Genomic DNA, 57,671 nt, shown 5'->3' on the forward strand with positions numbered 1-57,671 from the left:
CGTCTCCACGTATTTCTCTATGTTGTTCTTTAAATTATACAAAAAATACCCTATAGAAAGAGCACTTTTTTTAAGTGTCTATTCTATAGGGTACATTTTAATTAAGAAAGTTCTTTTTTTGGATTCAGCTTTTTAATTTCTTCAGCAATTAGATTGGCGATTTCTTCATGCTCCAATCCATCTTCAAAGGTTATCGGCGCTCCAAAAATAACACCAGCTGGTTTAAACCAACCACCCCGTGCACCATAGATATAAGTAGGTACAACAGGTGCTTTACTTTTGGCAACGATAAAGCCAATTCCTTTTTTTGCTTCCTGCATTTCTCCTGTTTTTGAACGTGATCCCTCAATGAAAATCGAAAATAGATTTCCTTCTTTTAGGATTCTTAAAGTATTTTTTAGAGATTTGATATCGGCTTGTCCTCTTTTGATCGGAAAACAACCTAATTCATGAATTAACCAACCAAAAAACTTGTTTCTAAAAAGTTCTTCTTTCCCCATGATGTACATTTTGCGTGGAGTATGAACACCTACCATCGGAGCATCGAAATTACTAGTATGGTTCATAGCAATTATAGCGGCACCCGTAGGGATGTTTTCTAATCCTTCAATTTTTATTTTAAAGCGGATGTGCAATAAAAATCTAACAACAGTGATGGCAATTTTATGTATCAATTCAATCCAGTCCCTTCCAAATTAATATACTAAACCCAAAGATTATTTACGCTTACGAGGACAAAATATCATTTTATCCAGGATAGACGCGATGATAATTCCAACAGAATATCGAATTAGGTCAATCGTAAGAAATCCTTTACCGAGGATTAATGCACCGAGCAGTGTTCCACGAATTTGATTGATCCAGTCTCCCTGATACAACTGACTGAACTCAATGCCAAAGCTAAACGATAAGCTAAGCAAAATGGAGGTGAGTACGCTTTTATGTACAAATAGGAAGCGGAAGCCAAAATAGACCATCATAGCCCACAGCATATCGCCGGCATTCTGAGCTACAAATATGAAAAGAAGATGGCTGTATTTTCTGGAGGCTAGGCCTAATAAAATGGTAATAACGATGGCTATTAAATAAGCTATCCTCAAATTACGAAGTTTGATGGATTCATTTTTAGATGTTGCCGGAGAAATCATTACAATCACTCTTATAACCAGTATGGGTCTTCAATAAAATTTGTGATATTCCAAATTTGAATATACAAGGATTAAACGTCAGAAGCAAGAGTTGATTCTTTTTAATAGATAATTATTTTTTATATGAACGAAATTGAAAGGGTCTTGACTGAACGAAAAGTTACTGATAAAATTTAAAATTATCGCAAAATAATATAAAAGGATGGAGAGGTATTTCTTTTCCATCTACCAAACAATTAAATATTAGCAAGCTATGATTGCTATGGATCAAACTATAGCAGGAGCAGCTTCTGGAGAGACCGCAATGATTTGCGGCGCCGAAGGGTTCATTATCTCAGGCAAAAGGACAGAAGAGTATCGAATACTATTTGTTATTTTTTTTCGTGGAAAAATAGCAAATACTATTTTTTATTCTGTCGTTTTAAGAGATTGGAGCTTTCCAGTCTCTTTTTTATTTGCGTTTTAATCGTTACGAAGGAAAAAACAAAAAAATTATGGGGGAATTAAGTTGGCACAGCATGAATTAAAACGGGACTTGCAAAATCGGCACGTCCAGCTCATCGCAATTGGTGGTACGATCGGTACAGGGTTATTTTTAGGCTCAGGAAAAGCAATTCAATTAGCAGGTCCTTCAATTATCTTCTCTTATTTAATTGTTGGGATTGCAGTGTTTTTTGTGATGAGGGCATTAGGGGAACTCCTTTTATCTAATGCAGGCTATCAATCCTTTACGGACTTTGCAACAGATTATATTGGTCCGTGGGCAGGGTATGTAACTGGTTGGACCTATTGGTTTTGTTGGATCATGACAGCGATGGCGGATATTATTGCAGTTGGCGTATATGTACAATATTGGTTCGATATCCCGCAGTGGGTTCCTGCAATTGCTTGTTTAGTCATATTATTAGGGCTCAATTTATTGACTGTTAAGCTTTTTGGAGAGTTAGAGTTTTGGTTTGCCATTATTAAGGTTATTACCATTCTTGCATTAATCGGAATTGGTATTGTTTTATTGGTCATTGGATTCAAAACGGATGCCGGTACCGTTTCAGTAAGTAACATTTGGGAATTTGGAGGTTTATTCCCTAACGGAATAACTGGATTCTTATTATCGTTTCAAATGGTTCTCTTTGCCTTTGTTGGCGTAGAATTAGTAGGGGTTTCTGCAGCAGAAACATCTAATCCGCAAAAGAACATTCCATCCGCGATCAACAAAATTCCTTTACGAATTCTGTTTTTCTATATGGGAGCGATTATTGTACTATTAATGATTAATCCATGGGAACAGTTGAATGCAGCTACCAGTCCTTTTGTTAAAACATTTAGTTTAGTAGGAATTCCTTTAGCTGCAGGTATCATTAACTTTGTTGTGTTAACTTCAGCTGCTTCCGCTTGTAATAGTGGAATGTTCTCAACGAGTAGAATTTTATATAACTTAAGCAAAAATGACCAAGGCCCAAATTCATATGCTAAATTAAATAAAAATGCTGTACCTAGCAATGCTTTGTTTACATCAACAGTCGTTATCTCGGCTGGAGCTCTATTAAGTGGGCTTATCCCGGGACAAGCTTTTGGAATAGTGACGACCATTAGTGCGATTTGTTTTATTTGGGTTTGGAGTATTATCTTAATCTCTCATATTCGCTATTCAAAAACACGACCAGATTTACATGAAAAATCAATATTTAAAGCACCATTCACACCATTTATTAATTATGCCGTGCTAGCGTTTTTTGGTTTTCTTCTTATTGTTATGTTAATTGCTGAAGCAACACGCACAGCTTTATTAATGACACCTTTATGGTTTGTTTTATTATTTACACTGTATTATTTTAGACAGAAAAAGGAAAAAGCTCAAAAAATGGCTGCTTAAAGAATACAGTCGATTCATCATATTGAACCGCACAGTGATTATTTGTCACTTGTGCGGTTTTTTTGTTTTTGGCTGTGTTAAATTTGGCTGTTGATTTCCGCTCCAGGTGCTCGCTTTCCGCGGGGGAGTCCTGGAGCCTCCTCGGCGCCATAGCGCCTGTGGGGGCTCCCGAGACACCTTCTCCCGCAGGAGTCTCGCACCTTCCGCTCCAATCAACAGAGTGCTCAAAATCAACATTCGTCTCTAACACAGCCCTTTTTTAAAAGCAAGGCAGAACAAGTCTCGTAAAAAAAATATATTTAATCGAATATCACTGTTGACTATTCAAAGTTGTGGAGGTACACTAAAAACACAAGGTACCTTAGTAGACAAGTATACAACATGACAAACACCCGGTTTTTAAAACAGCAAGTCATAATTTAACGAGGTGACTGAGATGAAAGATATTAGTATTGAAGAATTAAAGCAAAAAGCGATTGAGTTAAGACAAGCAGCATTAACAATGATTTACGAAGCACAATCAGGGCATCCGGGAGGTTCCTTATCTGCAGCAGATATCATTGCAGCCCTATACTTTCGGGAAATGAATATTGATCCCAATAACCCAAAATGGGAAGACCGTGATCGCTTTGTTTTATCAAAAGGACATGTTTGCCCGATCCAATATTCAGCATTAGCACTATTGGGATTTGTGCCGTACGAAACCATTCATACTTTAAGACAATACGGATCACCTTTTCAAGGTCACCCTGATATGAAAAAGTGTCCTGGTATAGATATTTCGACTGGTTCTTTAGGGCAGGGCCTTTCATGTGCAGTTGGAATGGCACTTGGTGGCAAGCGGGATTTAAAGGATTACAGAGTGTTCGCTATGTTAGGCGATGGAGAGTGCCAAGAAGGACAAATTTGGGAAGCAGCGCAAAGTGCTGTTAAGTACCGTTTAGATAATTTAGTAGTATTTGTTGATGATAATGGTTTGCAAATTGACGGGACAACAGAAGAAGTAATGCCAAACCTGGATTTAGAAGTGAAATTTGCTGCCTTTGGTTTTGAAACGAAACGAATCGATGGCCACTCAATGGAAGAGATTGTTGAAACCCTCGACGCTATTAGAGCTGCAAAAAACGGAAAGCCGAAGTGCATTGTGTTCAACAGTGTTAAAGGGAAAGGCGTATCGTTCATGGAAAACGTGGGTAGTTGGCATGGTGTCGCTCCAAATAAAGATGAATATGAACTTGCAATGGCAGAAGTAGCAGGAGGTTTAAGATAATGAGTATCTTAGAAAAAGATATCCTAACGAAAAAAGCCACAAGAGAAGCTTTTGGGGATGAGATTGTCCGATTAGGGAAAAAGAACAAGAATATATATGTAGTCGATATTGATATCGGTAAGTCATGTAAGACTACTGAATTCGCGAAGCAACTGCCAAATCAACATGTTAACGTTGGGATTGCCGAGCAAAATGGTGCAGGAGTTGCTGCAGGGCTTGCGACAACAGGCAAAATTCCTTTTGTAAGCACTTACGCAGTATTTGGTTCGTTAAGAATGGCGGAGCAAATTAGACAAGAAATTTGTTATCCGAACTTGAATGTTAAAATTGCTTGTTCTCATGGTGGCCTTACCCCAGCAAATGATGGAGCAAGTCATCAAAGTATTGAGGATATGGGAGTATTAAGAACGATTCCAAACATGACTGTCGTGATGGGTGCAGACTATTATTCTACTAAAAAATTAGTAGAACAAGCTGCAGAAATTCATGGTCCAGTATACCTTCGTTTTACAAGAGATGCTGTTCCAATCATCTATGATGAGAAGGAAGAATTTACGATTGGAAAAGCAAAGCAGGTAAAGGATGGAGAAGACCTGGCAATCATTGCAAATGGTGATACGGTATATCTTGCATTAGAAGCTGTAAAAGCTTTAGAAAAAGAAGGAATCTCTGTCAAGCTATTAGACATGCATACGATTAAACCACTTGACCGTGAAGCAGTCGTTGACTGTCTCAAGGTTGGCAAGATCATTACAGTAGAAGATCATAATATTTTAAATGGTCTTGGAAGTGCAGTATGTGAAGTCGTTGCTGAAGAAGGAAAGGGTATCGTTAGAAGAATTGGGGTCCAGGATAAGTTCGGACAATCTGCACCATATGAAAAACTATTAGAACTAAATGGAATTACGATTGAAAATATAGTAAAAACTGCGAAAGAAATTCTTTAGTATTCATTCCAAGAAACTTTTTAAAATAGGAGAGATCGAGAATGTTTGAATTAAAAGATAGAGTAGCCATTGTTACGGGAAGTGGTTCGAAAAAAGGAATCGGGCGAACAATTGCTTTAACACTTGCAAAGCAAGGAGCAGCTGTTGTAATTGCCGATATAAATTTTGAAGGTGTTCAAGAAACAGTAAATGCGATTACCGAGGCGGGTGGCAAGGCTTTAGGGGTAGAATTAAACGTTACTAGCAAAGAATCTTGTGACGCAATGGTAGAAAAAACGCTTAAAACGTTTGGAAGAATTGATATCCTCGTTAATAATGCCGGAATTTCACAAAAAGTGACCGTACAAGATATGACACTTGAGGACATTACACGGGTATTTAATGTGAATATGTTTGGGCTGTTCTTATGTACTCAAGCAGTCTTAGAAACGATGAAAAAACAAAAGTTTGGAAGAATTATCAGTCTTTCCTCTGTATCAGCAAAACGAGGTGGGGGAGTATTTGGAGGTCCGCACTATTCTGCTTCAAAAGCAGCTGTATTAGGATTCTCTAAAAACTTAGCACGTGAAGTGGCACTGGACGGAATTACAGTAAACTGTGTAGCTCCAGGTCTTGTTAATACTGAGATTTGGAAGTCCCTACCTGAAGAAGATGCTAAAGCTGTTATTGCAGGAATCCCAATGGGAAGACCTGGAGAAACAAGCGAAATCGCAGCTACAATTGCCTTTTTAGCTTCAGAAGAAGCTTCTTATATTACTGGTGAAGAAATAGACATTAACGGTGGTTCCCACATGGATTAGGAAATACATACAATAACAGGCATCCACACTGGTATGCCTGTTTGTATTTTAAGGGAGAAAATTTGCGGTTTATAAACCAGTTTGTCTTAATCTTAAGTGGGCCTAATGCAGTTTTCTTAATGAATAAGTGTGTTGCCCGTAAAAAAGGAAAAGTATATAATCTAACTATAAAAAAATGATTCAAAATATATGGAGAGAAGTGGTTATTATTAGTTTTAATCCAGTATCCAGCAAAAAATTATATATTCAAATTTATAATCAAATTCTTTCTGAAATCCAGTCGGGTTCCTTAAAAATAGGCGATAAACTTCCTGCTGAAAGAGAGCTCTGCGAGCAATTTGGAGTAAGTCGTGCACCTGTTAGACAAGCCCTCAGTGCTTTGGAATTGAATGGCCTTATTTATTCTCGTCAAGGTGAAGGGGTTTATGTTAAGAACAATCAAATTGCTCCTGAAAACCCTCAATCAACTATCTTGCATGAATCAGTATCCCCTGAAGATATCGTTGAAGCAAGAATGAGTATCGAGCCGCTAATATGTAAATTTGCTGCATTAAGAGCAACGGATGAAGATATAGAGAACCTGCGTTCAACCATCAATAAGATGGAGGAAGAAACGAAGGCTGGTTATTATGTACCCGAAACAGATGAAGCATTACATAACGGGATCGCTAAGGCGTCTCATAATGATTTATTTATAAGTATCATGGCTGCTATTAGTACAGCGATGAAACAACAGGAAATGTGGAAATTTTTACGTGATCGAACTGTAACTCGCCCAGATTATCGAGACCGTAATTTTGCTGAGCACCAAATGCTTATTAAAGCAATAGAGGATCGTGATGATAAGGAAGCAGAAAGAATCATGACTTTTCATATGCAAAACTTATATGATCGCTATTGGAAAGATTAGAGCACTTAGAAGTTGCATTTAAACCTAGAACAAAACATATCGATGATGTTCCCCTGTAAGATAAAAGGGGAATTCAAAAAGCCTAAGACAAAGGGGTAACTCTCCTTGGTCTTAGGTTTTTTTTATTCAAAGAAGTTTCATTATCTTATTGACAATCAATAGTTACGAAAGTATATTAAATATATAAGGTACCTTAGTAGACAAGTAGTCAAGAATACAATTATCGAGAAAGATAATATGTATACGCTGTGAAAAAATCGGAAAGGGGTCAAAAGGTAATTTTTTTGATTAGAATTAAGAACATGTAAGAAAAGTAGTGAAGGTATCATTAATATTTTATTTTAGTAGTGTTTATTTTTTGATAATATAGTCAAGTTTTTTTAACATCATTTTAATGTTAGGAACAATCGTTTATTATTGTAGTAAAGCATTTAGTTGGGGTGATGTTTTTTTGCTCCAATATCCAAGAATTACGTACATTTGTAAGCGTTTAAAATTTAGTGGTCGAACAAAATAAAGCTATTAATAAACTTGTCTGTGACTAAAAACTAGTAGGTATGAAACCATAAGGAGGAATTATTTTGGATCTACTTCAATTAGAGCGATCGACAACCAAAAAAGTTACGTTAAGATTAATTCCATTTCTGTTTCTTTGTTTTGTAATAGCGATACTAGACAGGGTCAATATTGGATTTGCTGCCCTGCAAATGAACGAAGATTTAGGTTTTTCAAATGCTGTTTTCGGTTTTGGAGCAGGGATTTTCTTTTTTGGGTATTTCCTTTTAGAAGTACCAGGAAGCGCTGCAATGACAAAAATTGGAGCAAGAAAATGGATTAGTAGAATTATGGTTTCATGGGGACTACTTGCGGTACTAATGGCTTTTGTAGAAACTCCATGGCAATTTTACTCTGCTCGGTTCCTTTTAGGGGTTGCAGAAGCTAGTTTTTATCCATGTATGGTCCATTATTTAAGCGGTTTCTATCAATCGAAACATCACGCAAAAGCAATCGCAGGGTTTATGCTGGCGATACCTGGTGCAAATGCATTAGGTGCACCACTCTCGACCTTCTTGCTAGGGGTTGATTGGTTACATTTGGCTGGGTGGCAATGGCTGTTTATTATGGAAGCGATTCCAGCTGTTATCTTAGGTATCATCGCGTTCTTCTATCTTGATGATAAAATTGAAGAAGTAAAATGGTTGAACAAAGATGAGAAAAAATGGTTAATTGACATTACCACAAAAGAGAGTCTTGAAAAACAGAAAGTTAAACACTACACTTTCATGCAGGCTTTAAAGGATCGCGACGTACTAATTTTATCTTTAGGATATTTCTGCTGGATGGTTGGTTACTATGGAATTAATATGTTTTTACCAACCATTTCAAAAGGTTTATCAGAAACAGCCAATATTAGTACGCAAAATATGGGTTGGATTTTAGGCTTAATGTATGTTTGTGCGATGGTAACAATGATTTTAGTTGGGAACCATTCTGACAAGAAAAACGAGAGACGTTGGCATGTTGCGGCGTGTTTAACCACAAGTGCAGTTGCCATGATTATTAGTAGTTATGTTGCAGATATAAACATTTTCATCGCCTTCGTATTTCTAACTATCGCATTATGTGGAGCATTTGGTGCATACTCACCGTTTTGGGCAATCCCGCCTTCCTTTTTAACTGGAGCAGCTGCTGGAGGTGCCATAGCCCTCATCAACAGTATTGGAAATCTTGGTGGATTCTTTGGACCATATATTGTCGGCTATATTAAGGATTTAACTGGATCCTTTAGTACTAGTATGATTTTCTTAGGTGCAAGTATGATTATTGGCTCAACCATTATTGTTTTCTTAGTAAAACAGTCGGGTAAAGCGCTAAGTACAAATAATGAAAAAAATTTAAAAAAGTCTAGTTAATACATCGATAGTTACATATTTACCTTAAATAAATTCCGGCGGTTACCAAACTGCTGGAATTTCTTCTTAATGAAATAAAATTCTTTAATCTATAAGAGGTGTTTTGGTCATGAATAAACTAGGGGTTTTAACAAGTGGTGGGGATGCCCCGGGGATGAATGCAGCGATTCGAGCAGTCGTAAAAGCGGCAAATTATAATAACATTGAAGTAATGGGAATTCATTGCGGGTTTCAAGGATTAATAGATGGAAAAGTCCAGCGATTGACTTTTGCAGATGTCGACAATCTTGCTGATAAAGGCGGAACGATTTTAAAAACTTCCCGATGCTTGGAGTTTCATGAAGAAGCGGGCAGAAAAAGGGCTCTTGAAGTATTGAGAAACCAAGCGATCGATTCATTAGTTGTCATTGGCGGTGAAGGATCCTTTAAAGGAGCAGAAAAACTTCATGAACTAGGAATTAAAGTTATTGGTATCCCAGGAACAATCGATAATGACTTAAGCTACACAGATTATTCAATTGGATTTGATACCACTTTAAATACGGTCTTAGAGTGCATTGGTAAAATTAAAGATACAGATTTTTCACATGATAAAACAACCATTGTTGAAGTAATGGGAAGATATTGTGGGGATTTAGCTTTATATTCAGCTTTAGCCGGTGGCGGAGAAATCATATCGACACCAGAAAGAAAATTAGATTTTGAAACCATATGTTCGGAATTAAGATTAAGAATAAAAAATGGGAAAAACGATAACCTGGTAATCATAACCGAAAGAATGTACGATTTGCCAGCATTACAAAAATACATTGAAGAGAAGTTAAATATTGGCGTAAGGACAACCGTTTTAGGCTTTATCCAAAGAGGGGGACATCCGTCCGCATTTGACCGGGTTTTAGCAAGTAAAATGGGAGTTACAGCAGTAAAACTGCTGACTGAAGGATATTCAGGAAGAGCTGTTGGTATTAAAGAAAATAAAATAATAAATGTTGAGCTTAAAAATGTCAATGCTGCAGTTGTTGATAAAAAAGATAAATATAGTATGTTAGAGACTCTTTTATTATAGAAAAAAATGGATGAAAGTAACAATTTGACTCAGTCAAATAAACAAGCGAAGGTGGGTAAAAACAAATCCATCTTCGCTTGTTTATTTAGTATTTTAGTATTGATTATAAAATTCCTGAATCTTAGCAGGATCCTCTGTTACGGTTAAAGCGAGCATTAATAGAATCCGTGCTTTTTGAGCGTTTAAAGAATCAGACGTAATAAAGCCTTCTTTAAGTGAAACCGTTCCTGTCCCAACCCGTGAAGCACGCACAACTTCTACTCCTTTATCCATGGCAGCTTCGACACCTTCAAGGGCAAGTTTTGATAATGTACCATCACCAGGGGCGGCCACCACAATTCCCTTAGCTCCATTTTTCACCGCAGCCTCATACATATAGGTTGGACTATCTTGATATCCATAAATAATATCGACTTGAGGTAATTTTTCAATCTTAGAGATATCAAAAATAGAATGAGTAGTATGCAGTCTCGTAGTTTCACTATAGAAATAATGTTTTCCACCAATAATAGCCCCTAAATAGCCATTTTCAATCGATTTAAATGTATCTAATGTCGTTGTATTAGTTTTGGTAATATTTCTAGCATCAGCTATCCGGTCATTTAGCGTAACAAGAACTCCTCTACCTTTGGAATTTTTGTCACCTGCTAAGGATACTGCATTGTATAAGTTAAATGGTCCGTCAGCACTCATAGCTGTTGCAGGACGCATTGCTGCGGTCAGAACAACAGGTTTATCACTTTTAACGACTAAATTTAAGAAGTATGCTGTTTCTTCTAATGTATCCGTTCCATGGGTTACGACAATTCCATCTACATCTTTAGAAGCAAGTAATTCATTAATACGTTTACCTAATTTCAAGAGAATTTCGCTCGTCATATCTGTACTATCTACTTTAACAATTTGCTCGCCAGAAACATTTGCAATCTTTTTCATTTCTGGAACGGCTTCAATTAAGCTTTCAATGGCAAGATCTCCCGATTTATATCCAGTTGTTTCTGTAGAAGAAGCACCAGTTCCGGCAATTGTTCCACCTGTTGCTAGAATCACTACGTTTGGCAGATTTTCTGTCTGTTTGTCTTTAGATACCTCAGTGGTTTTTTCAGCGGCTTTGGCAGGTGTCTCTTCCGTTGCTTCTGTAAATACAACAGGTCCTAACTTAATTGCTCCAACGATAGCTATTACCATGGTTAAAAGGAATACTATCAACCTTTTTTTCAGTTTCATAACCTTTGACCTCCTAAAAAATTAATTTTAAAGTAATGTTTGTTAAATCTAACTGCAAAGGGGATTCGATAATGGTTTCCCTTTTGATTAGTTCGAAAAAATAATAAATTTCAAACTATAAAAACCTACAGAAAAATACAAACTTACACATTAATGACATGGGATTGTCAATATTGAGGGAAATTTTTACAAAGTGTTTGTTTTAAGAGGAAAAATTGTTGGTCGGGCAAAAGTGATATTAATATAGGATTTTTTGAGGGGGCTTCATGATAAAATAAAAATATCTGATAGCAAATCCCGCCAATGAAAGTTAAGGCGAAAGGAGAATGACATGGAAGGAAACAAAAAATCAGTTGATTCTATTGATGAATACATATCTCAATTTTCACCTGAGGTTCAGGAAAAACTTAAAAAGCTAAGAACCGTTATAAGCGATTCGGCACCAGAAGCAGTAGAAAAAATAAGTTATCAAATGCCGACTTTTGCTTTACATGGTAATTTGGTTCATTTTGCAGCTCATTCAAATCATATCGGGTTTTATCCGGCACCTAGTGGTATCGAAGCTTTTAAAGATGAATTGTCGGAGTATAAAGGAGCAAAAGGGTCGGTACAGTTTCCTTTCGAAAAACCGCTCCCATTTGAGTTAATAAGCAAAATCGTCAAATATAGAGTAGAAGAAAATAAAAACAAAGCAGAACAAAAATTAAAAAAGAAAAAATAAAAATGTTTTTAAAAAGAAAGATCCGCAAGGTTATGCTGTGCGGATTTTTCTTTTTGTTGGGTATACGAGATGCTGAATCAGTGGGAAACCCGTTCCCTTAATTGCCTTTTCACCCTCAAAACTATAGAATGAAGGCTATGATTTTTTAAATCAGGTACAAAGGAAGATAAAATGTTAACAACCAAAACATATATCAGCGAATGGCAGCAAGCGCTGCAAAACGAAATCTTATATTTAAAAAAGTTTGGTGGTAGCCGGTTCACGGTAACCAATGGCAGGCTTCTTTCAAATAATGGTCCATATCATTATTATTTTGATACCGCCATTGCACTTAAGATACCAGTTGGTTCAACAATAAAACTGGTATGGGGTAAGCTGAAAAGCAACGGTCGGGTACTTTCCTCCGAGGGAAAAGGGATCATGATCGCACTTGAGCAAACCTTTGGCGACTTAATTCCGGAAGCGGACTTAATGCATGATCCTTGGGAGCTGCTGGAACAGCTAATCGATCGATTTGATGAGATAAAAAAAAGCAAACGGAAGCGATTAAGGATTAAGAAGTTAATGGATCCTTCCATGGAAGCAAAACATCCTATAGAAAAGATCAAAAGCAATGTCCACGAACTTGTTTTACGGTCAAAATATAATCCGGTTACGTTCGTTTGGGGCCCACCGGGAACGGGGAAAACCTATACGCTTGCTAGAGTAGCTGCTAACAAATATTTTCAACAAAAGCGAGTGCTGATTTTGTCCCACAGCAATCAGGCAGTGGACGTCCTGTTAGGGGAAATCGCTGATTTTATAAAAAAGAAAGGCCGATTTCACGTTGGTGACATCCTCCGTTTTGGAGGAAATTCAGGAGAGCACCTTGCGAACAATATCGAAGTGACAACCACTATGTTGATTGAAAAACAGGATCCAATGCTTGCTCAAGATAGAGAAAAACTTATAGAAGAAAGGCGGAGTCTAAAGCTCGACTTGGCACGGTCTTTTAGTAAGCGCGACTCAGCAGCTTTATTAGAAATTGAAACGAAGCTTGCCAAGCTGCTTGAAAAAGTCCGTCAGAAAGAAATTCAGTTTTTGAAAGAAGCATTCATCGTGGGAACAACTTTGGCAAAAGCTGCGAGCGACAGTGCTGTATATGAACGGGACTTTGATATTGTCATTCTTGATGAAGCGAGTATGGCCTACGTTCCTCAGGCTGCATTTGCAGCAGCATTGGGTAAACGGATTATTATTTGCGGAGATTTTAAACAACTGCCCCCGATTGCTTCAAGCAGAGACTCGCTTGTTGCCAAATGGCTGAAAGAGGATGTGTTCCACCGAGCAGGTGTGGTAGATTGGGTAAAGCAAGGAACACTTCATCCTCATCTCTTTTTATTAAAAGAACAGCGGAGGATGCATCCTGACATTTCTGCCTTTACGAATCAGTATATTTATCATTCATTGGTTGGAGATCACGAATCGGTTTATCAAAGTAGAAATACGATTGTTGAACAATATCCGTTCCCAAACAGGGCAGCGATTCTTTTGGATACAAGCTTTACTGGCTTCCATTGTATAAGCGATAAAGTCTCTAACTCAAGATTCAATCTATGGCAGCTTTTGTTGTCCTTTCAATTAATTAATGAAGCTTACCTTAGCGAAGTAAAATCAATTGGATATGTAACTCCATACCGGGCCCAGGCCAACTTAATGCAAATGCTGCTTGAAGATCTATATGAGAAAGAACGAAATGAAGCGGATATCATTGCTGCAACCGTGCACAGGTTCCAAGGAAGTGAACGTGATGTGATGATCTTTGATACAGTAGACGGTGAACCGCAAAACAGAGCTGGGATGCTGTTGACAGGCAACGATAGTGAACGGTTGATTAATGTTGCGATTACCCGCACAAAAGGGAAGTTTCTTCACGTTAGCAACCAAGAATTTATTCGCAGGAATGTTTTCCGGGGGAAAACGCTGAGGCAGCTCGTTGATCATCAGACTAAACATCAGCAAAGAATCACGACGAAAGAAATTGGTTCGTGGATCAAGAATCAGCACAAAAGCTTACAATGGATGCATGCGCGGAAATTGGAGCAGGTCTTTCAGGATATGGATACCGCAAAGTCTTCCATCGTTATCTCCTTGCCGGAAAAAATGGTTTTATCATCTGAATGGAAAGAAAAGCTAATGAATAGAAAAAAGCAAGTAAAATTAACTGTTATTTCAAGTCTGGAGTGGAACCTGTTGCAGTCTGATGAGTGGCTAGAAGAGCATTTCCCCTTCCCATTTGTGATGATTGATAGGAAAATTCTCTGGCTTGGTCTACCGCTTGAAGGAGCAAGAGGAGTACAACCTCCTGTTGTTGCTGCTCGACTGAATTCGATTAGGGTGTGTGAATATTTTTTAAGCCAGTTTTAGTTATTTCCTATTTACCTTTGGAAAGTCAGATAACCAAACCTTTGTATTTTTATTTCTTTTTTTATATAATAATTAAGTATCCTCCTAGCTATGAAAATAGACGAAGGAGGTATTTTTTTGTTGGTGGAAGTGGAATGATAAATTAAGGATAAAAAAGGCGAGGGATAAAATTTGGATTATGAAGTAATTATTACCGTTCTGAAAATCATCATGATTGATATCATCCTCTCAGGAGATAATGCAATCGTGATTGCGATGGCAACAAGATCATTGCCAAAAGAGTATCAGAACAAAGCAATCTTCTGGGGAACAGGATTCGCAGTTTTTGCGCGGATTGCACTTGCTACAATTATCGTGTTAATCATGAATATTCCTTACATTCATGCGGTAGCTGGTTTACTGCTTGCCTACATCGCATGGGGTGTGTTAAATCAAGGTGAAGAGGAAGCAAACATCAAAAGCCACAACTCTGTTGGGAAAGCGATTGCGACCATTGCTGTTGCCGATTTAACGATGAGCTTAGACAATGTAGTTGCAGTAGCGGGTGTTGCAGAGGGGCATATCGGATTGTTAATTTTAGGAATTGCCATCAGTATCCCCTTAATGATCTTTGGTTCAAAGTGGCTTGTTGGCATGATGGGGAAATACCCAATCATTATTTATATCGGTGCTGGAATCCTTGCTTGGACTGCAGGAGAAATGATTGTCGGAGATGAAAGATTAACTTCTCTATTGAATATTTCTGAATCGGTTGGTTACGTAATCGCTGCTGTTCTTACCGTAGGAATAGTATTGGGTGGATATATTCGAAATAAGAAAAATGAAAAAGATGCTAACGAAGATCGAGCAACTGCATAAAGCGTATAGGGGTGTCCTAACTTGGACGCTCTTTTTTTGTTTCAATTTTTTGGAAGAATATCAATAAATAGCCATTTTTCCCCTTGCTTTTTAACCGCGATTTTGTAATAATTTTGTGTATATTTTGTTAAAAAGACGACTTTTGTAGTAATTTGAAACATTCCTGTAATGTATTTATTACATAGATGACAAAATTCGATGGTATACTACAGATTGTACATATTTTTTGTTACTGAGAAATTTCCTGTGAAATGAAAGATTATTAGAAAATTACTAAACTATGAAATTTGTAGATTGATAGAAAAGGCAGGGGCAAAGGATGAAAAAACCGCTTCTAGTATTCAACATAACAGTGATGCTTGGGTTGGGAAGTGTAGTTTCTCTTCCAACTGCACAAGCAGAATCGATTCAAACTCAGCGATCAAGTATCCAAGCAAATCTAGCACAAACAAACAAAGAGCTTAGCGCGGTACAGGATGAACTGTCTAGATTAAATGAACAATTGAAACGTGCCGATCAAGCCATTATTGATAATCAAAACATGATTGCCAAGACAGAGGCCGATATTACGGCAGCAAACCTTGAGATTCAAAAGCTTGAACAAGAGGTTGCAACTTTAAAAAAGTCGATTGAAAAGCGAAATGAGGTTTTAAAAGAACGGGCGCGTTCTTACCAAGAAACAGGAGGAAACGTTCAATACCTGGATGTTCTGCTCGGTTCAACCAGTTTTGGTGATTTTGTTGATCGAATTGGTGCTGTTGCAACAATTATTAATGCAGATAAGGATCTTGTGAAGCAGTACGAAGCCGATAAGAATGAAGTGGAAAAGAAGCAATCATCGGTTAAAACAAAACTTGAAGAATTAACAAATATGAAGACTGAGCTAGAAGGAATGCGTGCTCAAATTGTCGAGCAACAGCAGCAAAACGAAGCGCTTAGAACAGAGCTTAAGCAAAGGGAAGCAGAAGGTCTCGCTGCTAAATCCGACCTACAGCAACAAGACCGTAGTCTCGCAACACAAGAAGCGGGATTAACTGCAGGCTTTTCGGCACAAGTGCCGACTAATGGTGGTGCTTCAAGCTATGCCATCCCTGCATCAGCGAATGAGAAAATTAGAATCGTTACGACTGCGGGGAACCGCTATATTGGTAATTCCGTTTATGTATTTGGTGGCGGAAGAACCGCTTATGATATAGAAAATGGACGATTCGATTGCTCCGGATTTGTTCATTGGTCCTATGCTCAAGCAGGGATCAGCATTGGAGCAAGTACGGATTCATTGAAAAACTCTGGACGTAGAGTTTCCACAAGTGAGATGAGACCAGGGGATTTAGTGTTCTTTAACACATATAAAACAGATGGTCATGTTGGGATTTATTTAGGCGGAGGTCAATTTATTGGCTCACAAAGCTCAACAGGTGTGGCGATTGCCAACATGTCCAGCGGTTATTGGGCGAACACTTTTAACGGTCGTGTTGTACGAATCATTGAATAATCGTGTAAATAATATAAGAGCCAGTTTCCATTCTACGGATGCTGGCTCTTTTGTTTTGGTAAATCGATATCATATAGTAATAGTTTAGCCCCTTTCCACTCATACTAAGATTGGAAGCGCAATTATTTGTGCTCCCAATCTTAGTATGTTTTTGCTTATTTATAAAATTTCTTCACTTGCATATAGGACTTTTGTATAGCCTGTCTTACATTTATATGTTATAAAAGAGAAAAGTGAAATTAATTCTTTGAATCCGTTTTCAGACTTTAGTAGTAATTGTAAGGATTTTTTTGCCAAAAAGGGGGGACAACTATGAGTTTAAAGCAAAAAAAGTATAATTTTTTTCAACAAGTTAGACGCAAATTTAAGTTGAATTTTATTAAACTTTTTCGTTCTCCGGGCGGAGCTAAAAAAGTATCATTAGGCTTTGCCATTGGCTTTGGCACTGAAATGATCGTTTTATCATCAGTATCACTGATTTATATATTTTTTGTACCCCTTGTTCGTTTAGCTAAAGGCTCGTTACCTGCCGCTATTATTGGAAACGTTATCGGGAAAATAACCTTCCTTCCCGTTATTCTCATTCCTTTTGCGAAAAAAATAGGGAAGCTTCTCTACCCAATCAAAGTAAAAGTAGGGCACATGCCGTTTTCTTTTTCAAATATATTGCACGGGGATTTCCGGGGCTTGATCAATGTCCTTTATGGCGGGATCCATGTATTAATTGGCATGACCATTTTTGGCATTATCCTCGGGGGAATTTCGTACTTTATCATTCACTATTTTTACGAAAAAGAAAAAACAAGAAGATTAACAAAGGTTCGTCATAGGCATGCGATTCGCAATAATTTAAATAATAACTATTCCTAGGATAAATTGAACCGTACGGGATTCTAGGAACTCGCCAAAAAGGCGAGTTTTCTTTTTTACAATATTTTAGATCCTTCTTAAACTTAAGCGCCGATGAAAATACTTAGGAGTTACCGATTTCAAAAATATATTATTTATCTTCTAAATGTAATAAGTCGCTTTGTAATTCGTTTTGAGACGAATAGCCAGTTTGAATAATATCATCTTTATTACGAACGAAATATGTGTACTCCACTTCTGGTTCATTATCAAATATTACACCTATGGAGTATGGACTCATACTCTCATATCCGTCCTCACGATGAGGCACAGTCCAAAATTCCCAAGTCTCCTTTGGGTACTCTTGTTCCAAATACATCTGTAAATAACCTACTTTATTTTCAATTTGCAAATCAATCCAGTAAGGCCGTACCACATAAAAGATACTAAAAGAAATCAGATAAACAATAGCCAATCCCTGAATAACTTTCCTCCATTTTCCTTTCAAAACGAAAGAAACAGATAGAATAGCGAGTAAAATCCCACCAGCTATTATCAATTCAATTAATTCAATTGGATGCATTGAATCCACCCCTTTTTTTAGATATTCGTTGGTTTTTTATTTATAACAATGAAACCTTCACTCTGTAGCATAAGTATAACAACAAAAATAGGATGCGAATCACCCTTTTCAACAAAGTGGACTCATTATGGCTTTTATTTTAAGAACAGCTTAATTTTATTAACCCCGTTCTTAACATTCGGATACCGAAACGGAATATCGAATAATGTGGTTTGCTTTAGAACGCTCTTACCGTGCGAAAACGTGTCGAAGCTGCCTTTTCCATGATAGGCGCCAATTCCGCTTGACCCGACTCCGCCGAAGGGCAGGTGAGGGGAGCCAAGGTGATAGACGGTATCATTAATGCATCCACCTCCGAAGGAAATACGATTTAGTACTTCCTCCTGAATGGCGCGGCTTTCGGAAAATATATAGAGTGCGAGGGGATTAGGGTGCTTGTGAATTCCCTCAATGGCTTCTGTTAGCTCGCTGTACTCCAGCACCGGCAGGATCGGGCCAAAAATCTCATCTTGCATAACAGGATCTTCCCATGTGATGTTCGTAAGCACGGTTGGCTCGATCACAAATCCATTCTCCATTGTTTTTCCGCCTGTAAAAATTTCTCCATTATCCAAAAAAGAGCACAATCTGTTATAATGCTTTTCGCTGACAATATGAGTATAGTCCTCGTTATTAAGTGGATGTTCTCCGTATAGCTCATGAATCGCTACCTTTAGGGCAGTCAAAAAGTCATGTTTAATCGATTGGTGAATATACAAGTAATCCGGTGCCACGCACGTTTGACCCGCATTTATATACTTCCCCCAGGCTATTCGTTTTGCGGCCAACTTTATATTGGCATCCTCATGAACAATGCAGGGGCTTTTTCCGCCTAATTCCAAGGTTACCGGGGTTAAATGTTTGGAAGCAGCCTCCATAATGATCTTTCCGACAGGAACACTTCCAGTAAAAAAGATATAATCAAATTTTTCATTTAGCAGGGCTTGGCTTGTTTCCACCCCACCTTGGAAGACAACAATATATTCTTCTGGAAAGATGTCTTGGATTAGTCTGCCTAGAACCTCTGATGTTTTCGGTGTTAGTTCTGAAGGTTTGATTACTGCACAGTTCCCAGCGGCAATGGCCCCAATTAAAGGAGCTATTGCTAATTGAAACGGATAATTCCAAGGCGAGATAATCAGAGACACACCATAGGGTTCCGGATAAATGTAACTTGTTGAGCCGAAGTGAGTAATCGGAGTTTTTACCCTTTTGGGTTTTACCCATGAGCGTAAATGGCGGGTGGTGAAACGTATTTCTTCAAGGATTATCCCAACTTCAGTCGTATATGCTTCAAATTCCGATTTATTTAAATCCACTTTTAACGCTTCGATAAGCTGTTTTTCATTTGTTTTGATAGCCGTTCTTAACTTTTGCAGCGCATCCAGGCGGAAAGCTATATCCTTTGTCTTGTCAGTGCGGAAAAACGCTTTTTGTTTTTTTATAAGCGCTTGTATTGTATTCATACGATTCCTACTTTCGTAAAAGATTCATCGATTTGATTATCCCATATTAACACCTTCATCCAAAGTTATAAGTTGGTACGATTTTCATTTGACTAAAGTGTTACCGAAAAATTTTAACTAATAGCCTTTTATTGGTGTAAGAAACTGCAATAGGATCGGGGGAAATTGTAACCAATCGCCCTTATTAGTGTAAGAAACCGAAAATGATTACGGGAAATGGGTGACAATTAACTCTAAAACAAAAAAAAAACCAACAATAGTTGGTTTCTAAGCTTAGCCTTCTAGAAGTGGAATTCTCTCTTTGTATTGCTCAATTAGTGCTCGGTTATGTTGTTCCGCTCCATCCGCATTTCCGCTCTTAAAGATGGGCGGTTTAACGTTATTTTCAAGCATGATATTGACCGCTTCGACGATGATTCCATTAACGATTGCTGTCCCGACTACGGTTGAGCCAGAGCCGAAAGGAATGTTTAATGACTCGTGCTTCATCAACGCATCTCCAACGAGAATATGATTATCAATGGTTAGATCAGCAGAGTGATGAAGAAATTTCCCGTTTTTATGTCTAGAAGAAACATGCTTTGCATAAATAGGGGAGGTGATGGCAATTACGAAAGCACCTTTGCTTTTTGTGATTTCGGCCACATCAATTGGAACAGGATTTCTCCCTGAAGTGGATGCAACAATGACAATATCACCAGTATCGATTGCAATGTTTTCCATAAACTGATGTGCATAATCATTTTGTTGTTCCAATTGCGAAGAGCGTACAGCTCCTTTATGGAGCATCAACTCGTCAATTAATATGGGGTTAATCGGTGCAAGTCCACCCGCGCGGTAAAATAATTCCTCACCAAATATATGAGAATGACCGCAGCCAAACACATGCACAATCCCATTGTGTTGAATACAATCGGCTACTTTTGCCGCGGCCATTTTGAGGTTTTCCTTTTCATCCTTAGCTATGGTGGTTAATAATTCTTGGAGTTTATCAAAATAAAGGTTAAACAAGGGATTACCTCCATATGAATTTCCTGTTATCGCTTCATCTGTATCATGAATTTATAGCGGTCGGCACGATAGGCTGATTTTACAAATTCAACCGGGGTTCCATCATGAAGAAACGTGTTTCGTTGAATCAGCATGACGGGAGCCCCTTTGTTTATGTTTAAATAATTGGCTTCACTTTGAGTGGCAATGGATGATTCAATTACCTGCGCTGCATGATCAATTCTTAAGTTCAACCGATCTTCAATGTACGTGTATAATGATTGATTCACAATTTCCTCTGTGAGCCCTTTAATAAGGTTGGCTGAAATATAATTGGTTTCCAAGGCCATCGGTACACCATCAGCTAAGCGGATCCGTTTTATTTCGTACACAGGTCCATATTCTTGGATCGACAACTGACTTGCAATTTGACTGGTGGCAGGAATAATTTCAAAATGGATTAATTGGCTTCCAGGCTCAAAACCTCGCGCTTTCATATCTTCGGTGAAGCTTGTTAAGCCTTGGAGAGCTTGTTCAATTTTTCGTTCAGCGACAAACGTTCCTTTCCCTTGTAACCGATGTAAATATCCTTCGTTTACGAGCTGGGTAAAGGCTTGTCTTACGGTCATTCGGCTAATTTGGTATTTTTCAGCATATTCTCTTTCGGCAGGCAATGCGTCTCCAGGACGCAACTCACCCTTTTCAATTAACTCTTTAATATGCTCTTCAAGCTGATAATAAAGTGGAATGGGGGAATTTTTATCAATCATTCTCCTCTTACTGCACCTTTCTAGAAGAAATTAGACAGTGGCAGAATCTGAACGAATAGCTTTCATAGGACTATTTACAATGAACCTTTAGCCCGGCTACTGCCGCTTTATCTGCAATAATTGTAACATATGGATGGTTTTTCAAAACAGATGCAGGAAAACTTTCCTGAACACCTGCACTTAACAGCTTTGACAATGCCTCGCTTTTGTTTTCTCCGGAAACAAGAAGAATGATTTCTTTACTTTTCATTATCGTGGAAATTCCCATTGTAATCGCTTTTGTAGGAACATCCTCCAACCGGTTAAAGTATCTTGCGTTTGCCTTAATCGTCGATGGTGCTAAGTTTACGATATGAGTTGTGGAAGTGAACGAAGTTCCAGGCTCATTGAAACCGATATGCCCATTGCTGCCAATCCCAAGAATTTGGAGGTCAATCCCACCATGTTTTGAAATTAACTCCTCGAATCGTGTGCATTCTTTTTGGTAATCCTCGACATTACCATGAGGGACATGGGTGTTTTTTTTATTAATATCGATATGATTAAACAGCTGTTCATTCATGAAATAACGGTAGCTATTCTTATTTTCCGGTGAAAGGCCAATATACTCGTCGAGGTTAAAGGTCGTAACATTTTGATAGGATGTTCCATTCTTTTTATGGTCTTCAATGATATTTTTATAGGTTCCGATTGGTGTCCCGCCTGTTGCGAGTCCGAGTGTAATTCTCGGAAAATGGCAGACCTTATCAATGATGTATTCAGCTGCTTTCTGGCTCATTTCCTGATAGTTATTTACTTCGATGATTTTCATTATGGGTTCTCCTCCTTTTTATAAGCAACAGCGCCTCGGCAAATCGTCATCACCACTTCTAAATTGTCATCAAGAATAGCAATGTCAGCGTCTTTTCCAACCGATATGCTTCCTTTTCGATCAAAAACATTTAATTGCTTGGCGGGATTTCCAGATGCCATTTCAATCGCTTCTTCAAGTGAACATCCTGTATAGGCGATCATATTTTTAACGGCTTGGCCCATTTTCAAAATACTTCCAGCTAAGGTTCCGTCGATGAGTTCGGCTCTGCCATCCTTCACCGTCACTTCTTGTCCGCCAAGATCATATTTCCCGTTTTTTAAGCACTTTGCACGCATCGAATCGGTTATTAACATTAATCCTTCACTTCGTTTTAGTTTGTAAGCAATCTCAACTATTTCTGGACGAACATGAACTCCATCAACGATGATTTCAGCCATTAGCTCATCTCGTAAAAAGGCTGCACCAACGACTCCTGGTTCACGGTGGTGTAATCCACTCATTTGATTATAGAGATGGGTTACATGAGTTGCCCCTGCATGAATCGCTTCATTTACTTCTTCATAAGCTGCTTCTGAGTGGCCAATTGAGGCGATGATATGATTCGCCTTTAAAAATTGAATCAGTTCGATGCCACCTGGTTGTTCTGGTGCTAATGTAACCAATTTAATCATTCCATTAGCTAATTCTTGCCATCGTTTAAATAAAGCTAAATTAGGATCGATGATATGCGGAATGGGTTGTGCCCCAGCCATTTTGGGATTTACAAAAGGTCCTTCAAGATGAATCCCAAGTATTTCGGCGTTTCCCTGTGGTGCTTGTTTCCCAATGTAATCACCAGCATTGATTAAAGCCTGTTCAATATGTTTGATATCTTGAGTCATCGTTGTGGCTAGGAAGCTGGTTGTGCCTTCTTTAGGAAGGGAGGTCACCATCGTGTCAAGTGCATCCTGCGTTCCATCCATTGTATCAGCACCGTTTACGCCATGGATATGAACATCAATTAAACCAGGAATGGCTTTATAATGAGAGGGAAGCTCAACTATTTCCCATTGATCATTATTTAAAGGCCCAAGCTCCGAAACGTTTCCCAGCTCATCTATTTTTTGATCTTTCATTTTTATATAGCCATTTTCAAGGATTTTACCTTCTGAATAAATATGAATACCCTTTAGCAAAATAGGATTAACTTGCGGAGTCATCTTCATTACATCCTTTCAAGTGATACCTTCATATTAGCATCACCTATTTCTAGTTGTCTATACCAATTTGTGTTTTATAAGTGATGGTAGGTTTGTTTTTAAAATAAAAAACCTTGTTGTTATAAGGTTAAGACGAATTTTAATGATATCCCGTTCAAAAAAAATAAAAATTGGTATAGACATCTATAATTATTCGGTGGTATAGTTGCTCTAGGAAAAGCGCTTTCACCCATGATTAACATCGAAAAGGAGAGAATACACTATGTTAGGTTTTTTACAGCGAATCGGAAAAGCGTTGATGCTGCCAATAGCCGTGCTGCCAGCTGCAGGGCTGTTGCTCCGTTTTGGACAGCCGGATTTATTAGATATCCCGTTTATTGCGAATGCCGGGAATGCCATTTTTGCAAACTTAGCGTTAATTTTTGCGATTGGAGTAGCGATGGGGTTTGCCAAAGATAATAATGGTGCTGCAGCCTTATCAGGGGCAATTGGCTATTTAGTTTTAACAGAAGGAACAAAGGCTTTAGATAAAGACATTAACATGGGCGTATTAGGGGGAATTATCGCCGGGATCATTGCCGGATTGCTTTACAATCGTTACCATGACAAGAAATTACCTGAGTGGCTAGGTTTTTTTAGTGGACGCCGCTTTGTTCCGATTGTGACCTCAGTCGCAATGGTTATTTTAGCAGGAATCGCTGGCTTTGTTTGGCCACCAATTCAGGATGCCATCAATGGCCTTGGAAACTGGATTATTGGCCTTGGTGCAATCGGCTCTGGGATATTTGGGTTATTGAACCGATTGCTTATTCCGTTAGGATTACACCATGTTTTAAATAGTTTGTTCTGGTTTCAATTTGGAGAATACGCAGGAAAAGCGGGGGATATTGCCCGTTTCTTTGCAGGGGACCCAACTGCCGGCGGCTATATGACAGGGTTCTTCCCAATCATGATGTTTGGACTTCCTGCTGCTGCGTTTGCGATTATTGCCTCTGCTAAGCCGGAAAAAAGAAAAGCAGTATCAGGGATGTTCATTGGCCTGGCACTAACATCTTTCCTTACGGGGATTACTGAACCAATTGAATTTTCCTTTATGTTTGTCGCACCATTATTATATGGGGTACACGCTGTTCTAACTGGATTGTCGATGGTGGTTACATCGACGCTGGGTATTCGCGATGGATTTACTTTTTCTGCTGGCGCCATTGATTATTTATTAAACTTTAACATTGCGGAAAAACCGTTATTGTTATTATTGGTGGGTTTAGTTTACGCGGTTGTTTATTTTGCAATTTTTTATACTTTAATTAAAACGTTTAATATTAAAACACCAGGTCGTGAAGACGATGAAGAAATTCTTGCCGAGCCATCAACATTAAGTAATGGGGCAAAGGATAAATACGATGCAATGGCTGAACATTTTATCCAAGATATTGGAGGGAAAGACAATATTATTTCGATTGATAATTGCGCGACCCGGCTTAGATTAAATATTGTCGATATGGAGAAAGTGAACGACTCAGCTTTAAAAGCACATGGTGCAAAGGGAATTATGAAATTGAACAAAACTAACCTACAAATTGTGGTCGGAACAGACGTTGAATTTGTAGCCGATGCTATGAAAAAAATAAAATAAAGCTTAAAAAGGATCACTCAATACCTAGGAGTGATCCTTTTTCTTCATAAGATATAGATGAGTAAAGGAGCTAATACGGATAAAAATAAGGCTGATGTAGTCATGGCTACATTCCCCATTGCGCCCTCTTCTTCTCCCCAAATGCGCGACCGGTTTGCTCCGAGTAGTTGTGCTGAGGTACCCATTGCTAATCCTTTAGCAGATTTGCTCTTTATCCCGAATTGTTTTAGTAAGTTAGGACCAATCATCACGGAAATAAGAGCGGACAAAATGACGAAAATAATCGTAGTGGACGAAATTCCTCCAAGGTCACTCGATATCGTCAACGCAATCGGCAGAGTAACCGATCTTGGAATCAATGATAATAACAGCTGTTGTTTTAAATGGAAAATTTGCGACAAAGCTAACACCACGATCACACCCGTTGCCGTTCCGCAAAAAACACCGGCAAGAATCTTCTTGTAGTTTTTCTTTAAAAACGCCCATTGTTTGTAGAGTGGCACAGCTAACGCTACAACGGCAAGTTGTAAGAACTGATTAAACACAACATTGACCGAATTAAACGTATCCTCATGGATGTGGAGTAGAAGCAACAATAAGGTAAGAAGAACGGAGGCCGTGTATAAAGGATTAAGCCAACCTTTTTTATACTTCCGATACAGCTTTAAACTGAAAAAGTAACAGGCTGCGGTAAGAAGGATACAAAAAACAACCTTTATGATAAATAGGATCATTTTGCATTTCTCCTTTTTAATTTTTCATACCACTCAACGGGGATTGCTGTCGCTAACAAGCAGGATATGCTGCTGACAATGATTATAATTAGGACGGGCCATTGTAAGACATCAAGAACTTTTGAAGAAATGAACAGACTAACAATTGGTGGAATCAATAGTAATGTAAGATGCTTCAATTGAAAGGTGGAGGCCTCATCAATCCATTCTAATTTTATGATTCCAGTTAACAGGGAAACAAACAGGAGGATCATCCCAACCACACTGCCCGGCAGCGGAATGTGAAAAAATGTAACCATTCCATACCCTAAAAGCAAGAAGCCCACAAGGATGAAAAGCTGCAGAAACCATCGTAGTTTCATAGTCCTCGCCCTCCATCCGTTTGAATTATAATTTTAGATTAGAGGAGTTAATCTGATAAATCATTCGTTTTGTCAGATAATCTTACAGCTTTTCGGTCGGGTGTTCATAATTTTGAAAGAAAATCTTACATTTTGGATTTTGTTTGTGCGGGATTTATTACGAAAAGGGCATTAAATTTCAGTTTATGGAAAGAGTAAACATAAAAATTAAGGTTGTGGCTTGAGAATTAGGAGGTGTGGTTGATGGAGCAGCGAAAAACGGAACAACGAAAACTTGTAGAAGGAAAAGATATTAAGGATAATATTGATCATGTCCTTCAAGATGAAAAAAATCGGGATTTGAAGCTGATTGAGCAATATTTGGTTCGGGAAGAAAATACGAATCAGACGTGAGTGGGCGTTGCACGGGGTCTTATAGTGGCTATTGAAATGACGTGTGTATTGTGAGATACACATGTCATTTTTTTGTTGTTTTTTACAAGGAGAGTTCCTGTGGCCATTTTGAGTAATCCACAGTTTGATTTTGGTCAGAAGGAGAACCAACATAGCTTTTGATATAATAAAGCAAAAAACTCAAAGAAGGTAATCGCACATTAAGTTGCGAAAATAATAGTAATGAGAAATAAAGAGGGAGCCCAAGCCAACCTTCAATCTAGCAATCTCGCAGACGATTCCAGCCCCTCTTCAACGTGGAGGTAAACAATGTACATACGGAAATTAATAGTCCCTGTCATTTTTCTAATGCTTACCATCATAACAGGTACGCTTGGATATATATGGACTGAAAAATTAAGTTTGTTTGATTCAATCTGGCTAGCAGCTGTTTCAATCCTGACCATTGGATATGGTGATATTGCCCCTGTTACTCCACAAGGGAAAATTTTCACGCTGATTATCATACCGATAGCGATTGGATTAGTAACGTATATTTTAGCGCAATTTGCGAGTTCGATTATTGATGGCAATTTAGCAAGAGAGGTGAAAAAGCGGATGATGGATAAGAAAATTAATAAATTAACAAATCATATTATTATTTGCGGGCATGGACGAGTCGGAAAACAGGTGGTTTCGCAATTACAGAATGAACGGAAACCATTTGTCATAATTGAAAAAAACGAAGAGGTAATTGATTTATTCCCCGATTCTTTTCTCTATGTTTTTGGTGATGCAAAGGAAGAACAAACTTTGATCGATGCGGGAATTAAGAATGCTAGTTCTATAATTCTCACTTTACCTGACGATGCCGATAACTTATTTATTACACTAACGGCAAAGGGAATTCATCCAGGTGTTCAAACGATTTCAAGAGCAGAAAATGATCACTCAGAGAAAATTCTTTATCAGGCTGGGGTAGATAACGTAATTAACACCTCCAGCATTGGTGGGAAACGAATGGCGATGTCCGTTCTTAAACCTCATAGTGTCGAATACGTCGATACTCTTTTACATAACAATGATGTCGCTTATAGTCTAGAAGAAATCAAAATTTCTGAGACATCACCATTAGTAAATACTTCATTAAAAGAATCTAAAATAAGAGAACTATATGGGGTTAGTATCGTGGCGATTAAGCGAAAGAATGTTGTAATCAGTAACCCTAATGCAGATGAACGAATCCAAACTAATGACCTGATTATTGTATTTGGTGCCGAGCACCAAATGAAAAACTTTGAAACAGTGGCTTTCTAAATTTTATTGGCGGTTTTAGCTTATTTATCGACGCTTTTTAAACATTTATCGGCGCTTTTTCGATTTTTATCGACGCTTTTTAAACATTTATCGGCAAAAGTGAATAAGGTCACACAAACTTCCGAAAACAACCCTACATTAAACGTTACAAAATAACCCAAATAGGAGTAATGATGAAAAAGATAAAAGTAGACTGGAAAACAATTTCTTGGGTTATGATCTTTCTAATTCTGTACACAATAATAAACATGATCTGGATGGACTTTCTCTACATAAATGATTCGTATTTTAATATTTATACTACTTTAGGAATAGCAATTATTTTAGTTCTCCCATATTCATATTTAAATTCAAAAGTTGAATTCGGGAATTGGTATATTGTATTTTTAATTCCCTTTTCCTATATTGTATTACAAATGTTGCTAAGCCAGTTTTGGTATATGATTTTTCCAAACCCCTATAAAAGTGATGATCTAGGAGCGGGTATTTTAGCACTAATAATTTTCTTCCTCCATTGGCTTTCTATCATCATTTCAATTTACTTAGGTTATGTAATAAAAGGGTATAGAACGAAAAAAATTTAGACTCTTTCTTGAATAATTTTGTAGTGCCCCTTAACATTTAAAACAGCAATAAAAATAGGGTACAGTTTATTCTGTGCCCTATTTCTATTTGCTTCGTAATAAAGTACCTTTAACAAATGTTATCTGCATTGTACTTCGTTCGGCTTCAATCTTCTGCTTTTGAAATCAACCGCCCGCCAATCAGGGGATGGAGACTGATGATTACTGAAAGTGATGGTAACTAAATCATAAGGTGGATTGTGGGCTCCTTCAAATGTCGTTACTTGTACAGTTACATCAAAGCTGTAGCCGCCTTGGTCTTGTTTCTTAATTTGGATAATTTTACCACAATCAAACTGCTTATTTATGCCGTACTGCTTCTCTATTTCTTTATAAATTAAAGGAGCAAGCATAATGTAAATCAAATCATCCCGTATCTGTACATCATTTTTAGTTACGGTTTCGGCTTGGCCTGGGGAATAAGAGGAAAGTGTTAAGAAGGAAATTAATATTAAAAGGTTTTTTTTCATAAAGAACCTCATCAATTCCCGGAACTCATCTTTTTCAATTTTACTCTCGTCCGAACCCCTGCCCATACAGCAATTAACAGCCCCCCGGCAGTATCCGCAATTAAATCGAGCATCGTGTCTCTATTGCCTCCGCCCTGGAGGGTCATGTTAAAAAATTCATCTGAGCTAAATTCATAGATCTCCCAAATAACGCCACCCAACACCGCAAACGAGAGGACGTACAAAAAAATAAACCATGGTGAAATCTCTTTATCAGCCTCTCTATGAACAAGCCGTTCGTATAAGGCTATTCCTGCAAAACCGAGAATGGAACCGCTAATTAAGTGAAGGAACGTATCCCACCAGCCATTGCCATACCATCCTAAAATCGAGCCTAAGTATTGGGAACCAACTAGGAAAATCAAATACGAAACAATTAGCGGCATATTGAAATTTAACTTAGTAAAAATTGCTAATAGAAGCGGAACCGCTCCACACCCTACACCACTAACCGCTACGAGAGCTTTAAACGACTCCTCATTCATATAGTAAAAAATCGCTAAGCCTCCCATGAAAAATACGTACAACAGACAGAGTCCAATCACTAATTTTCGATTCCGATTCATTTCCCGTCACCACCAGGTTTTTAATTCCGTTAAAACACATTATGAGTCTTTATTTTTCCACTAAAATCTTCATAATATTACAGATACGCTGGAATGTTGTTTTTAATTAAAACAATTAATTTAATCGCCACTTTTATCACCTAATGTTCATTTTTAATTCACAATACAATGCTATAATTTCATAGTAAGCCAACAGCAAGATGAACGCGAATCCTAGCCCATATTATGAGGAGAAATGTATGAAACTATTAGAGCTTAAAAATATAAAAAAATCCTATAAACTGTACGATAAAGAAAAAGTTCAAGTCCTTCACGATCTTAATTTAAGCTTTCAAACAGGGGAATTTGTCTCCATACTCGGTGAATCTGGCTGCGGAAAATCAACGCTAATGAACATTATCGGGGGAATGGATTCGGATTTTGAAGGGGACGTTATTGTCCAAGGGAAAAGCTTAAAAGGGATGAAGGAAAGAGAGATTGACGATTATCGTAAAAATAAAATTGGCTTCGTATTTCAAAGCTTTAATTTAATACCTCATTTATCTGTTTTAGAAAATGTCACCATTGCCATGCAAATGACGGCAATGAGCGAAAAGGAAAGAAACCAAAAAGCTAAGGAAATCTTGACCGATGTTGGTTTAGCGGATCAGATTATGAAAAAACCTAATCAGCTTTCCGGCGGTCAAAAGCAGAGGGTAGCGATAGCCCGCGCCTTAGCGAACGATCCGGAAATCATTTTAGCGGATGAACCGACCGGGGCTCTCGACCAAGAAACGAGCGAACAAATCCTAACATTATTAGATCGCATTGCTCAAAAGGGTATGCTCATTATTACCGTAACCCATTCCCAAAAGGTAGCAGATAAAAGCTCCCGGATTGTAAAAATCGAGGATGGTAAAATTAAAGACAATATCATTTTAAAAGAAAGATACGAAACAACTGCGGAAAAGGAGCACAATCGAGCAAAATCGCTTAGTCTGTTTGCTTCCTTTAAATTGGCATTAAAAAATATGAAATTGAAAGCAAGCCGAAATATTTTAGTTGCATTAGGCGGTTCGATTGGGATATTAAGCGTCATCTTAATGCTTTCCTTAGGGGATGGCGTAACGAAATATATTAATGATGAGATCAACTCCAGTTTAAACCCGTTAATGATTGACATTACAAAGCCCGCAAAAGATGAGGAGCCTGAACAGGCGCATCCAGGTGCAGCTGTAAGACAAACGATGGAGCCTTTGGACCAGGCCGATATTGATAAAATCGAAAAAATTCCCCATGTAACAAATGTTGAAAAGGTTTCGGCTCTCAATAGAAAAAGCAGTGCCGTTTTTGAAGAAAACCGAGTCGATCTTCAATCTCTTTCTACTTTAACCGAATCCGTTGATGAGGAGATTCTTGTTACGGGGGAAATGCCTAAGGAAAATGAGGTTCTTTTAACAGCGGCCCAAGCGAAAAAATTAACAAGTGATAAAACCTATAAAACGTTGGTTGGTAAAAAATTAATGGTTTATGTGAACGAAATTGATGCACAAAATAAACCGGTGATCCTAGAAAAAGAATTAACGGTATCAGGGATATCTGAACAAGAAGATACAGGACCCGGGGTTAGCCCAGCAGCATTCATCACATATTCAACTTTGGAAAAAGTCTATAGTTCACAAGGTGTCCAGCTAAAACCAAGTCAAGTAAATGCTTATGCCGACAACCGAGACAATGTAAACGAGATTAAAGCCAAGATTGAAAAGTTAGGCTATTCGAGTGCAAACACTCAAAAGATTCTCGAACAGGTTACCAACTACTTGGATATTGCCACATATGTACTGGCTGGTATTGCAGGTATTTCACTAATCGTCTCTGGAATTATGATCTTAGTTGTCCTGTATATAAGTGTTGTGGAACGGACGAGAGAAATCGGCATTCTGCGTGCGATCGGAGCAAGGAAAAAGGATATTAAGCGAATCTTTTTCTCAGAATCTGCGTTGCTGGGATTATTTAGCGGTTTTATTGCAGTTATTGCTGCAGTAGTGCTAAGTAACGTGCTGAATAAAGTATTAATGGATAGCTTTGGTGCTGAACTGATTCGTTTATCTATTGGAAATATATTGTTTGGAATTGCAACGAGCACTATTATTAGCATCATTGCAGGGCTATTACCGTCCTCAAAAGCAGCCAAGCTCGATCCGATGGAATCGTTACGATATGAATAAAGGATAAGCGGACAGCGTCTAACGCTGTTCGCTTTGTTTTTAGGTTTCTACCTTCGTCAACTTGTTTTGGGTTGACAAAAGGGGATAATTGTAATAAAATTATCTCGAATTCAAGATAATTAGTTTTAGGATGTTTTTGATAAAAATAATAAGAAAAAGGGGTAATATAAATGTTGAAAAAAATAGATAACAAAAATATGGGCCGAAGCAATCTTGGTTGGTTAAGAAGTATTTTTCACTTTTCATTTGCAGAGTACTATAATCCAAAAAATATGAACTTTGGAAAGCTAAGAGTTATAAATGATGATTTAGTGGATGCCGGGACTGGCTTTGGTTTACACCCACACAAAGATATGGAAATCATCTCTTATGTTGTCAGTGGGGAATTAACTCATGGTGACAGTATGGGCAATAAAAACAGCATTACACGTGGGCATGTTCAATATATGAGTGCCGGAACAGGTGTTTATCATAGTGAGCATAATCTAGGAGAAGATACATTACGATTTTTGCAAATTTGGATCATCCCTGATAAAGCAGGTTATGAGCCTAATTACGGAGACTATCGCTTTAATTGGGAAGACCGAAAAAATCAATGGCTTCAAATGGTTTCAAGCAAAAATGGGACAGCTCCAATCAAAATCAATCAGGATGCGAATATTTACTCCTTAGAGCTTGAGATGTGGAAACAAATCAGCTTCCAAGTAGCCGAAGGCAGACAAGCCTATCTTGTTCAAATTGAAGGCAGTTCTTCTGTGAACAATATTGAGCTAGAAACCCGAGATGCATTAGAAATTATCGAAGAGGATATCAATATTACCGCCAATGAAACTTCTCATTTTCTGATCTTGGAATTGAAAAAGGAAGAATTTTAATAAAAAGGAAAGGCTAAGGCTGTTGAGATGTTCTCAATAGCCTATTTTTTTCGGTTTGAACCACGAAATTGGACGTCTATCCGCCGAATGCTGTCGTCTATCCGCGAAAATCTGGCGTCTATCCGCGAAAAACTAGTGTCTATCCGCGAAAACCCGGGGTCTATCCGCGAAAAACTAGTGTCTATCCGCGAAAACCCGGGGTCTATCCGCGAAAAACTAGTGTCTATCCGCCAAAATCCGAATTCTATCCGCGAAAACGCGACGTCTATCCGCCAAAAACAAGCGTCTATCCGCGAAAACCCGGGGTCTATCCGCCAAAAACTAGTGTCTATCCGCGAAAACCCGGGGTCTATCCGCCAAAATCCGAATCCTATCCGCGAAAACGCGGCGTCTATCCGCCAAAATCCGAATCCTATCCGCCAAAACGCGGTGTCTATCCGCCAAAATCCGAATCCTATCCGCGAAAACCCGGCGTCTATCCGCCAAAATCCGAATCCTTTCCGCCAAAAAACTAGTCCGCAAAATTCAATCGACAAATAAATAGGAACTCACCGGAAACATTCCCACAAAACAAGGGACGCAATTTTCTTATAAAAAGAATTCCAAAATAGTCCATCGCTCATATAATATAGGGAAATGCCTATCAGTAAGCAATTACTAAGGGGTGCGCTATTATGGAAGAAAAACAATATCGGTTTGAAACAGAAGCCATTCATGCTGGCTATCAATCTGAAGAACATCAGGGTAGTCTTGTCCCGCCGCTTTATCAAACTTCAACCTTTTCATTTCCAAGTGCAGAGCAAGGAGAAAATAGATTTGCCGGCTTGGAGGCTGGCTATGTTTACACCCGCCTAGGAAATCCAACAGTCAAGATTCTCGAAGAGCGGATGGCGGCTTTAGAAAAAGGAGAAGCAGCCTTGGCTTTTTCTTCAGGGATGGCCGCCGTATCTGCTGTATTAATGTCCTTAACAAAGACAGGGGATCACATCCTCTGCTCCAAGGGAGTGTATGGCTGCACATTTGGTCTGTTGCAACTATTAAAGAAAAAATATGAAATTGATCATGATTTTTCATTAATGAAAGATACACAAGCAATTGAGGAACAAATACGTCCGAACACAACCTGCATTTATATCGAAACGCCGATCAACCCGACGATGCAGCTTGTTGATTTAGAGATGGTAGCCCAAATAGCGAATGAAAAAGGGATTCCGGTGGTCGTTGATAATACTTTCTGTTCTCCATATTTACAGACACCTTTAACACTGGGGTGTGAGGTTGTCATTCATAGTGCGACAAAATATATATGCGGTCATGGTGACGTAATTGCTGGCCTCGTCATCGGGAAAAAGGAATTTATTCATAATGTTTCTCGTACGACCCAAAAGGACATTGGCGGCACAATGTCTCCATTTGATGCTTGGTTGCTTTTAAGGGGACTGAAAACACTTCCGATCCGAATGGACCGTCATTGCGAAAATACTGAAAAGCTATTTGAATTTTTAAAGAATCATCCAAAGATTGAACAAATTTATTTTCCAGGGGATCCTTCACATCCAGATTATTTCATCATGAAAAAACAAATGATGCAACCGAGTGGACTTCTTTCTTTTACAATAAAAGGAACAAAGAAAACGGCGCAAATGTTTATGAACCAATTAAAACTGATCAAGTTAGCCGTCAGTCTTGGGGATGCAGAGACGTTGATTCAGCATCCGGCATCGATGACTCATGCCGTTATTCCAAAACAAGAACGCGAGAAAATGGGAATTGACGATAGTCTACTTCGATTGTCCGTTGGCCTTGAAGCGTGGGAGGATATCGCAGAGGATTTGGAGCAGGCACTCCATAATATATAATCACAAAAACCCATCGCTTAAGGGCGATGGGTTTTCAATACTTCAATTTAGCGCATTTTGATTATCTGCAATGGATTTATTTCTTCCGTTCTTTTCCCGGAAAATCAACCAAACGATTAAACTTAATGAGATAAGCAGCCCTTCTAGCGAGAAGATATACCAAGGATAAGGTCCGAGAATATCCATTAAACTCGGACTTTTTGGTTTGTGACTTAAGAACATATAATTGCCGTCTACCATTTTATTAATGAACATAATAAATGGCATGAGAAGGTTCAGAAAAACAAATAATTTTACGACAGACCATATAGTAGGTCTGAATCCTTTTACCCAAGTAAAATAAAGGACGGTCCAAATCGACATTAAATGAGTATAAAAGAAGTGGAAAAACCGAAAATGCGGGAAATCATAATTGACTAACGGTGTAAAAATTGCTTGCGAAGCACCTAATAATGCTGTAAATAACAAGATTTCGTAGATAATCTTTTTTCTTGTCAATAGTAGGAGTACCGTTAAGACAAGACTAATGCTGCATAATTCTAAGGGGATCGCATGACTCACATTCCAACTACCGTTAATAAACATCCAGTAATGATACGTGCCTTCAAATAAGATTAATGAAATGGCAATTCCTATCTCGCTCTTTCTTCCATTTTGTAAAATAAGCCGGTTCCGATAATAATAGAGGGTAAACCCACCGATCAGTAACAAAGCGATGATGATAAAGTGACTTGCTGAAAACATTTCAAAATCGTAATTTTGATAACTACGGCCAAACCATTCCATTATTTACCACCCTCTATTATCTTACCATCATTTAAACTTTCCGCCAATCCAGAACGAATTCATTTGAAGAATTAGACCATCCACTTCACTAATGGTGAGTAGATTTTGATATAATAAACGGTAGATATAGAAATAACTAAAAAAGAGGAGGCATGATTGTGACAGAACTGCCAAATACGACACAATTGACCAGAACCATTATTCAACACCGTAAACTGACTGCTCGAAAAAAGATTTTTCGCGCAATTGCGATTACACTTGGTGCCATCCTAATGGCCACAGGTTTAGAAATATTTTTAGTTCCAAACCATGTTATTGATGGCGGTATTACCGGGATTTCCATTATGCTATCACATATAACTGGCTTGGAACTAGGAATCTTTCTATTCTTATTAAACTTGCCGTTTGTTTATTTGGGATTTAAACAAATGGGTAAAACCTTTGCGATCTCATCTATATATGGAATTATTGTTTTATCTATTTTTACAACGCTTTTTCATCCTATACCGGCGTTTACAGATGACATTCTCCTGGCCACCGTTTTTGGCGGAATGATCTTAGGCGTTGGAGTAGGATTAGTCATTCGTAACAGCGGGGCACTCGATGGAACAGAGATTTTATCCATCCTCATTAACAAAAAAGTTCCGTTTTCCGTCGGTGAAATTATCATGTTTATTAATGTGTTTATTTTAGGTTCTGCCGGCTTTGTATTTGGCTGGGACAGAGCTATGTATTCACTATTAGCTTATGTGATTGCTACTAAGGCAATTGATACAGTAGTAGCCGGACTAGAGGAATCAAAATCTGTCTGGATTATTAGTGATGAGGCAGAGCGGATCGGCGAAACCGTTAATGCTCGGCTAGGCCGTGGTGTCACATATTTGCAAGGGGAAGGGGCATTCACGGGTGATAATAAAAAAGTTATTTTCTCGATTATCACTAGGCTTGAAGAATCAAAGCTGAAAACAATTGTTGAGGAGATAGATCCTACAGCATTTTTAGCTATTGCCGATATTACCGAAGTTCGGGGCGGCCGGTTTAAGAAAAGAGATATTCATTAAATTAATTTAGGCGTAAAAACGAAAAACTATATGTGTACTGGAGAAATCATATGAAATTTCCTGCCTATTTTTTTGAAGAAATCACCAAATCCTCACCAGATGGTATCGTCATCATGGATAAAGAAAGAACCATCCTCTACACGAATGAGGCAGCAGAAACTTTAACCGGATGGACGGTTGGGGAAAAGGTGCCCTATTGTACCTATTGCCAGCAAAGGGTAATTGAAAATGGAACGGAGCGTTGTATTCTGACAGCGGAAGATCCACTCCCATACTTTCATTCCCATCTGGCGATCTATTCTGGAATTGAGCAAGCTTTTGAAATGCGCTTGTTGAGGCAGAAATATATGGAAAAGGAATATTTTATTCTGAGGCTCCGGTTAACTGTAGAAAATGAAAATAGTGAAAAAGCAAAATTTCATGAATTACTTGTACAAGAGACGATGCTGGCCCAGGAATTTGAACGCAGAAAAATTGCCAGAGAGCTTCACGATCATATTGGTCAGAGTGTATACAGTATATTCCTTGGACTAGAGGGGATAAAATATTCGCTTAATCATGAAAAACATGAAAAACATCTAAATAAAATGATTAAGGTAATGGAACGGACGCTAGCTGATATTAAGACTTTAACAAAAAATCTAAGACCGGAAGCGGTTTACCATTTGGGGATAAAGGACGCACTTGCCGAAGCGGTCCGTGACTGGATTAACCTTTATCAAATTAATATTTCACTTGAAATGGACATAATAGACGGCGAACACTTTGATAAAGAAAAAGAGCTGCATCTTTTCCGTGTGATCCAAGAGGGTGTAGCAAATGCTGTTCGTCATGGGAAGGCTACCTCTATTTCCATTCATTTAAGATCGTCTGATTCTTACTTATTTTTCTTTATCGAAGACAATGGAAATGGGTATAGTGAAGATCCTCGAAAAATGAAAGGACTTGGTGTTAAACACATGTTCGAACGGTGTGTGATGATGGGCGGAGAACTTCGTTGGATAAGCAAGGAGGGAGGACCGACCAGAGTAGAAGGCTTTGTTACAATGGGCAAAAAGTAAGGAGAGTTCAAAACATGAAATTATTAATTGTCGATGACCACGAAGTAGTTCGTGATGGACTGCTGATGATTTTAGAGCAAGCGTATTTAATTGATGCAAAGAAATGTGCTTCAGACGGCTATGAAGCAATAGAGTTAGTAGAGGAATTTACACCAGACTTAGTTCTTCTTGATCTTTCAATGCCTGGTGGCTTAGATGGAATTGAGACCCTTAAGGCGATGCGAAAACTGTTACCAGATGCAAAAATAGTCATTTTTTCGATGTTTGATGATATCATTTTTCAGAAAAAAGCATATGGTATGGGTGCTGATGGGTTCCTCATTAAACAGCTAAAAAGGGATGATTTGATCCAATCCCTTGATCAAATTATTGCAGGCCAGAAGGTATTTAGTCGATTAGTTATTCAAGAAAATGGAGGAGTCGAAACAGAAAAATTGGATCTGCTCGAGCTTCCGATAACAAATCGTGAAAAAGAAGTATTTACCCTTACGGTTTTAGGGTATTCGCAAAAGGAAATTTCAGAAAAACTAGGTATTTCAATTAAGACGGTAGAAAATTACTGTCAAAAAATTGGTGAAAAGCTTAAAACACAAAAACGTTTTGATTGGATTGAAATTGCCATAAAATATAATGTGGTCAGTTTATAGAGGCTTCATTCCCTTCCAACCATATTAAAGAAGGGTCTTAAAGGTATGCCTAATTACATCTCCTCTGCTAATAATACCGAGTAATACTCCGTTCCGCTCAACCGGAACTTTTTTTATTTGTTTGTTTCCAAGGATGGCTGCGATGTTTTCTATATCTTCATTCCAGCTAACTTTATAAACCTTTTTTTTGGCTATATCGAGGACATTTAAATCTAATAGTCTTTGCTTTCTTTGTTGAAATTCTTCATCATCCCCTTTGATTACGAAAGCATAATAGAAATTATCTACCACATAATCTTTATGCTTTCCAATATATCTCATAATGTCTCCGTCGCTTATATACCCGACTATTTCGTTTCGGTCATTTACAACCGGTAGTCCGCTGATTTGGTATTCAATAAATTTTTCAATAACAGACCGCACTGTGTCCTCTTCCTTCACTTTATATACTAATCTGTTCATGATTTCATGTGCTTTCATAATCCTTCTCCCAACAATGATTTTTCTCTCGATAAATAAATTTCTCTATTACTAGTATTATACACTAGAGTTTCTTTTCGCCTTGTCTAGAAAACTCTAATGTTGAAATATTATTAATATTATTTTTAAATAGAAAAAGTGGTTTTGTTATTGCCATTTTGGTGGAAACAGCATAAAATTTTACCAATGGACCTTTTGGTGGTGATTATTTTGGGAATTGCAAAACACTTGCTTTTTAACTTATCCTTACTGCTTGTTCTACTTTTCTTTCTGCAAATTTGGTTTGAAAGAAAAATGCCTATTAAAAAGTCAATTAGTATTCTTTATGTTTCTGGAATAATAGCGATATTATTATGTATGCTCTTTTCGGTTTCCATTAATCCTGAGGTAAGGGTTGATTTGCGATTTGTCCCATTGGTGATCAGCAGTCTCTATTTAGGCTCAAGTTTTCTTTTTGCCGGAGTTGCTATTGTGATTCGGGCTTTTTTCGGAATCGATTCTGGCTTTTGGGTAACTGTAAGTATAAACTTATCACTTGGATTACTATTATTACTGGCAAGACCATCTTTTAAAAAATTATTATCCAGTAAAAATAGAATATCGGTTTCCATCGGATTCAGCATTTTGTCGTCGATGATTTTCTTTGAAGCTTTATTCTTATTTGATCAGCCAAATTATGGATTAGACATGTGGGTTCCGTATTTTATTATATCTGCGCTTGGAACAGGGATCATTGCCTATGCACTTGAATCAATGTACTCCAATATGAAATTAAGAGAACAAATATGGAAAACAAAACGAATTGAAGCGGTTAGCCAAATGGGGGCAGCCATTTCACATGAAATTCGGAATCCATTAACGGCGGCAAAAGGATTTCTTCAATTTCTTAAAGAAGGAAACAATCTTGAACAAAGTCAGAAAGAATATATTTCAATTGCTATTAAAGAATTGGACCAAGCTGAAGAGGTAATCGGAAATTATTTGACCTTTGCCAAACCAGCGATGGAACGAGTAGAAGAGCTCAATGTTCATTGGATATTAGTTCAAGTTTTGACCGAACTTTCTCCAATGATAAATATCAATAATATTGTTATTGAAAAGGAATTTAATTCATCTGGAATTATCATTGGGGACAAGCAGATGCTCCACCAATGTTTTTCTAACCTTATAAAAAATTGTATTGAGTCTATGCCGACTGGTGGAGATGTATATCTCATTTCTTTTGATACGAAGCAAGCCACCACTATTTGCATTACTGCATCGGGATTTAAAATGACAGAGGAGCAAATTCAACGCCAGGGTGAACCTTTTTATGCTATCAATGAAGGAAAAGGAACTGGCCTTGAAATGATGGTGGTACATAGTATTTTAAGAGCTCTGAACGGATCGATTGAAATTAAAAGCAAACCAGATGAGGGTACAACTTTTATCCTTCAATTTCCTAAAAAAGAAAGAACAAGGCAAATTATTTAGCCTCGTTCTTTTTTTATTATTCATCGGGCACGGGATAATTTCAAATTTATAAAAGCAGATAGGATTAGTTTATTTTCGCGTTGTAGTTTGTTTAAAAAGCTGATGACCATAAACGGAAACACCCGCTGCTATCAACCCATTCACAACTGCATCAACTGAAAATCCAAAAATATAAGTTGCAAATCCGAGTGAAACGATTGTAATGATCCATATGATGGACCAATTAGGAACACGAGGAGTTTGTTTTAAAGCAAAGCCGATTACCCATAACGCTGGAATAAGAATTAAATAATTTTGGTTAAGAAAATCAAGCAAGTCCAATAGATTCACCTCCTATCACTCGTTCAATAGTATTTTATGGAGGAAGGAAGTGAATGGTTTGGACAAAAATGATTTTTTATGAAAAAAAATTAAACCTCACATTATGCCACTTTTATTGCTCTTCCAAAAGGTACTTTTGGGATGAAGTCGCTTGGAACAAGCCAAAACATTTCAAAGTCAATTTGCTCCATATCTTCATAAAAGAAGCCCGTAACATCTGTAATATAAAACAATGTATCAATTTTTTCCGTTTGGGCCCATTCAAGTACAAGCGTATAGGAAGATTTTCCGTGTGTATAATACTTAATCGAATCAGATTTTATTTGAGTTATACTGCGGATTTTATAATCTGCTTGAACGAGGAGTGTATCAGGTTTAACCTGTTCAAATAGTTTAACGATGTTATTGATTAAAATGGTATTAACTTCCGTTGAAGAGGTATCGACTGCCAAGGCAATTTTTTTATCATGACGCTCTTGAATCATGGATAAAACCCTCTTGTGCCATCTCATTGAAACCAACTCCCTTTATTAAAATCACCAACAACAGTTCTTATTTTTGCATAATGTCCCGGAAAATATTTTGGGTTTCTTTTGCATGCAAACCATAATCTTCAAAATGCGAAAACCTTTAAATAACCGTGTTTTTTCATTTTTTTAAAGAATGGTTCGGTTGTTCTGAGTTGCATATTAACAATAGAGAAATTTTTTTATTATACTATGTCCTTTTCCTTCCTCTATCTCTATATAAGAGGTGAAGGGAGGTGATGGATATGGCTCAAGGGATGCTTAAGGATACGCAAATGCGTCTTTTCTTTGAAACCGGGCTGGATGAAAAAGGTGAACCGGTGCTAAAAGGCAAAACCTTCAACAATGTGAAGAAGGAAGCAACGATTGATCAGATTTACCAGGCAGCACAGGCAATTGCCGGATTGTGTGCGTACACTCTCACGGCGGTAGAACGTAATGATAGCTTTGATATCATTGCTTAATTCACGACAAAATGAATAAATAGGAGGTGGAAGGTATGGCAAAAACATTAGAATTGCTGTTTGTTACAGATATTGGGAAGTCAGCTCGAATTTCAATTGAACAGCCTGTAGAGCCAATTGATCCTGTTCAAGTGAAATTAGCAATGGAGCAGATCATTGCCTCAACCGCATTTTTTACGGCAAATGGAAATTTAGCTGCCGTTAGCGGAGCTAGAGTTGTAGAACGAAATGTTACCGATTATGAGCTAGTATAAACCATAAGGAACAGGACCGGTTTTCAGCGATGATACCGGTCTTGTTTTTAGAAAAACGATTATCCTAGAAGGGAGGAAGAACTCGTGGACCAGTTCATACCTTTCATAAGTGATGTCGGGTTTCCAATCGTGGTGACACTGTATTTATTGCATCGAATTGAAGCAAAACTTGATACCGTTGTTCTATCGATTCAGAGCCTTCCAGAACGCATGAAAGAGGGAATGTAAACCATTGATAATCTTGACATTCTGGGCTAAAAATGTTAAATTTTAAGTAGCCGTTGCACCGTGTTAGATTTATGAAAAAGCTTGTTCTAATGTTTATGAATACGTTTGGATAAGTAATGAAGGTAAAGCTATCAACGTTGTAAATTGGTGAATTTACACATGGCCTCTCCGTCGAGCGCCAGCCAATAGGAGGATTTTTTTACATGAAAAACGGTAAAGTAAAATGGTTCAACTCAGAAAAAGGTTTCGGATTCATCGAAGCTGAAGACGGAAACGACGTTTTCGTTCATTACTCTGCAATCCAATCAGAAGGTTTCAAAACATTAGAAGAAGGTCAAGAAGTATCTTTCGAAGTTGTTGAAGGTGCTCGTGGACCACAAGCTGCAAACGTTCAAAAGAAATAATTAATTAAATTTAACCTCAACAGCTCAGCCAATATGGTTGAGCTGTTTTTTGGTGGTTAAAAGGCCAAACCAGAGCTCTAAAATCTTTATTTTGAAAACCTACCCATTACAGCAAGTCTGATATAATGAAAGATAGTGATTAAAATAGAGAGGTGAAGGGCATGAAGTTCATTCATACGGCTGATTGGCATCTTGGCAAGCTAGTCCACGGTAAATACATGACAGAGGATCAGGAAATTGTACTTAATCAGTTTGCTGAGCTTGTTGCCGAGGAAAAGCCAGATGCAATTGTCATTGCTGGGGACTTATATGATCGATCTGTACCGCCTACTGAAGCGGTAGAGCTATTAGATAAAGTACTTTATCGACTAAATGTTGAACTGCAAACCCCGATCGTGGCGATTTCCGGAAACCACGATAGTGCCGAGCGCCTTTCTTTTGGCAGCTCATGGTATCGAAATAATAAGTTTTACTTAACAGGAAAGCTTTCAAAAGACTTTAGTCCTGTTCATATAAATGGCGTAAATTTCTATTTAATTCCTTATGCAGAACCTGGCGTTGTGCGCCAGCTCCTCGATGATGATTCCATTCATTCCCACCAAGAGGCGATGCGGGCCATCATTGACCAAATTGAAAAAACAATGAACCATAATGAGCCGAATGTTTTTGTCGGCCATGCTTTCGTTTTAGGAGGACAAACCTCTGATTCGGAACGAACCCTTTCGGTTGGAGGTTCAGGCTGTGTCGGGGCGGATTTGTTTGCTCCATTTTCCTATACGGCACTCGGTCATTTGCACAGTCCAGATGCGATTCGTCATAATACAGTGAAATATTCAGGCTCACTGCTAAAGTATTCTTTCTCTGAAGCAAGCCAGAAAAAGTCAATCTCGATTATCGAAATGAATGATAATGGTGAGTTCGAACATCGCTATCGTTCCCTAGCACCTAAGCTTGATATGCGTGAAATTGAAGGGCATCTTGAAGAATTGCTTGATCCAAGCTTTTATGAAAAGCAAAAATGTGATGATTATTTGAAGGTGACGCTGCTTGATGAAGGCGCACTGATTGACCCGATTAATAAGCTTCGTCAAGTTTACGAAAATGTTCTTCATTTGGAGCGGAAAATCGCTGTAACAGATATGAAGAAGAAGCTGTCCTTTACAGTGGAAAAGGACGAACGAAAATCAGAGCTTGAACTATTTGAACAGTTTTATAAAGAAATGACCACAGCTGAATTTAGTTCAGAAAAGCGGGATGTTATGGCGACTGTGATCGAAAAAGTGCACAAAGAGGAGGGGGCTTAACATGAAGCCGATTAAGCTGATAATGCAAGCCTTCGGACCTTATGCTGGTAAAGAGGAAATTGACTTTTCCCAGCTTGGCAATCGGACGATGTTTGTCATCTCTGGAAAAACAGGATCAGGGAAAACAACGATATTTGATGGGATTAGCTATGCGATATACGGAAAAGCTAGTGGTGAAGATCGAAACGGACCAGAGTTGCGTAGTCAGTTTGCTAACGAAGAATTACCGACTGAAGTGGCGCTGGAGTTTACCCTTCGTGGGAAACGATATTTCATTTGGCGTGCACCTCAGCAATTTAAGAAGAAAAAAAGCGGTGATGGCTTTACTTCAATTAATGCCAAGGCCGAGCTATATCTTTTCGATCATGAAGGGGAAAAGCAACTCCTTGCCGCGAATGTCCGGGATGTGGATGAGCGAATAAAGGAAATTATGCTGATTGACAGTAATCAATTCCGTCAAATATTAATGATTCCACAAGGAGAATTTAGGAAGCTGTTAACTTCTGACAGTAAGGATAAAGAAGTAATTCTCCAGCGCTTATTCCACACTGAAATCTATAAAAGGGTGGAAGAAAAGCTAAAGGAGGAAGCAACAGAATTAAAGCGAACGGTCGAAAAGCAAATAGAGGACCGAAATACGGCGCTCCGTGGAATTCAGGTTTATAACGGCGAGGAATTAAAAAGCTATCTTGATGCCGACAGTGTCAATGATACATTCATTTTACCTTTATTAAAAAATGAAATAGAGACGATAGAGGAAGCGCTTGTCAAAATAAAGCAAGAATCTGCGGCCATGCAAGATGAGCGGGACAAGCTTCAAAAAAGTATTCACGACGCTGAATTAGTCGTCAAACAATTGAAAACTAAGGACGAGCTGTTAGCCAAAAAGGTGGAATTAGAAAGCCAAAAAGAACAATTCGAGCAAAAGGAAACAGAAATGGTGCTTGGGCAAAAAGCAGCAATGCTAGCCCAACAGGAAGAAATCTGTCATCACTTAAAAAAGGAATTAGATCAAGCTAAAAAGAACGCAGAGGTTCTTCAGGCACGGGTAGAGCAGTTGACGAATTTGCTGAAAGAGCGGGAAGCGTTACTTGAAGCTGAAAAGGCAAAAGAACCTGAACGGCAGCAAGCAGCTGAAGAAGTAAAACGGCTTCAAATAATAAAAGATGATGTGTACTTATTTGCTAACATGGAGACAGAGGTTCAAAGACTAGAACAACAGCTTTCACAAGCTAAAATGCAGCAACAAAAAGCTGAGGAAGATGGTAAAAAAACAGATGAACTGTTGAAGAGGCTTCAGGAGGAAAAACAAGGGGTTGAGCGAGGTCAGCTTGTTTTTATTGAGAATAAACGAAAAATGGAACTGTTAGAGGCAGAACTAGAGCAATTGACGAAATATGAAGGCCTTTTTGAACGATTTAACCAATCAACATCCATTCTCGAGACCCGAAAAGGCTACTACGAGAATAGTGTTTTACGATTGCAAGATTGCAAGCACTTAGTGGAAGAGCTTGAGCAGAAATGGCTTCATAATCAGGCAACCATTCTTGCCGGTTCTCTTAAGGATGGAGAGGAATGTCCAGTATGCGGCTCCAGTCATCATCCGGCCCCAGCTCGAGCCTTAGATGGCTCCGTACCATCCCAAGAGGATATTAAGTCTGCCAAACAGCAGGTTAGTAAACTTGAGACCGAAAAGGGAAAAGCTGAGTCTGCCCTTTATGAAATTCAATCGGACCAAAGGGCTCTTCAGCAATCATTATCTGAACTGTTGGAAGAGATTATTCAAAAACGTCCGGATTTTTCAATCAGTCAACTTCAGTTAATAAAAGGTCAAATTGAATTGGAGCATACAAAGCTTATTCACGATCAAAAGGAATTAACCGCAAAAATCAATAGACTCGACTTTATCACAACCCAGCTGGAAGGGTATGAAAAAACAAAGCAGCAATTGACTGAGAAAGGCCAGCAGTTAAACCAAGTTGTTCAGGAATTAACGATCCAGTTTACGGAAAAAAGGACGACCTTAGCCCGAATGATGGAGCAAATACCCGAACCGCTTCGCACGATTGAGGCGTTCGAGAAGGAACTAAAACGAGCGGTTCATGCAGCTAAATCATTAGAGTTACAACTTGAAAATGCTAATCAGCAATATCAGGAAACAAGAGAAAGCTACAGCTCGGAAAAAGCAAGACTTGAAACAGTGGGGATCCAGGTAGCCGAAACAACCCAAAAACTCGATAGGGAAAGAGAAGCGTTTTTACAAAAGCTTGCAGAACAAGGATTTGAAAAATATGGCCAGTATCAAGCCGCCAAAAGAACGGAGAATGAAATCCGGCAGCTAGGAGAATTGATCCGTGCCTATCGGGAAGAGCTTCGTTCTGTTTCTGACCGCTATCTTGAATTAGCCCAATTACTAAAAAATGTGAAAGCCCCAGATCTCGCGACCTTAACTGAAGCCTTTGAAGAAATCAATAAACAATTAAGTTTGATCCAAGACGCAACCACGAGCTTATTTATGAAAAAACGAGCGAATGAGGAAATTCTTGATCGGGTAGAGCGAATCAACATGGAATTAAAGGATTTAGAAGAGCGCTATAAGCTGATTGGACATTTATATGAAATATCCAAGGGGCAAAATACGTATCGAATCACGTTTGAACGGTTTGTTCTGGCTGCATTTCTAGATGATATCCTTGCACAGGCGAATGTTCGCTTAACGAAAATGACGAGCGGACGCTATCAATTACTAAGAAAGACAGACCGCTCAAAGGGTGCTGGTCAAAGCGGGCTTGAACTGCTTGTTTTTGACCAATATACTGGACAAGAGAGACACGTTAAAACCTTATCAGGCGGGGAAAGCTTTAAGGCAGCGTTAGCACTTGCCCTTGGTCTTGCCGAGGTAGTACAGCACCATGCAGGCGGCGTGTCTTTAGAGACGATGTTTATTGATGAAGGGTTCGGGACACTGGATCCTGAGTCATTAGACCAAGCGATTGAGTCATTAATTGATATACAAAGCAGCGGCCGGCTTGTCGGGATCATATCGCATGTTCCAGAATTAAAGGAACGAATGGATGCCCGATTAGAGGTCTTTGCTACTCAAACAGGTAGCCGAACTGAATTTCAGCTTATGAACTAGATAGAGAAGTAGGTGTCGATTTGGAACAGAAAAGATATTTTACAATTGGTATGGCAGGGCATATCGACCATGGGAAAACATCCTTAACGAAAGCATTAACGAATGTGGATACCGATCGCTTAAAAGAAGAAAAGGAAAGACAAATTTCGATTGAATTAGGTTTTGCACCGCTTTATGAGGATGATGAAATTCAAATTTCGGTGATTGATGTTCCGGGACATGAACGGTTTATTCGCCAAATGATTGCCGGTGTGGCGGGAATTGACCTGGTTGTTCTCGTTGTGGCCGCAGACGAGGGCGTTATGCCGCAGACACGTGAACATCTGGATATTCTCGGATTCCTTGGAATTCGCAATGGAATCGTTGCGATTACGAAGATCGATCGAGTTGATGAGGAATTCATTGATCTTGTTAAGGATGATATTTTTGAAGAATTACAGGGGACAGTCTTTGAGAATTCTCCATTTGTTCTTGTAGACAGCCTATCGAAAAAAGGAATCGACGAGTTGAAAAACTTGATTATTGATACATTAAAGGACCAGGAAATGCGGGATGCAAAGGGGGCTTTCCGACTTCCGATTGACCAGGTTTTTACGGTGAAAGGTCAGGGGACGGTTGTCCGCGGCACAGTCTATGAAGGGACAGTCGAAGAAGGACAAGCGCTGATGATTATGCCAAAAGGGATTGAAGTTCGTGCTCGTCAGCTTCAGGTGCACCATAAGCCAGCCAAAAAGGCATTTGCAGGACAACGGGCTGCGATTAATCTTTCCAATGTATCAAAAGAAGATTTAGAACGAGGAGACGTTATTGTTTCTTCTGAGCATTTCAATGTCACGAGAACGATTGATGTAGCCATCCGTGTTGTTGAAGATTTGGAATATATGGTTAAACAGCGGATGCCGATTAAATGTCATATTGGAACGGCTGAGGTTATGGGGCGAATTGTCTTCTTTGACCGTAATGAACTAAAAGAAGAAAATGGTGAGATCCTGTGCCAGCTCCGCTTAGATGAAGAAATCGTTACAAAAAGGGGAGACCGGTTTATTATTCGCCGCCCAAGCCCGCAGGAAACTGTTGGGGGAGGCTGGGTGATCGACCCTAGAGGTGAAAAGTATCGTTTTGGAGTGCAAACCATTGAGGAGCTTGAAAAGAAGAAAGTTGGCACACCAAAAGAACGGATTATTGCTGCTTTAACAGAAGGAAAAAGCTTAATCCTGCCTGAGTTAATTAAGAGAACTGCATTAGATGAGGAAACATTGTTAGAGGAACTTAATAATGAAGAATTCCTGCTCTATAACGGCAAGGAATATACACTAAAATCCTTAGTGTTGTTAATCGAAGATGAATTGTATGATCGACTGGGCGATTTCCATAAAGAATATCCGATGAAGCAAGGTATTAACAAGGCTGAGATTTTGCAGACGATGCAAAAGCTTTATCCAAAAGCTTTGCTGGATTATGTTATTGAACAAGGTGTTGAACATGGCACTTTTGGCCGTAAGGATCAGTTTGTTTTTCTAGGGGAATTTGTACCTCACGTACCGCCAAGCTGGCAAAAGCGTACAGAAAACATGCTTCAAGTCATTAAGAAAGAGGGATATAAGGTTCGCTACTTACAAGACTACTTTAAGGAAGCGGGTATTCCTGAACAGTTAACCGGAGATCTAAAACGGTTCTTGGAAGAACAGGGCTTAATTGTCCCCCTTGATGATCAATACTATTGGCATGGTGAGTTATTTACTGAAGCTGTTTCTTCCTTGCGCAGTAAAACCGGCGCTGATTTTAAAGTAGGGGATGCCAAAGAAGTATTAGATTTATCCCGAAAGTATATGATTCCATTTTTAGAACGGCTCGATGCCAAAGGGTATACGAAACGCGTTGAAAATAAGCGAGTTTGGCAATAGCCAGAGGATTGTGGCAGGAGCTTAGATTGTAAAGACAAGGCATAATAATATAGATTTTTGCGAAATTTGCGAGACTCCTGCGGGAACGAGAGCCAGGTGAGACCCCGCAGGGCGGAACGACCGAGGAGGCTCAACGGCGAACCCGCGGAAAGGGAGCGGATTTCGCAAAAATCAACACGATACGTATTAAACAATACAAAAAAGGCTGACTTCCAACAAGGGGAGTCAGCCTTTTATTATTGTTAATTATTTAACTTCTGCAACAGTGTGGTGTGGCTTTTTCTTCATAAATTGCTTAAGCATAAGTGATGGGCCACCAAGGTAGAACAAATATCTCATTTCAATTACTTGTTTTAAGAAAGCAGCAAGCTTTCCTTTTACTACAACAGAACCAACCTTACCTACTGCAAAAGCGTCTCCGATTGAAGCAACTGAACCTTTGTGATGGTATTCAAATGCTTCTAATTGCTGACCGCGAATAGTCGCTACAATGTTCTTAGCACAAACTGGAGCTTGTTGAAGTGCAACCTGTGCAGTTGGAGGAAGAGCAGACTTTTCATCCTTCATGAACATTGCATTATCTCCAAGACAGAAAACATTTTCTACGCTAGGGATTCTCAAGAACTTATCTACAACCATTTTTCCACGTACAGTTTGAAGTCCAGCTTCTTCGAACAGTTTATGTCCGCGAACACCACAAGACCAAATCAATGTTTTGGTTGGAATTTCAGTACCTGGTGCAACCTTAACATAATTTTCAGTAGCTTCAAGGATTTTAGTTGAAGTCATTACTTGAACACCGTTTTCAATTAACAGCTTTGTAGTGTAGTCAACTGCAGCTTTTTCAAACCCTGGTAAAACTGTTGGTGCTGCTTCAATGTTAACGATTTTAATTTTATTAAATGGTACATCATAAGTTTTTGCTAATTCAGGAAGTTTTTCAATTAATTCCCCAACCATTTCAATTCCGGTGAAGCCTGCACCCGCAACCGCAAATGTTAGACGAGATTCATCTTTATCCTCTTTATATAAAGAAAATTGCTTAAGAATGTGAGGAAAAACTTGCTTCGAAGTTTGGAAGCTTCGAAGGTTAAATGCATGCTCTTCAATTCCAGGAGTTCCGAACGTCTCAACAGCAAAACCTAATGCAACTAATAGGTAATCATAGCTTACAGATTCTCCGCCTTCTAAAAGAATGCGTTTATGATTGAAGTCTAGAGAAGAAACTGTTGCTTTCTTAAAAGTAACTTTGCTTTCATCGATCAGCTCACGAATTGGCATGGTAATTTTATCATCTGCTGCAGTTCCAGCACATGTTTTGTGTAACTGTGTAGTGACATAATGATATTCATGCTTGTTAATTAACATTACATCTGCTTCACCAGATTTAAGTAATTTTTCTAGATTTTTTGTGGTCATAATACCGCCGTATCCTGATCCTAAAATGACGATTTTCGGTTTAGTCATCGTTATCTACTCCTTTATAAATGGTATGTAACGGATAAAAGATGTGAAACTATTCACAAGATAGAAGAAAAAATAAATGAGAAAATAAATAATAGAATAATAACGCATTGTGAAACGATTCACATTTAAGATGATATTAGATTACGATATTAATAGGTTTCTTACAAGGTATTTTGGGTTTTAAATGTGACAAATTAGTTAACTGGCGAATTGAAAGCGATTACTTATTTTCGTTCCGAATAATTGAATTGTTTTGTGAGGATTAGCGATTTGTTTTTGTCGATTTGCTGACAAAAAAGAACGCCTATTCAAATGAATAAGCGTTCTTAATAGTGATTAAGCTTTTACTGTTTCTTTCTTACGCATAGCCTCTGGGATATACACGCAGTATGGTTCACTTTCCAAATAGTCTCCAGTTACTCCGTATGCTCTTGAACGTGATCCACCGCAAACATGGCGGAATTCACATACCCCACATTTTCCTTTATAAAGATCCGGATTACGCAGCTCTTTTAGAACTGGTGATTCACGGTAAATTTCAGCAAGTGATTTTTCACGAACATTACCAACGACGATAGGCAATAGTCCACTTGGTAAAACTTCACCAATATGAGAAACGAAGATAAAGCCTACTCCGTCATTTACTCCTTTTGGTGCACGTTTTAATCCATCAATCTTTGAAGCCATATCTTTTGTTAATGTATCTTCATAATTAATTTCGTGCTTGTCTACACCATCGACATGCTCTCTTGCTTTTTGTTGGAAAACGACACGGCGGTAGTGCTGAGAAGCAGTCGTTTTAATATCAAAAGGAGCGGTTTTGCTCAGGTCATACAACCAACGGAAAACCTTTTCATGCTCGGCAGGAGTAATACAAGCGTCTTCCTGACCACGTCCAGTTGGAACAAGAAGGAAGATATACCACATGATTGCCCCAAGCTCTTCAACAAGCTTCGCCATTTCCTCAAGATGGTCATAGTTATAGCGAGAAATTACGGTGTTAATTTGCAACGGCATACCTAATTCTACTAATTGCTTAATCTTTTCAACTGTTAAATCAAATGAACCGGAAGTACCACGGAATTGGTCATGAATTTCAGGTGTAGGCCCGTCTAAGCTGAAGCCCCAACGAGATAAGCCAACTTCTTTTGCTCGAATCATTTTTTCCTTAGTTACATTATCCGTTGCACTTGGAACCATTGATACGCGCATACCTTTTTTCACTGCATAATCAGCAAGTTCAAATAAGTCTTCACGCATCATACAGTCGCCGCCGGTAAATACAAGCATTGGATTATTCATATCATAGATTTGGTCGATAAGATTAAGACCTTCTTCATGTGATAATTCACGTGGATCAGGTGTTACTTGCGCATCTGCTCTACAGTGAACACACTTCAATTGACAGGCTCTTGTTACTTCCCAAATAACAATAAATGGATTTTCATTATAATCAATTTGAGTTGCTGCTCCATGAGGGTGTCCGCCAGGATGACCTCCGGGATGTCCCATACTATGTGGATGTCCCATTCCGTGTGGATGTCCTTTTCCATGCATGTTTATCACCAAACCTTATACTATTTATTGTGTCCAAACACTATTGGCATAGAGTTTAACATTTTTTCTATTACTTCCTTCATTATAAAGTTAGGAAAAAATTATAACGGCAGTGGTTATTACAATATTTCTACAAAAATGAACCAATTTTGTGAACTCAAAAACCAAATTTTTCTAAAAGCAATAAAAGGTCAGCAAATCTTAGGGTCAGTGAAGAAGATAGGGAATTTAGGTTTATATTTCGGGAAAAATGGATAAAGTTTCTAATAATTACTTTTCAGCGGGAGGGGCATTTATTGGAAACAACCTTTAATGAGATGGACTCCATTTTCCAACGCACGAAACAGGCGTTATCGGAATTCATGGAGATTATTACACCAATTATCAACAACTCAGCAGATGATCATGAGCGTCTATATTGGCATCATATCTACGAAGAGGAAGATCATCGGTCCGACCGGCTTGATATTCTGCTACCAAAAATAAAGCAGGTAATCGCCAACGAGATTAATATCTCGGATCATCAGGGGGAATTTCTTCATTTATTACAAGACATAAGCTTAGAGAAGTTTGGGTTACATAATTTTCTTGAACATCTTGATTTGTCTTTGTTTCAATTCAATGGCACAGAGTACGAAGGAAAAATCCAAGCGTTAAGAGATTTTACTTATGAGGACTATCAAAGCATGAAGGGAATTCTCGAGCGTTTAAATCAGGAATTTAAAGGTGGTATGCAGTTTAATACTTCCATACCTACTGACGAGAAGGACGGAATTGGTTCAAGTTTAAAAATCGCCGCTTATATCCATGATCATGATCATGACCACGAACACGACCATGGGCATAACCACGGTCACCATAGTCCAGCTCAGCAAGTAACAGCACAAACAATGAAAAAGACCTTAACGGTTGGCAGCTTAAAACAAAACAGATAAAGGAAGTGAAGAATATGAATAAAACAACTATGTACCCTGAAGCATCCTTAACGATGGGGGAATGGCATGAATTAGATCAAACTGTTTTTGATAGTGTAAAAAAACAACTAGTGGGAAGGCGGTTTATTGATATTTATGGACCACTTGGTGAAGGAGTTCAATCGATAACGAATGATATTTTCGATTCACCTGATCGAGGTGCGATAAGCTTTCACGGTGAGGATTCACAATTATCAGTGCCTTCAAGAAGAGTTACGCTGACTGTTCCTATGTTATATAAGGATTTTGTATTATACTGGCGCGATATCCAGCAAGCGAAAACATTAAACAGTCCCATTGACTTTTCACCGGCTGCCAATGCGGCCCAGCAATGTGCTCTACTTGAGGATGATTTAATTTTTAATGGCTCATCAGAATTTAATCTTGATGGAATTATGACGGTAAAAGGAAAATTATCTCATATCCGTACAGATTGGATGGAATCTGGAAATGCCTTTAGTGATGTAGTTGAAGCGCGCAATAAGTTATTAAGAATGGGGCATACCGGTCCATACGCTCTTGTCTTGTCACCTGAACTATATGCCCTTGTTCACCGTGTTCATCAAGGGACACATGTATTAGAAATTGAGCATATTCGTGAGCTAATGACGGCGGGTGTCTTTCAATCCCCGATGATAAAGGGTGGAACGGGTGTTGTTCTAGATGCCGGCAGACAAAATATTGATCTTGCGATTGCGAGTGACTTTGACACGGTTTTTTTAGATGTTGATAATTTGAACTATCATTTCCGTGTTTATGAAGCAATCGTTCCAAGAATCAAGCGTCCAACTGCCATTTGTACGTTAGAGGAACATTCAAAATAAGAAAATATGAGTGAAAAATGCGCTCCAAATACGGTTTCATGGTCTTGGGCGTTGCAGCTTCGCTAAGTTAAGTGGAAAATACACCAAAAATGTGAAAGAGACTGACCTATAGGAAGTCAGCCTCTTTTCCATTCGTTGTATTCTTAAGCAATACTATATACGTTTTTCTCTGAATAAATTATGCTCGTATCTACTTCTTTTTTAGCTGCTGGTAAGCCGATATCCTCGATAATCATTTGGGCTTCTTCACGGAAAATAGGAGATGTGCTGCCATCATTTACTTCAAATAATCGCTTTAAGTATTTCATTTTTTCAATTGTTTTCGTTTTTTTATAGGCTTGATTGTTCAATTCATATACTTTTTTATGTTTAGGTTCATCAAGTAGGCCAAGCTCGGTAATATTGACAATCAAATTTTGCCCATCTTCTGTTACAAATCCAATTGAATAGATCGATGAGCCGATTAAATCGATATTGGTAATAACGGCATGTTGATAAGTTTCCCCAGTACGAAGACGAAGAGTATTAACTTCAATAACACCACCGATTTTTCTTTCGTTAACAAGCAGTTTATGGATATCTTTCAGGCCATTTATTTGGTAGCTCATGATGTAGCCTCCTAGATTAGGTGTTTAATTTATGTTAGTGAGAATAATTATCAATTTCAATATAAGTTTATTTTACAAGGAAGTATAATTTCGGTCAATGGGTTTTTTCGTGTCGATTTTGTTAATTTATTTTTTGTGGTAAGGGGGAGAATCAATGAGGAAATTAACGATTGGTTCATTAAAGGATTCCAGCAGAAGAGGAGATATTGAAATTGCTGCAGCACCGTTGGATAAACAGACCTTCAAGGTAATCAAAAGGTTATTACAACTTGAGCAAAATCATTCCCGTTATCAGATCGAAGTTAATAAAGACCAAACCATTCTAGATGCAGCATTTGAACAAAACATCGAACTGGAATATAAATGCCGCAAGGGAACCTGTGGACAATGCAAAGTGAAAATTATCAATGGCAGGAATTTACTCACTGAAGCCAATCAAGCAGAGGAGAAGAAATTGCAGAATTTATTAAACAATGGCTTTCGACTCGCGTGTCAGGCAAAAGGAAGATAAGGTGCCTGTCCCCCGGCGGATTAACGCGTTAATCCATCGGGGGACAGGCATTTTCGACTTTATCCTATTTATACCAGCCTAACTCTTCAGAAATTTCCTCTGCTGCTTTAATGGTTAAGGACACTAGGTCTTCTGCGCTTGGATTTCTAACCAATGACTCAGGGATAAACAAGCTGATCGTGGCAACAATTTTTTCTTCCCATGAGAAAATCGGCGCAGCAATATCAGCCATGCCTTCTTTCATCTCCCCAAAAGTGATCGAAAATCCGTGTTTTTTAATCATTCTAAGCTCTGTATCTAAATGTTCCTTTGAGAAGTGGTGACCGTTGTTTAATAATGAGAGAATCGTCTTTTCTTTTATGGCTGATGGTAGATGGGCTAATAATAATTTATTGGCAGACCCAATATAAAGTGGATTTCGTAATAAAAACGGTTCAATGTTTTGTTCATTTTTGGTGTCAATCCAATCTACAATAACTCCCTCCGAACCCTCTAATACAGTTAGACAAGTACATTGTTTTGTTTTTTCAGCGAGCCTTTCCATGACGGGGCGGGAATATTGATACACTGGTAGACTATTTCGCAAAGCAAATCCCATTTGAATAATGTTAAAACTTAACCGGAATTTCCTCGTCTCTCTGCTTTTCGAAACAAAGCCTGCATCTGAAAGGGAGGATAGGAGGCGGTGAACTGTCTGCACAGGAAGATTTAATTTTTTACTTATTTCAGTAGCGCTCCATTCTTCCTTATCTCTTTCAGGCTTTATTGCTTCAAGAAGGATCATCGACTTTTGAATAACACTCGACAAAGTGCTTCACACTCCTTTCACCCACTTTGCTCCTCTCTTATAAAAATAAAAATTTTTCTAAGGTAAATATAGTACAAAACGGAACGAAGCGAGTTTTTCTTCAAAAAAAGAACAAAGATTGTCAGGGAAGCTGCCGTTCTTTTTGTTGTTTTCCTAATATCCGGGAAAACAACATTGAAGGGTCTTATTTTTTTTGTGACGATACGGGTATCTAACAAAACAGAAAACATAAAAACGCTCATCCTAAAATTTAATAAAAGGGGGAAGTTAACATGAATGCTAAACAAGGAAGGGTCACCGTGTTCGTTAGTGAAATCTTTAAAGAGTCGCCAAAAGTAAAAAGATTTAGGCTCGTTTCTAAAAATGGAACACCGCTGCCCAAATTTAGTGGAGGTGCCCATATCACTACCTATATTAACGATGCTGAACAGTCGATTGAACGCCACTATTCATTAATTAATAATCCGCTTCAGCCTGATTATTATGAAATAGCGATTAATCGAAGTGAACAGTCTAAAGGGGGCTCCATTTTCTGGCATGATCGTGTCAGTGAGGGACAAACATTGGAAATTAGCTTACCAAAAAATCATTTTTCTTTAAGCTTTCAGGCGAAACATCATGTTTTTTTTGCTGCAGGAATTGGAATTACTCCATTTTTAGCTATGGCCAGGGATTTAATGGCGAAGGGTCAAACGTTTGAATTGCATTATGCAACGTATTCTAAGGAAACATGCGCATTTTATGAATTTCTGCAAGAGAACTTTCCAACGCAGACTCATTTTTATTTTTCTAAAGAAAAGAATCGAATGAGCACAGATATCATGAAAAGTCAGCCGATTGGTACCCATGTATACTTTTGTGGTCCTGAATCGATGGTTCGTCAATTTGCTGATGATGCAAAAACGATTGGTTACCCCGAAAAAAGTATTCATTTCGAACTGTTTACGCCGCCAGATTTTGGGCCATCCGAGTCATTCCAGGTAAAATTAAAGAAGCGTAACCAGCTGCTTACGGTTGCTGAGGATGAAAGCCTATTAGATGTGCTTTTGAAAAATGGGGTTCAAGCTCCTTATTCATGTAAAATTGGAGGGTGTGGCAGCTGTGAACTGGATATTCTTGAAGGTGAAGTCGACCATAGGGATATGTTTTTAACAGACAAAGAGAAAAAAGAGAAAAAAGTCATTTTGACCTGTGTATCGCGAGGGAGAAATAGTCCGATTGTGTTGGATTTATAACAAAGAATGAAGCTGGCTCATGCCAGCTTCTTGTTTTTAATAAGAAATAAACAATTTTCTACAGTAAAGAAATATATCGTTTCGTCGTTGGGCCTACTACCGTTGAGTTCGTCAGCATAAAGAGGGCATCATCGACAGCAATGCGCCGATACGTTTCGGTTACACCACGTTCCGAGCTTAATAATTCCCTGCTTTTACATAACTGAAGATATAGGTCCTCTAATATTCCCTCTGTACGTTTAAACGAATCAAGCAAATAACGTTCAGAAATAGACTTGTTCTTAAGTACAATATCCCCATTCTGGACTCTTCCGGTGGGAGAATAAGCGACTGCGCTAATAATTCTTTGTTTTGCGCTTGTTATCGTTTCTCGTAAGTAAGTAGCCGGCACTGGTGGAATATCCTCGACAATTAAGCGGGTGATGCCGCGATCATTAATGGCTTCGAGGATCTGTTCAGAGTCATTCTCAACAATTACTTCTTTATGTGGGGGCCAAACATCCAACCAATAATGATCGAGATGCCACTTATCAATATGAAAAATAAAGAATTCCGGATAAATCCAGAACTGGTCCTGACCAGCTCCTAATTGTGAACGGTAAAAATCATAAAATTTCGTGATCGCAGCCATTAGCAAACTGCTGACACCTGCACTGCCTCCGGGCTCTCGAACGATGATGCCGATCCGATCTTGTTTATTGAAACCCAGAAAAACATCTTCAATTGTAGCAGGATGTCCATTTACTTTGAATGAGAATTGTTCGGATTGAATCATCTTGGTCGTGTGCATACACGTCCTCCTTCCAAAACTTATTTTTACTATTGTTGTTTCATCATCACACACCAAGAAAAAAAACCATACTTTGTTTTCTTACCTATTGGGAAATAAGCAATACTTTTGTCAAGAAATCTTCCAATTCCCGTTTTTAACTCGAATGAAAATATAAATAATTTATTAAATTGTTAGGATATATGACAGAGAATCTCATTTCATCTCATGAAACGAGAAAATCGAATTTAAACAAGACGAAATATATGTGATTATAAGGACATCCTAATTTAAATATTTTGAATATTAAAACAACAACTCAAGAAGCGAAAAAAATTAGGCTAAAAAATTTACTGGGGTGAAGTGAAAATGAGTGAAAAAACAGTTACACAAACAGCGGAGTACAGTTATTTGAGTCAAAAACCGGGTGTTCAGCTAATTAAAGCTGGTACTTATGAAAA

57 protein-coding genes and 1 riboswitch (1 of these 58 running past the window's edge) are annotated in these 57,671 nt (G+C 38.4%); of the genes, 35 read left to right on the forward strand and 22 right to left on the reverse strand.

The annotated features are described in order from the left end of the window. Positions 1-101 precede the first annotated feature (101 nt). Together ACI48O_RS03975 and ACI48O_RS03980 are read right to left on the reverse strand one after the other, a co-directional pair. Positions 102-674 (reverse strand): lysophospholipid acyltransferase family protein, encoded by a 573-nt coding sequence (locus tag ACI48O_RS03975; protein ID WP_435560434.1) that lies wholly within the window; start codon positions 672-674, stop codon positions 102-104. A gap of 42 nt (positions 675-716) precedes the next feature. Next, positions 717-1,148 carry a ribosomal maturation YjgA family protein gene (locus ACI48O_RS03980; RefSeq protein WP_435560435.1) on the reverse strand — a complete coding sequence of 144 codons (432 nt, stop codon included), beginning with the start codon at positions 1,146-1,148 and terminating at the stop codon, positions 717-719. A gap of 280 nt (positions 1,149-1,428) precedes the next feature. Then, positions 1,429-1,508: riboswitch (glycine riboswitch) on the forward strand. A gap of 148 nt (positions 1,509-1,656) precedes the next feature. Between ACI48O_RS03980 and ACI48O_RS03985 the strand changes: the two genes are divergently transcribed. The 7 genes from ACI48O_RS03985 to pfkA all read left to right on the forward strand — a co-directional run bounded on the left by ACI48O_RS03985 (position 1,657) and on the right by pfkA (position 9,927). Continuing rightward, positions 1,657-3,021 (forward strand): amino acid permease, encoded by a 1,365-nt coding sequence (locus ACI48O_RS03985; protein ID WP_435560436.1) that lies wholly within the window; start codon positions 1,657-1,659, stop codon positions 3,019-3,021. Positions 3,022-3,457: 436 nt separating this feature from the next. After that, positions 3,458-4,291, forward strand: a complete 834-nt coding sequence (locus tag ACI48O_RS03990; protein ID WP_435560437.1) for a transketolase — start codon at positions 3,458-3,460, stop codon at positions 4,289-4,291. Further along, on the forward strand, positions 4,291-5,238 hold the full coding sequence (locus ACI48O_RS03995) for a transketolase family protein (RefSeq protein ID WP_435560438.1): 948 nt from the start codon (positions 4,291-4,293) through the stop codon (positions 5,236-5,238). The genes ACI48O_RS03990 and ACI48O_RS03995 overlap by 1 nt, the downstream gene beginning before the upstream one ends. 41 nt (positions 5,239-5,279) lie before the next feature. Next, positions 5,280-6,038, forward strand: a complete 759-nt coding sequence (locus tag ACI48O_RS04000; protein WP_435560439.1) for an SDR family NAD(P)-dependent oxidoreductase — start codon at positions 5,280-5,282, stop codon at positions 6,036-6,038. Between the two features lie 175 nt (positions 6,039-6,213). Beyond that, positions 6,214-6,948 (forward strand): FadR/GntR family transcriptional regulator, encoded by a 735-nt coding sequence (locus ACI48O_RS04005; protein WP_435560440.1) that lies wholly within the window; start codon positions 6,214-6,216, stop codon positions 6,946-6,948. 581 nt (positions 6,949-7,529) lie between these two features. After that, on the forward strand, positions 7,530-8,861 hold the full coding sequence (locus tag ACI48O_RS04010; protein WP_435560441.1) for an MFS transporter: 1,332 nt from the start codon (positions 7,530-7,532) through the stop codon (positions 8,859-8,861). A 109-nt stretch (positions 8,862-8,970) separates the two neighbouring features. After that, a complete protein-coding gene (pfkA, locus tag ACI48O_RS04015; RefSeq protein ID WP_435560442.1) occupies positions 8,971-9,927 on the forward strand; it encodes a 6-phosphofructokinase in 957 nt (318 codons plus the stop codon). Between the two features lie 93 nt (positions 9,928-10,020). On the opposite strand, the gene ACI48O_RS04020 is transcribed toward pfkA, so the two are convergent. Beyond that, complete coding sequence (locus tag ACI48O_RS04020) at positions 10,021-11,154, reverse strand: type II asparaginase (protein ID WP_435560443.1); 1,134 nt, start codon at positions 11,152-11,154, stop codon at positions 10,021-10,023. Positions 11,155-11,485: 331 nt separating this feature from the next. On the opposite strand from ACI48O_RS04020, the gene ACI48O_RS04025 reads away from it, so the two are divergent. From ACI48O_RS04025 to ACI48O_RS04045, 5 genes are all read left to right on the forward strand, one after another. Then, a complete protein-coding gene (locus tag ACI48O_RS04025; RefSeq protein WP_435560444.1) occupies positions 11,486-11,875 on the forward strand; it encodes an iron chaperone in 390 nt (129 codons plus the stop codon). Between the two features lie 171 nt (positions 11,876-12,046). Beyond that, positions 12,047-14,281, forward strand: coding sequence for an AAA domain-containing protein (locus tag ACI48O_RS04030; protein WP_435560445.1), 2,235 nt, complete (start codon positions 12,047-12,049; stop codon positions 14,279-14,281). Between the two features lie 171 nt (positions 14,282-14,452). Beyond that, positions 14,453-15,139, forward strand: coding sequence for a TerC family protein (locus tag ACI48O_RS04035; RefSeq protein WP_435560446.1), 687 nt, complete (start codon positions 14,453-14,455; stop codon positions 15,137-15,139). A 319-nt stretch (positions 15,140-15,458) separates the two neighbouring features. Beyond that, on the forward strand, positions 15,459-16,634 hold the full coding sequence (locus ACI48O_RS04040; protein WP_435560447.1) for a coiled-coil domain-containing protein: 1,176 nt from the start codon (positions 15,459-15,461) through the stop codon (positions 16,632-16,634). Positions 16,635-16,946: 312 nt separating this feature from the next. Beyond that, positions 16,947-17,504 (forward strand): DUF2062 domain-containing protein, encoded by a 558-nt coding sequence (locus tag ACI48O_RS04045; RefSeq protein ID WP_435560448.1) that lies wholly within the window; start codon positions 16,947-16,949, stop codon positions 17,502-17,504. A 130-nt stretch (positions 17,505-17,634) separates the two neighbouring features. Here ACI48O_RS04045 and ACI48O_RS04050 read toward each other — a convergent pair whose 3' ends face one another. The 6 genes from ACI48O_RS04050 to nagA form a co-directional block, all read right to left on the reverse strand. Then, positions 17,635-18,066 carry a hypothetical protein gene (locus ACI48O_RS04050; RefSeq protein WP_435560449.1) on the reverse strand — a complete coding sequence of 144 codons (432 nt, stop codon included), beginning with the start codon at positions 18,064-18,066 and terminating at the stop codon, positions 17,635-17,637. Positions 18,067-18,200: 134 nt separating this feature from the next. Further along, positions 18,201-19,571, reverse strand: coding sequence for an aldehyde dehydrogenase (locus tag ACI48O_RS04055; protein WP_435560450.1), 1,371 nt, complete (start codon positions 19,569-19,571; stop codon positions 18,201-18,203). 273 nt (positions 19,572-19,844) lie between these two features. Further along, positions 19,845-20,582 carry an SIS domain-containing protein gene (locus ACI48O_RS04060; RefSeq protein WP_435560451.1) on the reverse strand — a complete coding sequence of 246 codons (738 nt, stop codon included), beginning with the start codon at positions 20,580-20,582 and terminating at the stop codon, positions 19,845-19,847. A gap of 26 nt (positions 20,583-20,608) precedes the next feature. After that, complete coding sequence (locus tag ACI48O_RS04065; protein ID WP_435560452.1) at positions 20,609-21,331, reverse strand: GntR family transcriptional regulator; 723 nt, start codon at positions 21,329-21,331, stop codon at positions 20,609-20,611. 70 nt (positions 21,332-21,401) lie between these two features. After that, entirely contained in the window at positions 21,402-22,142 is a 741-nt protein-coding gene (nagB, locus tag ACI48O_RS04070) for a glucosamine-6-phosphate deaminase (protein ID WP_435560453.1), read from the reverse strand. Beyond that, the gene (gene nagA, locus ACI48O_RS04075; RefSeq protein WP_435560454.1) at positions 22,142-23,344 is read right to left on the reverse strand and encodes an N-acetylglucosamine-6-phosphate deacetylase; all 1,203 of its coding nucleotides are present in this window, start codon (positions 23,342-23,344) and stop codon (positions 22,142-22,144) included. Before nagA ends, nagB begins: the two co-directional genes overlap by 1 nt. Positions 23,345-23,606: 262 nt before the next feature. Between nagA and nagE the strand changes: the two genes are divergently transcribed. Further along, positions 23,607-24,980 carry an N-acetylglucosamine-specific PTS transporter subunit IIBC gene (gene nagE / locus ACI48O_RS04080; RefSeq protein WP_435560455.1) on the forward strand — a complete coding sequence of 458 codons (1,374 nt, stop codon included), beginning with the start codon at positions 23,607-23,609 and terminating at the stop codon, positions 24,978-24,980. Between the two features lie 44 nt (positions 24,981-25,024). On the opposite strand, the gene ACI48O_RS04085 is transcribed toward nagE, so the two are convergent. Further along, complete coding sequence (locus ACI48O_RS04085) at positions 25,025-25,714, reverse strand: LrgB family protein (protein WP_435560456.1); 690 nt, start codon at positions 25,712-25,714, stop codon at positions 25,025-25,027. Beyond that, on the reverse strand, positions 25,711-26,076 hold the full coding sequence (locus tag ACI48O_RS04090) for a CidA/LrgA family protein (RefSeq protein WP_435560457.1): 366 nt from the start codon (positions 26,074-26,076) through the stop codon (positions 25,711-25,713). The genes ACI48O_RS04085 and ACI48O_RS04090 overlap by 4 nt, the downstream gene beginning before the upstream one ends. A gap of 243 nt (positions 26,077-26,319) precedes the next feature. Between ACI48O_RS04090 and ACI48O_RS04095 the strand changes: the two genes are divergently transcribed. Together ACI48O_RS04095 and ACI48O_RS04100 are read left to right on the forward strand one after the other, a co-directional pair. Continuing rightward, complete coding sequence (locus tag ACI48O_RS04095) at positions 26,320-26,469, forward strand: hypothetical protein (RefSeq protein ID WP_435560458.1); 150 nt, start codon at positions 26,320-26,322, stop codon at positions 26,467-26,469. Positions 26,470-26,778: 309 nt separating this feature from the next. Next, entirely contained in the window at positions 26,779-27,765 is a 987-nt protein-coding gene (locus tag ACI48O_RS04100) for a potassium channel family protein (RefSeq protein ID WP_435560459.1), read from the forward strand. Positions 27,766-28,468: 703 nt separating this feature from the next. Here the strand turns inward: ACI48O_RS04100 and ACI48O_RS04105 are convergent. Both ACI48O_RS04105 and ACI48O_RS04110 read right to left on the reverse strand, forming a co-directional pair. Next, positions 28,469-28,858 (reverse strand): DUF3888 domain-containing protein, encoded by a 390-nt coding sequence (locus tag ACI48O_RS04105; protein WP_435560460.1) that lies wholly within the window; start codon positions 28,856-28,858, stop codon positions 28,469-28,471. An 11-nt stretch (positions 28,859-28,869) separates the two neighbouring features. After that, on the reverse strand, positions 28,870-29,463 hold the full coding sequence (locus ACI48O_RS04110; protein ID WP_435560461.1) for a DUF2238 domain-containing protein: 594 nt from the start codon (positions 29,461-29,463) through the stop codon (positions 28,870-28,872). Positions 29,464-29,702: 239 nt separating this feature from the next. Between ACI48O_RS04110 and ACI48O_RS04115 the strand changes: the two genes are divergently transcribed. From ACI48O_RS04115 to megL, 4 genes are all read left to right on the forward strand, one after another. Then, positions 29,703-31,670, forward strand: coding sequence for an ABC transporter ATP-binding protein/permease (locus ACI48O_RS04115; protein WP_435560462.1), 1,968 nt, complete (start codon positions 29,703-29,705; stop codon positions 31,668-31,670). A 170-nt stretch (positions 31,671-31,840) separates the two neighbouring features. Next, entirely contained in the window at positions 31,841-32,545 is a 705-nt protein-coding gene (locus tag ACI48O_RS04120) for a pirin family protein (protein WP_435560463.1), read from the forward strand. 27 nt (positions 32,546-32,572) lie between these two features. Further along, entirely contained in the window at positions 32,573-33,085 is a 513-nt protein-coding gene (locus ACI48O_RS04125; RefSeq protein WP_435560464.1) for a hypothetical protein, read from the forward strand. A gap of 134 nt (positions 33,086-33,219) precedes the next feature. Continuing rightward, complete coding sequence (gene megL / locus ACI48O_RS04130; RefSeq protein WP_435560465.1) at positions 33,220-34,404, forward strand: methionine gamma-lyase; 1,185 nt, start codon at positions 33,220-33,222, stop codon at positions 34,402-34,404. Positions 34,405-34,446: 42 nt separating this feature from the next. Here megL and ACI48O_RS04135 read toward each other — a convergent pair whose 3' ends face one another. After that, positions 34,447-35,190, reverse strand: a complete 744-nt coding sequence (locus ACI48O_RS04135; protein ID WP_435560466.1) for a YwaF family protein — start codon at positions 35,188-35,190, stop codon at positions 34,447-34,449. A gap of 152 nt (positions 35,191-35,342) precedes the next feature. Here ACI48O_RS04135 and ACI48O_RS04140 point away from each other — a divergent pair, with 152 nt between their 5' ends. Genes ACI48O_RS04140 through ACI48O_RS04150 form a run of 3 tightly spaced genes read left to right on the forward strand, consistent with a single transcriptional unit; the run spans position 35,343 to position 37,959 of the window. Beyond that, positions 35,343-36,251 carry a YitT family protein gene (locus tag ACI48O_RS04140; protein WP_435560467.1) on the forward strand — a complete coding sequence of 303 codons (909 nt, stop codon included), beginning with the start codon at positions 35,343-35,345 and terminating at the stop codon, positions 36,249-36,251. A 50-nt stretch (positions 36,252-36,301) separates the two neighbouring features. Continuing rightward, positions 36,302-37,312, forward strand: coding sequence for a sensor histidine kinase (locus ACI48O_RS04145; RefSeq protein WP_435560468.1), 1,011 nt, complete (start codon positions 36,302-36,304; stop codon positions 37,310-37,312). 14 nt (positions 37,313-37,326) lie between these two features. Further along, positions 37,327-37,959, forward strand: a complete 633-nt coding sequence (locus ACI48O_RS04150) for a response regulator (RefSeq protein WP_435560469.1) — start codon at positions 37,327-37,329, stop codon at positions 37,957-37,959. Positions 37,960-37,983: 24 nt separating this feature from the next. Here the strand turns inward: ACI48O_RS04150 and ACI48O_RS04155 are convergent, their stop codons facing one another. After that, on the reverse strand, positions 37,984-38,439 hold the full coding sequence (locus ACI48O_RS04155) for a CBS domain-containing protein (protein ID WP_435560470.1): 456 nt from the start codon (positions 38,437-38,439) through the stop codon (positions 37,984-37,986). 150 nt (positions 38,440-38,589) lie between these two features. Here ACI48O_RS04155 and ACI48O_RS04160 point away from each other — a divergent pair, with 150 nt between their 5' ends. Further along, positions 38,590-39,912, forward strand: coding sequence for an ATP-binding protein (locus ACI48O_RS04160; RefSeq protein ID WP_435560471.1), 1,323 nt, complete (start codon positions 38,590-38,592; stop codon positions 39,910-39,912). Positions 39,913-39,981: 69 nt separating this feature from the next. Here the strand turns inward: ACI48O_RS04160 and ACI48O_RS04165 are convergent, their stop codons facing one another. Next, positions 39,982-40,242, reverse strand: a complete 261-nt coding sequence (locus ACI48O_RS04165; protein WP_435560472.1) for a phage holin family protein — start codon at positions 40,240-40,242, stop codon at positions 39,982-39,984. 92 nt (positions 40,243-40,334) lie between these two features. Further along, a complete protein-coding gene (locus ACI48O_RS04170) occupies positions 40,335-40,745 on the reverse strand; it encodes a VWA-like domain-containing protein (protein WP_435560473.1) in 411 nt (136 codons plus the stop codon). Between the two features lie 260 nt (positions 40,746-41,005). Between ACI48O_RS04170 and ACI48O_RS04175 the strand changes: the two genes are divergently transcribed. From ACI48O_RS04175 to selB, 7 genes are all read left to right on the forward strand, one after another. After that, complete coding sequence (locus ACI48O_RS04175; protein ID WP_435560474.1) at positions 41,006-41,224, forward strand: DUF1659 domain-containing protein; 219 nt, start codon at positions 41,006-41,008, stop codon at positions 41,222-41,224. 35 nt (positions 41,225-41,259) lie between these two features. Then, a complete protein-coding gene (locus ACI48O_RS04180) occupies positions 41,260-41,478 on the forward strand; it encodes a DUF2922 domain-containing protein (protein WP_435560475.1) in 219 nt (72 codons plus the stop codon). Between the two features lie 84 nt (positions 41,479-41,562). Beyond that, positions 41,563-41,706 carry a YvrJ family protein gene (locus ACI48O_RS04185; RefSeq protein WP_435560476.1) on the forward strand — a complete coding sequence of 48 codons (144 nt, stop codon included), beginning with the start codon at positions 41,563-41,565 and terminating at the stop codon, positions 41,704-41,706. A 203-nt stretch (positions 41,707-41,909) separates the two neighbouring features. Then, complete coding sequence (locus ACI48O_RS04190; protein WP_318503739.1) at positions 41,910-42,110, forward strand: cold-shock protein; 201 nt, start codon at positions 41,910-41,912, stop codon at positions 42,108-42,110. A 161-nt stretch (positions 42,111-42,271) separates the two neighbouring features. After that, entirely contained in the window at positions 42,272-43,414 is a 1,143-nt protein-coding gene (locus tag ACI48O_RS04195) for an exonuclease SbcCD subunit D (RefSeq protein ID WP_435560477.1), read from the forward strand. A 1-nt stretch (position 43,415) separates the two neighbouring features. Continuing rightward, the gene (locus ACI48O_RS04200) at positions 43,416-46,553 is read left to right on the forward strand and encodes an AAA family ATPase (RefSeq protein ID WP_435560478.1); all 3,138 of its coding nucleotides are present in this window, start codon (positions 43,416-43,418) and stop codon (positions 46,551-46,553) included. A gap of 20 nt (positions 46,554-46,573) precedes the next feature. Next, entirely contained in the window at positions 46,574-48,457 is a 1,884-nt protein-coding gene (selB, locus tag ACI48O_RS04205; RefSeq protein WP_435560480.1) for a selenocysteine-specific translation elongation factor, read from the forward strand. Positions 48,458-48,703: 246 nt separating this feature from the next. Here selB and ACI48O_RS04210 read toward each other — a convergent pair whose 3' ends face one another. After that, positions 48,704-49,924: an NAD(P)/FAD-dependent oxidoreductase gene (locus ACI48O_RS04210; RefSeq protein WP_435560481.1), complete on the reverse strand. Its 1,221-nt coding sequence runs from the start codon at positions 49,922-49,924 to the stop codon at positions 48,704-48,706. Between the two features lie 336 nt (positions 49,925-50,260). Then, the gene (locus tag ACI48O_RS04215; protein ID WP_435560482.1) at positions 50,261-51,481 is read right to left on the reverse strand and encodes a TIGR04053 family radical SAM/SPASM domain-containing protein; all 1,221 of its coding nucleotides are present in this window, start codon (positions 51,479-51,481) and stop codon (positions 50,261-50,263) included. A gap of 296 nt (positions 51,482-51,777) precedes the next feature. Here ACI48O_RS04215 and ACI48O_RS04220 point away from each other — a divergent pair, with 296 nt between their 5' ends. Together ACI48O_RS04220 and ACI48O_RS04225 are read left to right on the forward strand one after the other, a co-directional pair. Beyond that, the gene (locus tag ACI48O_RS04220; protein WP_435560483.1) at positions 51,778-52,416 is read left to right on the forward strand and encodes an IMEF encapsulin system ferritin-like cargo protein; all 639 of its coding nucleotides are present in this window, start codon (positions 51,778-51,780) and stop codon (positions 52,414-52,416) included. Positions 52,417-52,430: 14 nt separating this feature from the next. After that, complete coding sequence (locus ACI48O_RS04225) at positions 52,431-53,279, forward strand: family 1 encapsulin nanocompartment shell protein (protein WP_435560484.1); 849 nt, start codon at positions 52,431-52,433, stop codon at positions 53,277-53,279. A 143-nt stretch (positions 53,280-53,422) separates the two neighbouring features. Here ACI48O_RS04225 and ACI48O_RS04230 read toward each other — a convergent pair whose 3' ends face one another. Beyond that, a complete protein-coding gene (locus ACI48O_RS04230) occupies positions 53,423-53,887 on the reverse strand; it encodes a hypothetical protein (protein ID WP_435560485.1) in 465 nt (154 codons plus the stop codon). Positions 53,888-54,041: 154 nt separating this feature from the next. Here ACI48O_RS04230 and ACI48O_RS04235 point away from each other — a divergent pair, with 154 nt between their 5' ends. After that, positions 54,042-54,398, forward strand: coding sequence for a 2Fe-2S iron-sulfur cluster-binding protein (locus tag ACI48O_RS04235; RefSeq protein ID WP_435560486.1), 357 nt, complete (start codon positions 54,042-54,044; stop codon positions 54,396-54,398). A gap of 64 nt (positions 54,399-54,462) precedes the next feature. On the opposite strand, the gene ACI48O_RS04240 is transcribed toward ACI48O_RS04235, so the two are convergent. Further along, positions 54,463-55,206, reverse strand: coding sequence for an IclR family transcriptional regulator (locus ACI48O_RS04240; RefSeq protein WP_435560487.1), 744 nt, complete (start codon positions 55,204-55,206; stop codon positions 54,463-54,465). A gap of 272 nt (positions 55,207-55,478) precedes the next feature. Between ACI48O_RS04240 and ACI48O_RS04245 the strand changes: the two genes are divergently transcribed. Continuing rightward, positions 55,479-56,441, forward strand: a complete 963-nt coding sequence (locus tag ACI48O_RS04245; protein ID WP_435560488.1) for a PDR/VanB family oxidoreductase — start codon at positions 55,479-55,481, stop codon at positions 56,439-56,441. A 58-nt stretch (positions 56,442-56,499) separates the two neighbouring features. Here ACI48O_RS04245 and ACI48O_RS04250 read toward each other — a convergent pair whose 3' ends face one another. After that, positions 56,500-57,231, reverse strand: coding sequence for a hypothetical protein (locus tag ACI48O_RS04250; protein WP_435560489.1), 732 nt, complete (start codon positions 57,229-57,231; stop codon positions 56,500-56,502). Positions 57,232-57,579: 348 nt separating this feature from the next. On the opposite strand from ACI48O_RS04250, the gene ACI48O_RS04255 reads away from it, so the two are divergent. Beyond that, positions 57,580-57,671: the beginning of a cupin domain-containing protein gene (locus tag ACI48O_RS04255; protein WP_435560490.1), read on the forward strand. 325 nt of this gene lie beyond the right edge of the window; only the first 92 of its 417 coding nucleotides appear in the window; the start codon lies at positions 57,580-57,582; its stop codon lies off the right edge, out of view.

Source organism: Neobacillus terrisolis (assembly GCF_051233475.1).
Taxonomy (GTDB): domain Bacteria; phylum Bacillota; class Bacilli; order Bacillales; family Cytobacillaceae; genus Bacillus_BU.

Coding starts and splice junctions, on each gene's coding strand:
- ACI48O_RS03980 (WP_435560435.1), bottom strand. CDS start 1,148: ATGATTTCTCCGGCAACATCTAAAAATGAATCCATCAAACTTCGTAAT.
- ACI48O_RS03990 (WP_435560437.1), top strand. CDS start 3,458: ATGAAAGATATTAGTATTGAAGAATTAAAGCAAAAAGCGATTGAGTTA.
- ACI48O_RS03995 (WP_435560438.1), top strand. CDS start 4,291: ATGAGTATCTTAGAAAAAGATATCCTAACGAAAAAAGCCACAAGAGAA.
- ACI48O_RS04000 (WP_435560439.1), top strand. CDS start 5,280: ATGTTTGAATTAAAAGATAGAGTAGCCATTGTTACGGGAAGTGGTTCG.
- ACI48O_RS04005 (WP_435560440.1), top strand. CDS start 6,214: ATGATTCAAAATATATGGAGAGAAGTGGTTATTATTAGTTTTAATCCA.
- pfkA (WP_435560442.1), top strand. CDS start 8,971: ATGAATAAACTAGGGGTTTTAACAAGTGGTGGGGATGCCCCGGGGATG.
- ACI48O_RS04020 (WP_435560443.1), bottom strand. CDS start 11,154: ATGAAACTGAAAAAAAGGTTGATAGTATTCCTTTTAACCATGGTAATA.
- ACI48O_RS04025 (WP_435560444.1), top strand. CDS start 11,486: ATGGAAGGAAACAAAAAATCAGTTGATTCTATTGATGAATACATATCT.
- ACI48O_RS04030 (WP_435560445.1), top strand. CDS start 12,047: ATGTTAACAACCAAAACATATATCAGCGAATGGCAGCAAGCGCTGCAA.
- ACI48O_RS04040 (WP_435560447.1), top strand. CDS start 15,459: ATGAAAAAACCGCTTCTAGTATTCAACATAACAGTGATGCTTGGGTTG.
- ACI48O_RS04045 (WP_435560448.1), top strand. CDS start 16,947: ATGAGTTTAAAGCAAAAAAAGTATAATTTTTTTCAACAAGTTAGACGC.
- ACI48O_RS04050 (WP_435560449.1), bottom strand. CDS start 18,066: ATGCATCCAATTGAATTAATTGAATTGATAATAGCTGGTGGGATTTTA.
- ACI48O_RS04055 (WP_435560450.1), bottom strand. CDS start 19,571: ATGAATACAATACAAGCGCTTATAAAAAAACAAAAAGCGTTTTTCCGC.
- ACI48O_RS04065 (WP_435560452.1), bottom strand. CDS start 21,331: ATGATTGATAAAAATTCCCCCATTCCACTTTATTATCAGCTTGAAGAG.
- nagB (WP_435560453.1), bottom strand. CDS start 22,142: ATGAAAATCATCGAAGTAAATAACTATCAGGAAATGAGCCAGAAAGCA.
- nagA (WP_435560454.1), bottom strand. CDS start 23,344: ATGACTCCGCAAGTTAATCCTATTTTGCTAAAGGGTATTCATATTTAT.
- nagE (WP_435560455.1), top strand. CDS start 23,607: ATGTTAGGTTTTTTACAGCGAATCGGAAAAGCGTTGATGCTGCCAATA.
- ACI48O_RS04085 (WP_435560456.1), bottom strand. CDS start 25,714: ATGATCCTATTTATCATAAAGGTTGTTTTTTGTATCCTTCTTACCGCA.
- ACI48O_RS04090 (WP_435560457.1), bottom strand. CDS start 26,076: ATGAAACTACGATGGTTTCTGCAGCTTTTCATCCTTGTGGGCTTCTTG.
- ACI48O_RS04095 (WP_435560458.1), top strand. CDS start 26,320: ATGGAGCAGCGAAAAACGGAACAACGAAAACTTGTAGAAGGAAAAGAT.
- ACI48O_RS04100 (WP_435560459.1), top strand. CDS start 26,779: ATGTACATACGGAAATTAATAGTCCCTGTCATTTTTCTAATGCTTACC.
- ACI48O_RS04105 (WP_435560460.1), bottom strand. CDS start 28,858: ATGAAAAAAAACCTTTTAATATTAATTTCCTTCTTAACACTTTCCTCT.
- ACI48O_RS04110 (WP_435560461.1), bottom strand. CDS start 29,463: ATGAATCGGAATCGAAAATTAGTGATTGGACTCTGTCTGTTGTACGTA.
- ACI48O_RS04115 (WP_435560462.1), top strand. CDS start 29,703: ATGAAACTATTAGAGCTTAAAAATATAAAAAAATCCTATAAACTGTAC.
- ACI48O_RS04120 (WP_435560463.1), top strand. CDS start 31,841: ATGTTGAAAAAAATAGATAACAAAAATATGGGCCGAAGCAATCTTGGT.
- ACI48O_RS04125 (WP_435560464.1), top strand. CDS start 32,573: ATGTTCTCAATAGCCTATTTTTTTCGGTTTGAACCACGAAATTGGACG.
- megL (WP_435560465.1), top strand. CDS start 33,220: ATGGAAGAAAAACAATATCGGTTTGAAACAGAAGCCATTCATGCTGGC.
- ACI48O_RS04135 (WP_435560466.1), bottom strand. CDS start 35,190: ATGGAATGGTTTGGCCGTAGTTATCAAAATTACGATTTTGAAATGTTT.
- ACI48O_RS04140 (WP_435560467.1), top strand. CDS start 35,343: ATGATTGTGACAGAACTGCCAAATACGACACAATTGACCAGAACCATT.
- ACI48O_RS04145 (WP_435560468.1), top strand. CDS start 36,302: ATGAAATTTCCTGCCTATTTTTTTGAAGAAATCACCAAATCCTCACCA.
- ACI48O_RS04150 (WP_435560469.1), top strand. CDS start 37,327: ATGAAATTATTAATTGTCGATGACCACGAAGTAGTTCGTGATGGACTG.
- ACI48O_RS04155 (WP_435560470.1), bottom strand. CDS start 38,439: ATGAAAGCACATGAAATCATGAACAGATTAGTATATAAAGTGAAGGAA.
- ACI48O_RS04170 (WP_435560473.1), bottom strand. CDS start 40,745: ATGAGATGGCACAAGAGGGTTTTATCCATGATTCAAGAGCGTCATGAT.
- ACI48O_RS04175 (WP_435560474.1), top strand. CDS start 41,006: ATGGCTCAAGGGATGCTTAAGGATACGCAAATGCGTCTTTTCTTTGAA.
- ACI48O_RS04180 (WP_435560475.1), top strand. CDS start 41,260: ATGGCAAAAACATTAGAATTGCTGTTTGTTACAGATATTGGGAAGTCA.
- ACI48O_RS04190 (WP_318503739.1), top strand. CDS start 41,910: ATGAAAAACGGTAAAGTAAAATGGTTCAACTCAGAAAAAGGTTTCGGA.
- ACI48O_RS04195 (WP_435560477.1), top strand. CDS start 42,272: ATGAAGTTCATTCATACGGCTGATTGGCATCTTGGCAAGCTAGTCCAC.
- ACI48O_RS04200 (WP_435560478.1), top strand. CDS start 43,416: ATGAAGCCGATTAAGCTGATAATGCAAGCCTTCGGACCTTATGCTGGT.
- ACI48O_RS04210 (WP_435560481.1), bottom strand. CDS start 49,924: ATGACTAAACCGAAAATCGTCATTTTAGGATCAGGATACGGCGGTATT.
- ACI48O_RS04215 (WP_435560482.1), bottom strand. CDS start 51,481: ATGCATGGAAAAGGACATCCACACGGAATGGGACATCCACATAGTATG.
- ACI48O_RS04225 (WP_435560484.1), top strand. CDS start 52,431: ATGAATAAAACAACTATGTACCCTGAAGCATCCTTAACGATGGGGGAA.
- ACI48O_RS04230 (WP_435560485.1), bottom strand. CDS start 53,887: ATGAGCTACCAAATAAATGGCCTGAAAGATATCCATAAACTGCTTGTT.
- ACI48O_RS04235 (WP_435560486.1), top strand. CDS start 54,042: ATGAGGAAATTAACGATTGGTTCATTAAAGGATTCCAGCAGAAGAGGA.
- ACI48O_RS04245 (WP_435560488.1), top strand. CDS start 55,479: ATGAATGCTAAACAAGGAAGGGTCACCGTGTTCGTTAGTGAAATCTTT.
- ACI48O_RS04250 (WP_435560489.1), bottom strand. CDS start 57,231: ATGCACACGACCAAGATGATTCAATCCGAACAATTCTCATTCAAAGTA.